This window comes from Bradyrhizobium sp. HKCCYLRH3099 (assembly GCF_051167855.1).
Classification (GTDB): Bacteria; Pseudomonadota; Alphaproteobacteria; order Rhizobiales; family Xanthobacteraceae; genus Bradyrhizobium.
The window spans coordinates 169,087-224,875 of sequence record NZ_JBNPTW010000009.1 but is presented as its reverse complement, the minus strand read 5'-3'; the positions used below and the strand labels follow the sequence as shown (position 1 = coordinate 224,875).

51 protein-coding genes, 3 tRNA genes and 1 pseudogene (1 of these 55 cut by a window edge) are annotated in these 55,789 nt (G+C 66.9%); 38 read left to right on the top strand and 17 right to left on the bottom strand.

The annotated features are described in order from the left end of the window. Positions 1-59: 59 nt before the first annotated feature. From ACQR1Y_RS19435 to ACQR1Y_RS19425, 3 genes are all read left to right on the top strand, one after another. Positions 60-1,406, top strand: coding sequence for an amidase (locus ACQR1Y_RS19435; RefSeq protein ID WP_434877677.1), 1,347 nt, complete (start codon positions 60-62; stop codon positions 1,404-1,406). Positions 1,407-1,501: 95 nt separating this feature from the next. Continuing rightward, the gene (gene pncB / locus ACQR1Y_RS19430) at positions 1,502-2,806 is read left to right on the top strand and encodes a nicotinate phosphoribosyltransferase (protein WP_434857844.1); all 1,305 of its coding nucleotides are present in this window, start codon (positions 1,502-1,504) and stop codon (positions 2,804-2,806) included. Between the two features lie 101 nt (positions 2,807-2,907). Continuing rightward, a complete protein-coding gene (locus ACQR1Y_RS19425) occupies positions 2,908-4,341 on the top strand; it encodes a caspase family protein (RefSeq protein WP_434877678.1) in 1,434 nt (477 codons plus the stop codon). Positions 4,342-4,378: 37 nt separating this feature from the next. Here ACQR1Y_RS19425 and ACQR1Y_RS19420 read toward each other — a convergent pair. Then, positions 4,379-4,453, bottom strand: a tRNA-Gly gene (locus ACQR1Y_RS19420). Positions 4,454-4,740: 287 nt separating this feature from the next. Between ACQR1Y_RS19420 and trxA the strand changes: the two genes are divergently transcribed. Both trxA and ACQR1Y_RS19410 read left to right on the top strand, forming a co-directional pair. Then, positions 4,741-5,661 (top strand): thioredoxin, encoded by a 921-nt coding sequence (trxA, locus tag ACQR1Y_RS19415; protein WP_434857846.1) that lies wholly within the window; start codon positions 4,741-4,743, stop codon positions 5,659-5,661. 45 nt (positions 5,662-5,706) lie between these two features. After that, the gene (locus ACQR1Y_RS19410; protein ID WP_434877679.1) at positions 5,707-6,381 is read left to right on the top strand and encodes an LON peptidase substrate-binding domain-containing protein; all 675 of its coding nucleotides are present in this window, start codon (positions 5,707-5,709) and stop codon (positions 6,379-6,381) included. On the opposite strand, the gene ACQR1Y_RS19405 is transcribed toward ACQR1Y_RS19410, so the two are convergent. The 3 genes from ACQR1Y_RS19405 to ACQR1Y_RS19395 form a co-directional block, all read right to left on the bottom strand. After that, entirely contained in the window at positions 6,382-7,212 is an 831-nt protein-coding gene (locus ACQR1Y_RS19405; RefSeq protein WP_434877680.1) for an FTR1 family iron permease, read from the bottom strand. Positions 7,213-7,230: 18 nt separating this feature from the next. Next, positions 7,231-7,578 (bottom strand): cupredoxin domain-containing protein, encoded by a 348-nt coding sequence (locus ACQR1Y_RS19400; RefSeq protein ID WP_434857849.1) that lies wholly within the window; start codon positions 7,576-7,578, stop codon positions 7,231-7,233. Between the two features lie 286 nt (positions 7,579-7,864). After that, on the bottom strand, positions 7,865-8,215 hold the full coding sequence (locus ACQR1Y_RS19395) for a hypothetical protein (protein WP_434877681.1): 351 nt from the start codon (positions 8,213-8,215) through the stop codon (positions 7,865-7,867). A gap of 88 nt (positions 8,216-8,303) precedes the next feature. Here ACQR1Y_RS19395 and ACQR1Y_RS19390 point away from each other — a divergent pair, with 88 nt between their 5' ends. The 3 genes from ACQR1Y_RS19390 to ACQR1Y_RS19380 are packed head-to-tail and all read left to right on the top strand — an operon-like array spanning position 8,304 to position 10,025. Continuing rightward, a complete protein-coding gene (locus ACQR1Y_RS19390; RefSeq protein ID WP_434877682.1) occupies positions 8,304-8,846 on the top strand; it encodes a TetR/AcrR family transcriptional regulator in 543 nt (180 codons plus the stop codon). Positions 8,847-8,900: 54 nt separating this feature from the next. Further along, positions 8,901-9,098 (top strand): Trm112 family protein, encoded by a 198-nt coding sequence (locus ACQR1Y_RS19385; RefSeq protein ID WP_434857852.1) that lies wholly within the window; start codon positions 8,901-8,903, stop codon positions 9,096-9,098. A 3-nt stretch (positions 9,099-9,101) separates the two neighbouring features. Then, positions 9,102-10,025 (top strand): alpha/beta hydrolase, encoded by a 924-nt coding sequence (locus ACQR1Y_RS19380; RefSeq protein WP_434877683.1) that lies wholly within the window; start codon positions 9,102-9,104, stop codon positions 10,023-10,025. Here ACQR1Y_RS19380 and ACQR1Y_RS19375 read toward each other — a convergent pair. Further along, positions 10,022-11,296 (bottom strand): annotated as a pseudogene (locus tag ACQR1Y_RS19375) (ubiquinone biosynthesis hydroxylase); the annotation flags it as partial. The gene ACQR1Y_RS19380 and the pseudogene ACQR1Y_RS19375 overlap by 4 nt on opposite strands. 107 nt (positions 11,297-11,403) lie before the next feature. Here ACQR1Y_RS19375 and tesB point away from each other — a divergent pair. Then, positions 11,404-12,279 carry an acyl-CoA thioesterase II gene (tesB, locus tag ACQR1Y_RS19370; RefSeq protein WP_434857854.1) on the top strand — a complete coding sequence of 292 codons (876 nt, stop codon included), beginning with the start codon at positions 11,404-11,406 and terminating at the stop codon, positions 12,277-12,279. 5 nt (positions 12,280-12,284) lie between these two features. Here tesB and ACQR1Y_RS19365 read toward each other — a convergent pair whose 3' ends face one another. Next, a complete protein-coding gene (locus ACQR1Y_RS19365; RefSeq protein ID WP_434857855.1) occupies positions 12,285-13,160 on the bottom strand; it encodes a DUF4339 domain-containing protein in 876 nt (291 codons plus the stop codon). A 216-nt stretch (positions 13,161-13,376) separates the two neighbouring features. On the opposite strand from ACQR1Y_RS19365, the gene ACQR1Y_RS19360 reads away from it, so the two are divergent. From ACQR1Y_RS19360 to ACQR1Y_RS19345, 4 genes are all read left to right on the top strand, one after another. Beyond that, positions 13,377-13,715 carry a P-II family nitrogen regulator gene (locus ACQR1Y_RS19360; RefSeq protein WP_257167498.1) on the top strand — a complete coding sequence of 113 codons (339 nt, stop codon included), beginning with the start codon at positions 13,377-13,379 and terminating at the stop codon, positions 13,713-13,715. An 84-nt stretch (positions 13,716-13,799) separates the two neighbouring features. Next, positions 13,800-15,110, top strand: a complete 1,311-nt coding sequence (locus ACQR1Y_RS19355) for an ammonium transporter (protein ID WP_434877684.1) — start codon at positions 13,800-13,802, stop codon at positions 15,108-15,110. Positions 15,111-15,432: 322 nt separating this feature from the next. Then, positions 15,433-15,771, top strand: coding sequence for a P-II family nitrogen regulator (locus ACQR1Y_RS19350; protein ID WP_006611147.1), 339 nt, complete (start codon positions 15,433-15,435; stop codon positions 15,769-15,771). 39 nt (positions 15,772-15,810) lie between these two features. Next, positions 15,811-17,313 carry an ammonium transporter gene (locus ACQR1Y_RS19345; RefSeq protein WP_434857857.1) on the top strand — a complete coding sequence of 501 codons (1,503 nt, stop codon included), beginning with the start codon at positions 15,811-15,813 and terminating at the stop codon, positions 17,311-17,313. Positions 17,314-18,762: 1,449 nt separating this feature from the next. Here ACQR1Y_RS19345 and ACQR1Y_RS19340 read toward each other — a convergent pair. The 3 genes from ACQR1Y_RS19340 to tsaD form a co-directional block, all read right to left on the bottom strand. After that, on the bottom strand, positions 18,763-19,182 hold the full coding sequence (locus ACQR1Y_RS19340; protein WP_434857858.1) for an EVE domain-containing protein: 420 nt from the start codon (positions 19,180-19,182) through the stop codon (positions 18,763-18,765). 152 nt (positions 19,183-19,334) lie between these two features. Continuing rightward, positions 19,335-20,315 carry an NAD(P)H-dependent glycerol-3-phosphate dehydrogenase gene (locus tag ACQR1Y_RS19335; RefSeq protein ID WP_434877808.1) on the bottom strand — a complete coding sequence of 327 codons (981 nt, stop codon included), beginning with the start codon at positions 20,313-20,315 and terminating at the stop codon, positions 19,335-19,337. A 215-nt stretch (positions 20,316-20,530) separates the two neighbouring features. Then, complete coding sequence (gene tsaD / locus ACQR1Y_RS19330) at positions 20,531-21,598, bottom strand: tRNA (adenosine(37)-N6)-threonylcarbamoyltransferase complex transferase subunit TsaD (protein ID WP_434877685.1); 1,068 nt, start codon at positions 21,596-21,598, stop codon at positions 20,531-20,533. 139 nt (positions 21,599-21,737) lie between these two features. Here tsaD and ACQR1Y_RS19325 point away from each other — a divergent pair, with 139 nt between their 5' ends. From ACQR1Y_RS19325 to ACQR1Y_RS19305, 5 genes are all read left to right on the top strand, one after another. Then, positions 21,738-22,478 carry a uroporphyrinogen-III synthase gene (locus ACQR1Y_RS19325; protein WP_434877686.1) on the top strand — a complete coding sequence of 247 codons (741 nt, stop codon included), beginning with the start codon at positions 21,738-21,740 and terminating at the stop codon, positions 22,476-22,478. 50 nt (positions 22,479-22,528) lie between these two features. Further along, entirely contained in the window at positions 22,529-23,836 is a 1,308-nt protein-coding gene (locus ACQR1Y_RS19320; RefSeq protein ID WP_434877687.1) for a COG4223 family protein, read from the top strand. Between the two features lie 17 nt (positions 23,837-23,853). Beyond that, positions 23,854-25,776, top strand: a complete 1,923-nt coding sequence (locus ACQR1Y_RS19315) for a heme biosynthesis HemY N-terminal domain-containing protein (protein ID WP_434877688.1) — start codon at positions 23,854-23,856, stop codon at positions 25,774-25,776. Between the two features lie 146 nt (positions 25,777-25,922). Beyond that, positions 25,923-25,998: transfer RNA gene (locus ACQR1Y_RS19310), tRNA-Thr, on the top strand. An 888-nt stretch (positions 25,999-26,886) separates the two neighbouring features. Further along, entirely contained in the window at positions 26,887-27,696 is an 810-nt protein-coding gene (locus tag ACQR1Y_RS19305; protein ID WP_434877689.1) for a hypothetical protein, read from the top strand. Positions 27,697-27,810: 114 nt separating this feature from the next. On the opposite strand, the gene ACQR1Y_RS19300 is transcribed toward ACQR1Y_RS19305, so the two are convergent. Both ACQR1Y_RS19300 and ACQR1Y_RS19295 read right to left on the bottom strand, forming a co-directional pair. After that, on the bottom strand, positions 27,811-30,981 hold the full coding sequence (locus ACQR1Y_RS19300) for a tetratricopeptide repeat protein (RefSeq protein ID WP_434877690.1): 3,171 nt from the start codon (positions 30,979-30,981) through the stop codon (positions 27,811-27,813). Further along, entirely contained in the window at positions 30,978-31,376 is a 399-nt protein-coding gene (locus ACQR1Y_RS19295) for a hypothetical protein (RefSeq protein WP_434877691.1), read from the bottom strand. Before ACQR1Y_RS19295 ends, ACQR1Y_RS19300 begins: the two co-directional genes overlap by 4 nt. Before the next feature lie 830 nt (positions 31,377-32,206). On the opposite strand from ACQR1Y_RS19295, the gene ACQR1Y_RS19290 reads away from it, so the two are divergent. Continuing rightward, the gene (locus ACQR1Y_RS19290) at positions 32,207-33,616 is read left to right on the top strand and encodes a GSCFA domain-containing protein (protein WP_434857867.1); all 1,410 of its coding nucleotides are present in this window, start codon (positions 32,207-32,209) and stop codon (positions 33,614-33,616) included. Between the two features lie 34 nt (positions 33,617-33,650). On the opposite strand, the gene ACQR1Y_RS19285 is transcribed toward ACQR1Y_RS19290, so the two are convergent. Beyond that, positions 33,651-34,220 (bottom strand): hypothetical protein, encoded by a 570-nt coding sequence (locus tag ACQR1Y_RS19285; RefSeq protein WP_434877692.1) that lies wholly within the window; start codon positions 34,218-34,220, stop codon positions 33,651-33,653. Positions 34,221-34,662: 442 nt separating this feature from the next. Here ACQR1Y_RS19285 and ACQR1Y_RS19280 point away from each other — a divergent pair, with 442 nt between their 5' ends. Continuing rightward, positions 34,663-35,097: a hypothetical protein gene (locus tag ACQR1Y_RS19280; RefSeq protein ID WP_434877693.1), complete on the top strand. Its 435-nt coding sequence runs from the start codon at positions 34,663-34,665 to the stop codon at positions 35,095-35,097. Between the two features lie 64 nt (positions 35,098-35,161). Continuing rightward, the gene (locus ACQR1Y_RS19275; protein WP_434877694.1) at positions 35,162-35,590 is read left to right on the top strand and encodes a hypothetical protein; all 429 of its coding nucleotides are present in this window, start codon (positions 35,162-35,164) and stop codon (positions 35,588-35,590) included. A gap of 151 nt (positions 35,591-35,741) precedes the next feature. On the opposite strand, the gene ACQR1Y_RS19270 is transcribed toward ACQR1Y_RS19275, so the two are convergent. Next, positions 35,742-36,782: a polysaccharide deacetylase family protein gene (locus ACQR1Y_RS19270; RefSeq protein ID WP_434857871.1), complete on the bottom strand. Its 1,041-nt coding sequence runs from the start codon at positions 36,780-36,782 to the stop codon at positions 35,742-35,744. Positions 36,783-37,111: 329 nt separating this feature from the next. Between ACQR1Y_RS19270 and ACQR1Y_RS19265 the strand changes: the two genes are divergently transcribed. Both ACQR1Y_RS19265 and ACQR1Y_RS19260 read left to right on the top strand, forming a co-directional pair. Next, the gene (locus ACQR1Y_RS19265) at positions 37,112-37,402 is read left to right on the top strand and encodes a hypothetical protein (RefSeq protein WP_434857872.1); all 291 of its coding nucleotides are present in this window, start codon (positions 37,112-37,114) and stop codon (positions 37,400-37,402) included. Between the two features lie 115 nt (positions 37,403-37,517). Then, complete coding sequence (locus ACQR1Y_RS19260; RefSeq protein WP_434857873.1) at positions 37,518-37,733, top strand: cysteine rich repeat-containing protein; 216 nt, start codon at positions 37,518-37,520, stop codon at positions 37,731-37,733. A gap of 235 nt (positions 37,734-37,968) precedes the next feature. Here ACQR1Y_RS19260 and ACQR1Y_RS19255 read toward each other — a convergent pair whose 3' ends face one another. Continuing rightward, on the bottom strand, positions 37,969-39,651 hold the full coding sequence (locus tag ACQR1Y_RS19255) for an MFS transporter (protein ID WP_434877695.1): 1,683 nt from the start codon (positions 39,649-39,651) through the stop codon (positions 37,969-37,971). 174 nt (positions 39,652-39,825) lie between these two features. On the opposite strand from ACQR1Y_RS19255, the gene ACQR1Y_RS19250 reads away from it, so the two are divergent. The 6 genes from ACQR1Y_RS19250 to ACQR1Y_RS19225 all read left to right on the top strand — a co-directional run bounded on the left by ACQR1Y_RS19250 (position 39,826) and on the right by ACQR1Y_RS19225 (position 46,851). Continuing rightward, the gene (locus tag ACQR1Y_RS19250; protein WP_434877696.1) at positions 39,826-41,196 is read left to right on the top strand and encodes a hydrolase; all 1,371 of its coding nucleotides are present in this window, start codon (positions 39,826-39,828) and stop codon (positions 41,194-41,196) included. A gap of 155 nt (positions 41,197-41,351) precedes the next feature. Continuing rightward, the gene (locus ACQR1Y_RS19245) at positions 41,352-42,749 is read left to right on the top strand and encodes a cytochrome P450 (protein ID WP_434877697.1); all 1,398 of its coding nucleotides are present in this window, start codon (positions 41,352-41,354) and stop codon (positions 42,747-42,749) included. A gap of 52 nt (positions 42,750-42,801) precedes the next feature. After that, positions 42,802-44,208, top strand: coding sequence for an adenylate/guanylate cyclase domain-containing protein (locus tag ACQR1Y_RS19240; RefSeq protein WP_434877698.1), 1,407 nt, complete (start codon positions 42,802-42,804; stop codon positions 44,206-44,208). A 120-nt stretch (positions 44,209-44,328) separates the two neighbouring features. Further along, on the top strand, positions 44,329-44,796 hold the full coding sequence (locus ACQR1Y_RS19235; RefSeq protein WP_434857878.1) for a TerB family tellurite resistance protein: 468 nt from the start codon (positions 44,329-44,331) through the stop codon (positions 44,794-44,796). A 211-nt stretch (positions 44,797-45,007) separates the two neighbouring features. After that, complete coding sequence (locus tag ACQR1Y_RS19230) at positions 45,008-45,787, top strand: SDR family NAD(P)-dependent oxidoreductase (RefSeq protein WP_434857879.1); 780 nt, start codon at positions 45,008-45,010, stop codon at positions 45,785-45,787. Between the two features lie 254 nt (positions 45,788-46,041). Continuing rightward, positions 46,042-46,851, top strand: a complete 810-nt coding sequence (locus tag ACQR1Y_RS19225; protein WP_434877699.1) for a glutamine amidotransferase — start codon at positions 46,042-46,044, stop codon at positions 46,849-46,851. Positions 46,852-46,977: 126 nt separating this feature from the next. Here the strand turns inward: ACQR1Y_RS19225 and ACQR1Y_RS19220 are convergent. After that, positions 46,978-47,053 (bottom strand) — tRNA-Ala (locus ACQR1Y_RS19220). A 242-nt stretch (positions 47,054-47,295) separates the two neighbouring features. On the opposite strand from ACQR1Y_RS19220, the gene ACQR1Y_RS19215 reads away from it, so the two are divergent. The 3 genes from ACQR1Y_RS19215 (at position 47,296) to folD (ending at position 49,085) form a co-directional block, all read left to right on the top strand. Beyond that, entirely contained in the window at positions 47,296-47,586 is a 291-nt protein-coding gene (locus tag ACQR1Y_RS19215; protein WP_011923523.1) for a YggT family protein, read from the top strand. Positions 47,587-47,600: 14 nt separating this feature from the next. Further along, positions 47,601-47,930 (top strand): DUF167 domain-containing protein, encoded by a 330-nt coding sequence (locus ACQR1Y_RS19210; protein ID WP_434877700.1) that lies wholly within the window; start codon positions 47,601-47,603, stop codon positions 47,928-47,930. 270 nt (positions 47,931-48,200) lie between these two features. Next, positions 48,201-49,085, top strand: coding sequence for a bifunctional methylenetetrahydrofolate dehydrogenase/methenyltetrahydrofolate cyclohydrolase FolD (gene folD, locus ACQR1Y_RS19205; RefSeq protein WP_434877701.1), 885 nt, complete (start codon positions 48,201-48,203; stop codon positions 49,083-49,085). 140 nt (positions 49,086-49,225) lie between these two features. On the opposite strand, the gene ppa is transcribed toward folD, so the two are convergent. Together ppa and ACQR1Y_RS19195 are read right to left on the bottom strand one after the other, a co-directional pair. After that, complete coding sequence (gene ppa / locus ACQR1Y_RS19200; protein WP_434857883.1) at positions 49,226-49,762, bottom strand: inorganic diphosphatase; 537 nt, start codon at positions 49,760-49,762, stop codon at positions 49,226-49,228. A 202-nt stretch (positions 49,763-49,964) separates the two neighbouring features. Further along, the gene (locus ACQR1Y_RS19195; RefSeq protein WP_006611902.1) at positions 49,965-50,474 is read right to left on the bottom strand and encodes a GNAT family N-acetyltransferase; all 510 of its coding nucleotides are present in this window, start codon (positions 50,472-50,474) and stop codon (positions 49,965-49,967) included. Positions 50,475-50,715: 241 nt separating this feature from the next. On the opposite strand from ACQR1Y_RS19195, the gene ACQR1Y_RS19190 reads away from it, so the two are divergent. The 6 genes from ACQR1Y_RS19190 to ACQR1Y_RS19165 all read left to right on the top strand — a co-directional run. Then, the gene (locus tag ACQR1Y_RS19190; RefSeq protein WP_434877809.1) at positions 50,716-51,624 is read left to right on the top strand and encodes an alpha/beta hydrolase family protein; all 909 of its coding nucleotides are present in this window, start codon (positions 50,716-50,718) and stop codon (positions 51,622-51,624) included. Positions 51,625-51,634: 10 nt separating this feature from the next. Further along, on the top strand, positions 51,635-52,102 hold the full coding sequence (locus tag ACQR1Y_RS19185) for a DUF2269 family protein (RefSeq protein ID WP_434877810.1): 468 nt from the start codon (positions 51,635-51,637) through the stop codon (positions 52,100-52,102). A 10-nt stretch (positions 52,103-52,112) separates the two neighbouring features. Next, the gene (locus tag ACQR1Y_RS19180; RefSeq protein ID WP_434877702.1) at positions 52,113-53,441 is read left to right on the top strand and encodes an SDR family oxidoreductase; all 1,329 of its coding nucleotides are present in this window, start codon (positions 52,113-52,115) and stop codon (positions 53,439-53,441) included. Beyond that, positions 53,441-53,851 carry a thiol-disulfide oxidoreductase DCC family protein gene (locus ACQR1Y_RS19175; protein ID WP_434877703.1) on the top strand — a complete coding sequence of 137 codons (411 nt, stop codon included), beginning with the start codon at positions 53,441-53,443 and terminating at the stop codon, positions 53,849-53,851. The genes ACQR1Y_RS19180 and ACQR1Y_RS19175 overlap by 1 nt, the downstream gene beginning before the upstream one ends. A 220-nt stretch (positions 53,852-54,071) precedes the next feature. Continuing rightward, a complete protein-coding gene (locus ACQR1Y_RS19170) occupies positions 54,072-55,046 on the top strand; it encodes a YeiH family protein (RefSeq protein WP_434877811.1) in 975 nt (324 codons plus the stop codon). An 8-nt stretch (positions 55,047-55,054) separates the two neighbouring features. After that, positions 55,055-55,789, top strand: partial view of a LysR substrate-binding domain-containing protein gene (locus ACQR1Y_RS19165; RefSeq protein ID WP_434877704.1) — the 5' portion only. The gene runs 156 nt beyond the window's last position; only the first 735 of its 891 coding nucleotides appear in the window; the start codon lies at positions 55,055-55,057; its stop codon lies off the right edge, out of view.

Genomic DNA, 55,789 nt, shown 5'->3' with positions numbered 1-55,789 from the left:
ACCGCGCCGCGCCGTGACCTGACACCGCGCGACCATGCGTCCTACCGATGGGATCGTTGATGTCCGAGCGTCTCTCACTCTCCACGCCGAAAGCCGGTGCCGGCGTCGTCGACTTGCTGCGCCAGTTCAAGGCGGACTCGTCTGCACCCGCCGCTTATGGCGAAGAGTGTCTGAAAAAGACGCAGGCGATCGAGCCGCAGCTCAAGGCGTTCGAATATCTGCCACGCGATGTCGCGGCGAAGTCCGGGCCTCTGGGTGGAATTCCCGTCGCCATCAAGGACATCATCGCGACCTCGGACATGCCGACCACCAACGGCTCGGCGATCTATCGCGATCATGTGCCCGATGCCGACGCCTGGGTGGTCGCGCGGCTGCGCGATCTCGGCGCCACGATCTTCGGCAAGACGGTCTCGACCGAATTCGCCTGGCGGCATCCCGGCCCGACCGTCAATCCCTGGAACCCGGCGCACACGCCGGGGGGATCGTCATCGGGATCGGCGGCCGCGGTGGCGGCGGGGCTGGTGCCACTGGCGCTGGGGACGCAGACGCTCGGCTCGGTGATCCGGCCCGCGGCTTTCAACGGCGTGGTCGGCTTCAAGCCGAGCTTCGGCGCGATCCCGCGTACCGGCGTGCATCCACTCAGCCCCTCGCTCGACCATGTCGGCTTCTTCGCCCGCCGCGTCGACGACGTCGCGCTCGCTTTGTCTTTGCTGGCCGGCTCCAGCGCCGAGGACCTGCACGGCCGGCCGTTGCCGGGCTTTACCGTCGATATCGAGACCGGCCTCATGCCGCTGGCGAAGCCGCGGCTCGCGGTCGTTCGTTTCGCCAAATGGGAGCGCGCGGAAGCCGAGCAGCAGGCGGTGTTCGAGTCGGTCGTCGCCAGGCTGCGCAGCGCGGGCGCCGCGATCGAGGAGATCGAGCTTAAGGCGCTCGATGCGGTGAACTGGGATGCGATCACCACGATCATGCTGAGCGAAGCGACCACGATCTTCTCCGACCTCATCGCCCGCTTCCCGGACCGGGTCAGCGACGTGATGAAGGCGCATGTCGAGAGCGGGCGCAGCAAGACGGCGATGGAGTATCTCACCGCCAAGGCGGCGCAGGCCGCGCGGCAGACCGCGTTGGCCGGAGAACTCGCCGGCTTCGACGCCGTGCTCACCTTGCCGGCCTTCGGCGAGGCGCCGCACGGCATCGACTGGACCGGCGATGCCGAATATTGCGCGCCATGGACCTTCGTCGGGGCGCCGGCTGTGGCGCTACCGGCCGGGTTCGGCAAGAACGGCCTGCCGCTCGGCGTCCAGATCGCCGGCACCTACCGGAATGACCTCCATGTCCTTCGCGTCGCGAAATGGGTCGAGACCGTCACGGCGTTCGATCCCGGCCTGCCGTTGCTGGCCCGCCGATAGGCCCTCCAAATCGGGCGGAATCCCCTTCACCAGCCGCAAGCGCCCCTGCGACAAGCCCAGTGGCGGCGTCGCGCGCAGCACTGTAAAATCGTCGCATGACAGTCACCGATATCGCGAGCAGAACCTATAATCACGGCTGGCGCCTCGATCCGATCGTGCGCAGCCTGCTCGACACCGATTTCTACAAGCTCCTGATGCTGCAGATGATTCGGGAGTTCTACCCCGATCAGCAGGTCACATTCTCGGTGATCAACCGGACCAAGCGCGTGCGCCTGGCCGACGTCATCGACGAAGGCGAGTTGCGCGCCCAGCTCGATCATGCCCGCACCATCCGCTTCACCAAGAAGGAGCTGATCTGGCTGGCCGGTAATACCTTCTACGGCAAGACCCACATGTTCTCGCCGGACTTCATGAACTGGCTCGCCAATTTCCGGCTGCCCGAATACGAGCTGCACAAGGCCGACGGCCAGTACGAGCTGCATTTCCACGGGCCGTGGACCCACACCACGATGTGGGAGATTCCGGCGCTCGCGATCGTCAACGAGCTGCGCTCGCGCCAGGCGATGAAGGGCCAGGGCCGGTTCGCGCTCGACGTGCTGTTCGCCCGCGCCAAGGCCAAGCTGTGGGCGAAGGTCGAGCGGCTGCGCAAGCTCGAGGGCCTGCGGCTGTCGGATTTCGGCACGCGCCGGCGTCACGGCTTCCTGTGGCAGCGCTGGTGCGTCGAGGCCGTGAAGGAAGGGCTCGGATCGTCGTTCACCGGCACCTCGAACGTCCTGCTGGCGATGGACAACGACCTCGAAGCCATCGGCACCAACGCGCACGAATTGCCGATGGTCGCCGCGGCGCTGGCCAAGAACGACGACGATCTGCGCTTCGCGCCCTACCGCATCCTCGACCAGTGGCGGCAGACCTATGCCGGCAATTTGCTGATTGCCCTGCCCGACGCCTTCGGCACCAAGGCCTTCCTGCGCGACGCGCCGGACTGGGTTGCCGACTGGACCGGCTTCCGCCCCGACAGCGCGCCGCCGATCCAGGCCGGCGAGGAGATCATCGCCTGGTGGAAATCCAAGGGGCGCGATCCCCGGCAGAAGCTGCTGGTGTTCTCCGACGCGATGGACGTCGAATCGATCGAACAGATCCACCAGCGCTTCTCCGACCAGGTGCGGCTGTCGTTCGGCTGGGGCACCAATTTGACCAACGATTTCGTCGGCTGCTCGCCGGACGGCTCGGTGGACCTCGACCCGATCTCGCTGGTCTGCAAGGTGACCTCCGTGGACGGCCGCCCCGCGGTGAAGCTGTCCGACAACCCGGAGAAGGCGACCGGCGACCCCGCCGAGATCGCCCGTTACCTGCGCGTGTTCGGCGACGCCGGGCGGGTTCGCACGCCCGTGCTGGTCTGACCTGAGCGCGATTTCCGCCGCGGTCTCTACAATTCTTGTTCCGGTTTTGTTCGAGCTGCGGTAAAATCAGCGCGCGAACATCGGAGCAGGAGACCGTGGGCATGCGTGAGGCGAGGCGCCGAGGCGGACAGCTGCTTTTTGCGGCCGTGGCCGTGATCATCGCGGTCCTGGCGGGTGCCGGACCGGCCGAGGCCGATAAGCGCGTAGCGCTGGTGATCGGCAACTCCATCCATGAGCGCGCGCCGCTGCTCGACGAGCCGGCGGCGGACGCAAAGCTGTTGGCCGACAGGCTGGTGCAGCTCGGATTCACGTTGAGCGGCGGCGCCGCGTTGGTCGATCTCGACAAGAAGGGATTCGATCGCGCGCTGGCCGAGTTCAGGGGACGGATCGCAGATGCGGACGTCGCCCTGATCTACTACGCCGGCTATGGGCTGAACCTCGGCGGCGCCAATTATCTGGTCCCGGTGGACGCCGCGCCGGCAAAGGCCGCCGACGCCGAGACCGAGCTGCGCAGCCTGAACGGCATCATGCGCGATCTGGACGCGCCGGGTGCGCGCCAGAACGTCGTCATTCTGGACGCCTTCCGTGGAAATCCCTTCGAAGCGCGCGGCATCGCCGGGCTCACCGCCGGCCTGCTGCCGATGCGGGTGCCGCCCCGTACCGTGGTCTCCTTTGCCGCGCAGATTGGGACCGTCGGACAGCGCGGCCCCGGCGGCCATGGCGCATTCGCTGTCGCCTTCGCCGACGCGCTGCAGCAGCCGGGACTTCGCCTGATCGAGATCTTCAATCAGACCAATGCGGCGGTGGGGCGCGCCACCGGCGGCGCCCAGCAGCCCCTGGTCATGTATACGCTGGTGGACGGCGGCCCGCAGCTGAGCTCCGCAGGGCCGAGCTTCCCCCAGCCGGCCCGCCCGATGGCCAGCCAATCTGCCGCTCCTTCGCCGAAGCCCGCAGCTTCGTCGGTCCCGTCGGACGCACGGACCCCCGGCCTCGCCGTGCTGTATGACGAGGATCTCTCGGACCCCCAGGGCAAGCGCTATTCAGGCTCGGTGACGTGGCGGAGCGACACCATCAAGAGCGCTCAATCGGGGCAGCCCCTGCCGGTCATCCGCGGCGACATCGACATTCCCGATCGCAAGCTCAAGGTCAGCCTGGTCCTTCGTCGCAATGACGATCCCGCGCTGCCGGCCAGCCACGTGGCGGAGCTGATGTTCAAGCCGGCCCCTGATTTTGCCGGCGGCGGCATCAGCAACGTGCCGGGAATCCTGATGAAGACCAACGAGAATGCGCGCGGGACACCGCTGGCCGGACTCTCCGTCAAGGTGACGGAAGGATCCTTCCTGGTCGGCTTTTCGAACGTCAAAGAGGATCGTGCTCGCAACGAAGAGCTGCTCGCACAGCGTGAATGGTTCGACATTCCGCTCGTCTACGGCAATCAGCGACGAGGCATCCTGGCCATCGGCAAAGGTCCGAGCGGAGATCGCGTCTTTGCCGACGCGCTCGCGGCCTGGGAGAAGTCCCAGTCGTCTCGGTGATTGCTTGGCGGAGGTATCAGCGGCGGAGCGGAGAATTTGGAGCGGGCGAAGGGGTTCGAACCCTCGACCCCGACCTTGGCAAGGTCGTGCTCTACCACTGAGCTACACCCGCATCCGTGTCACCTGGGCGCTGTGGCCGGCGGCGACGGGCGAACCTATGCCAAATGCCGCGGACGAATGCAACAGGTCTGCGACAGGTTTCGTCACGAGATCATCCTCAATTTTGGGTGTCGAGACCGCGAAACCCGGTCGAATCGGGCGACCGGCGCCGTTCGCGATGAACCAATTGAAATTTCCCCAGTCGACCGCCACTTAAGGTGACGGAAACCGTGTATTGAGGCGCGGCGGCGGCTGGTTCCCGGCACGCTGTCCATCCCAGTTTTTTCGGACGAGGACCCCGTGACCATTGTTGAGCAGGGCAACGGAGCGGCGCCGCAGGTGCCGGATCTGATCAAGGACACCACGACCCAGAGCTTCGTGAAGGACGTGATCGAGGAATCGAAGCGTCAGCCGGTCCTCATCGACTTCTGGGCTCCGTGGTGCGGACCGTGCAAGCAGCTGACCCCGATCCTGGAAAAGGCCGTCAAGGCCGCCAAGGGCAAGGTCAAGCTGGTGAAGATGAACATCGACGAGCATCCGGCCATCCCGGGCCAGATGGGTATCCAGTCGATTCCCGCCGTGATCGCCTTCGTCGGCGGCCGGCCGGCCGACGGCTTCATGGGCGCCGTTCCCGAGAGCCAGGTCAGCGCCTTCATCGAGAAGATCACCAAGGGCGTTCCCGGCGCCGGAGAGCCCGATATCGCCGAGATCCTCAAGGAAGCCGAGGCCGTGCTGGCCGAGGGTGACGCCGCCGGCGCGGCCGAGATCTACGCCGAGGTGCTGGCGTTCGATGCCACGAATATTCCGGCGATCGCAGGGCTGGCAAAGTGCCAGGTCGAGCTCGGCGCGATCGAGCAGGCCAAGCAGACGCTCGCCATGGTGCCCGAAGCCAAGCGCAATGATCAGGCCGTGTCCGCAGTCCAGGCCGCGATTGATCTCGCCGAGCAGGCGCAGTCGCTCGGGCCGGTCGGCGAACTGGAACAGAAGGTCACCGCCAATCCGCTGGACCATCAGGCGCGTTTCGACCTCGCGATCGCGCTCAACGCCGCGGGCAAGCGGACGGAGGCCACCGACCATCTGCTCGAGATTGTCAGGCGCGACCGCAAATGGAACGAGGACGGCGCGCGCAAGCAGCTCGTGCAGTTCTTCGAAGCCTGGGGCGGCGCCGACGAGGCCACCGTCGAGGGCCGCAAGCGGCTGTCGACGATCCTGTTTTCGTGAGCTAGGCGGGCACCCACGCGCTCTCTGGGGGATACGAGGTATCGCATGCCGATCAATGCCGAATATCGCGGTCCCGCCGAGCTGCCGGAGGTCATTCCGGTGTTTCCCCTGGCGGGCGCGCTACTGCTGCCGCGCGGCCAGATGCCGCTCAACATCTTTGAGCCGCGCTACCTCGCGATGGTCGACGACGCCTTCCGCGACGGCCATCGGCTGATCGGCATGATCCAGCCGGACGTGACGCATTCCTCCAGCGAGGAACGCCCCGTCCTGTTCAAGGTCGGCTGCGTCGGCCGCATCACGCAGCTCGCAGAGTCCGGCGATGGCCGCTACATCCTCGAGCTCACCGGCGTCTCCCGCTTCAAGGTCGTCGAGGAGATGACCGTGCTGACGCCGTACCGCCAGTGCAAAGTCGATTATTTCCCGTTCCTCGACGACTTCACCGCGCGCAAGGGTGAGGATGCGGTCGACCGCGATGCGCTGCTCGCGGTGCTGACCGACTTCCTCAAGGCCAACAATCTCAAGGTCGATTGGGCCGGCATCGAAGCCGCCCCCAACGAGGCGCTCGTGAACGCGCTCGCGATGATGTCGCCTTATGGGCCGGCCGAAAAGCAGGCGATGCTCGAAGCGCCGGACCTGAAGACGCGCACCGAGATCCTCATCGCCGTCACCGAGATGGATCTCGCCAAGAAGCGGACCTCGGGAGATCCACCCCTGCAGTGATCACTCCGCGGCAACCGCGCGCCGCGGCGCTGGCGCTGCCGTGAGGCGCATCAGCGCAATCGTCGCCAGGATGACCCCGACATAGACGGCGAGCTGCATCGCGGTCGGCTGATCCGTATAGCCGATCAGCGCCTTGAGCGTCCGGCCGGCGAGGCCTTTCTCCGGCAGCACCGCGCTCGAATCCCACATCACCTGATCGAACGAGGTCAGCCAGTTGGCGCGGGCGAGGAAGAACACCGCCTGGGCAGCCATGCCCGCCGACAGCAGGGTGATCAGCACGGTCGTGGTCCGGAACAGCGCGCGCGGGGGAATGCGCATCAGGCCATAGTAGGTCAACAGACAGACGGCGACGCCGAGCAGCAGCCCCAACACGCCACCACCGAGCAGCGCCCGGCCGCCGCCCTCGTCGGACGCGGCGACGCCATAGAGAAACAGCGCGACTTCACTGCCTTCGCGGAGCACCGCGATGGCGATCACCGTCGCCAAAGCCACCAGCGGCTTGGCGCCTGCGGCCACCGCCTGGCCCATCGTCCGCAACTCCTGCGCCATCTCGCGGCCGTGCCGCGCCATCCAGACATTGTGCCACGTCAGCATGATCACGGCGGTCGACAGGATCGCCGCGTTGAACAGCTCCTGCCCCATGCCTTCGAACAACTGCGTCAGCGTGCCCGCGAACGCTGCGACCATGCAGGCGCCGACCAGGCCTGCGAACAATCCGGCGCCGATCCAGCGCAACCGGTGCGGCACGGCACTGGTGACGGCCAGCACGATACCGACGATCAGGCCGGCTTCGAAGACTTCGCGAAAGACGATGATCAGTGCGGCGAGCATGGCGTGACCTGCTGAGCGCTATTGGACGTTGACGAAGCCGCGGGCCTTTTCGTTGAAGTCGTTGTAGAACTCGTAGCGGCCCGACTTCATCGCCCGCACGTTCAGAACGGCCTCGCTGTTGGCGGCGATGACCTTCTCGATCTTCAAGGTCTCGCTCTCGAACTCGATGGCCTTGCCTTCCATGTTCTTCACACGGATCGTGAGCGGCGCGTCTGCGGGGACGGTGGGCTCCTTGGGCTCGAACTGACCGTTGGCATAGGTCAGGCAAATCTCGCTCGGCCCCCCGGCATAGGCCTGCGCTGCAACCAGCAGCATGCCGGCACTTCCACCCACCACGACCAACTTCCGCACCACGTCGACCAACATCGATCCGTCCTCTCTTATCCAGACAAGCAAATCGGAGAACGGTCCTGCTTCCGCACCCAAGACGATGCCGGGCATCCGTTCGCGACGACGAACAGCTAAGCGGCCCGCCGCCGTGTCTGCAAAGAGACTCCTTCTAAGTTGGAACCATTCTTTCCGAATATGTCGCGGCAGTGGCATCGCCGTGAGCGGAGTGCGGCCGAACGCGAGCGAGATGTCGCGACGCGTTGCCTGCCGTCGACGCGTCAAGGTGCTGGCGCTTTTGCGCCATGAGCTGCACGGTGGGGACTTAGTAGCCCGCCGCAGCCATCGCCACCACACCTGCGAGCATGATCCAACCAAAATGCCGCGCGCGTGTCGCCCACGCGTTGCCGAGGGCCGCCAAGCCGAACACCGCGATCGCGGTCATGACGGTCCAATGCCGCGCCGGCTCGGACTCCATCCACGGCACGGCGATCAGCAGGACTCCGCAACCGATCCAGGCCACCGTGCTGGCTTGCCAGACCACCCGAAGCAGAGTGCGCAGCCGCTCGGGCGTGATGCTGGCGCGCGCGAAGACGACGGTCTCGCCGAGCACTCCGTGGATCAGGGCCACGACGATCGCGGTCACACCCGCGCATTGCAACAGCAAGTCACGCATGATCCTCTCCATACAGTTGTGTATGGAGCATGCGCTCCGCGCTGGCGATCGTCAATACACTTGTGTATGGTTCGGCAGGTGGCACGACATGAATGAGCAACTCTCGGCGCAGGACTGGCTGGACCAGGGGCTCAAGCTCCTGGCGAGCAAGGGCTTCACCGCGCTCAAGGCAGAGCCCATGGCCAAGTTCATGGGCGTCTCGCGCGGCAGTTTCTATTGGCATTTCGCCGACGTCGCCGCGTTCCATTCCGAACTCCTGAAGCATTGGCGCGACATCGCGGCCGAGCAGATCATCATCGGCGTGGAGGCGAGCGCGGGAGACGAGCCGGTCATCGCCGTGCTCCTGCGCCGCACGCTTGCGACCCGGCTGACATTGGAGCGCGCCGTTCGTAGCTGGGCGGCGACCAGCCCGGTGGCGCGCCAGGCCGTTCAGGCCATCGACAAGCGCCGGCTCGGCTATATCGAGGGCCTGCTCGCGGCCCAGGGCCTGCCGGCCGCGATCGTACAGGCGCGCGCCCAGGTGCTCTATTGGGCGTTCCTCGGCTACGCGCTGTCCGAGCGGCAACTGCCGCCCGAGCAGCAGCAGGCGGTGATCGAGGAGCTGATCAGGATCGCCCTGGACGAGCCTTGAGTGAGGACAGCGCCATCGCGAATATGCTACAGAGCGCCCGCCGGAGACCATGCCATGAACGCCCCGCTCGAACGCCCCGCCAATTCCGTCGATCCCAAGCTGCTCGAAATCCTGGTCTGCCCGATGACCAAGGGACCGCTGGAGTATGACGCCGCCAAGCAGGAGCTGATCTCGCGTTCGGCGAAGCTCGCTTATCCAATTCGGGACGGCATTCCAATCATGCTCCCTGAGGAAGCCCGGAAGATCGACTGACCGATGCGGTCCGCCGTCGCCCGCTGCGTGCTTGCGCTGCTCCTGCTCACTTCGGCCGCGTCGGCGGAGGAGAGCGCGATCCGCGTCGGCCCGCTCGACGCGGTACTGACCACCCCCTCCGGCATCGAGCGGCCGCCGGTCGCCCTGCTCATCGCCGGGTCCGGGTCGACGGACCGGGACGGCAATGGGCCGCAGCTGAAGCCCGCGACCCTGAAGAAGCTCGCCGAGCAGTTTGCTGCCCGCGGCATCGCCAGCCTGCGCTACGACAAGCGCGGTGCGCGGGGCTGGAAGGCGGAGTTCGGCAGGCCCGAGGACTTCCGCTTCAAGGACTATGTCGACGACAGCGCGTCGCTGGTCGACTATTTGCGCGGCAAGTTCGCCCGCATTGTCCTGGTCGGCCACAGCGAGGGCGGCCTCGTCGCCATCCTCACCGCCCGCCGCACCCCGGTCGATCGCCTCGTCCTGCTGACGACGTCGGCGCGACGGCAGGGTGACCTGCTCAAGGCGCAGCTCGAGAAGAAGCTGCCGGCGACGAAGATGGAGCCGGTCGCCAAGGCGATCGATGCCATCATGGCGGGCCAGATTGTGGACCCTCCCCCGCCGGAGCTGCCGATCGCACCGAGCATGCAGCCCGGCATCGGCTCCGCCTTCGCCGAGGATCCGATCGATCCGCTGAAGCAGATCGTGATCCCGATCCTGATCGTCGGCGGCGCCCGCGATTCGCAGATCCCGCGGCTCGACGCGGTTGCCCTCGCCACCGCCGCGCCGGCCGCCAAGACGCTGTGGCTGCCGGACATGAACCATGTGCTGGTCGACGTTGCCAACGAGGACGAGAATCTCTCGTCCTACAACGACCCCGACCGCCCGCTCGATCCCGACATGGTCGAGGCCGTCGCCGGCTTCATTACGGCCCCCGGCCCGCGCTAGAGCGCCTCGCCCTTCAGCAGCCGCGGCATCTGGCCGGTGAGCCCAGCGGCCTGCTTGATGAACAGCTCCTTCAAGGGCGGCGCGCGGTCGACGAGGCCGAGGCCGATGTCGCGCACGGTGCGCAGCAGGGTCGACTTATTGGAGAACAGGAAGTTCAGCGAGTTGGTGGCGACGCCCATCGCCATGGTGTCGAACCGCCGCCAGCGCTGGTAGCTTTCGAGCACGTCGACCTGCCCGGGATCGATGCCCATCCGCGCCGCGTCGACCACGACCTCGGCCAGCGCCGCAACATCCTTCAGGCCCATGTTGAGCCCCTGCCCCGCGATCGGATGGATGACATGCGCGGCGTCGCCGACCAGCGCCAGCCGCGGCGCGATGAAGGAGCGAGCGACGAAATAGGACAGCGGAAACGCGCGCGGCTGGTCCAGCACCTTCAACTCGCCGAGATGCAGCCCGGCGCGCTTCTCCAGCTCGGCATGGAATTCATCGGCGCTGAGCGCGACCAGGCGCTGCGCCTCCCGGCGCCGCTCGGTCCACACCAGCGACGAGCGCTTGCCGGTCAGCGGCAGGATCGCGAACGGCCCCGGCGGCAGGAAATGCTCCTCGGCCCGGCCGTTGTGGTCGCGCTCGTGGCCGACGGTCACGACGATGCCGGACTGGTCGTAGTCCCAGCCATGGGTCAAAATACCGGCGCGCTCGCGCAGCTTCGAGCGCGCGCCATCGGCCGCCACCAGCAGGCTGGCTTCCATCTCGCTACCATCGCCCAGCGTCACCGTGACGGCGTCCGTCCGCGTCTTGAAGCCGGTCACCGGCGCGGCCTTCAGCTCGACGCCGGCCGCCTCGGCATGCTTGACGAGCGCATCGATCAGCAGCCGGTTCTCGACCATATGCGCGAACGGCTCGCCGGCCTCGACCTGGCCTGCGAAGGTCAGGAAGGCAGGGCGCGTGGCGTCCTCGAGCTTGGAATCGGTGATCACCATGTCGAGGATCGGCTGCGCCTCCGGTGCGACGTCGGCCCAGACGCCGATGGCGTCGAACAGCTTGCGGCAGGCGGCGACGATGGCGGACGCGCGGGGATCGCGGCTCGGCCGGTTGGCCAGCGCCGGGTCGGCGACGATCACCGGCACCTCGGGCCCGAGGCCCTGCCGCAGCGCCAGCGCCAGCGCCAGGCCGGCAAAGGCCCCGCCACAAATGACAATGCTTCGCTGTGTCGTCATGCCACTCTGCTCACGGTTACTCTTGCGGGTGGAGTATAGCTGGGCGAAACAGGACCGTGAACCAACGGCTGCGACCCGAAGCCGTCAATTCCGGATGCCTGATCCTGCCATAACGGGGCCGGGACCGGATTGGACCGCAACGCCAGCGAAAGCACCACGCCATGTCCAAGGGACTGATCGATCTGATCGCGATCCTCGACCTCGAGCCGATCGAGGTGAACCTGTTCCGCGGCAACAGCCCGAAGACCAGTTGGCAGCGCGTGTTCGGCGGCCAGGTGATCGGCCAGGCGATGATGGCGGCATGCCGCACCGTCGAGGGCCGGCTGCCGCATTCGCTGCATTGCTATTTCATCCTGCCGGGCGACCCGCAGGTGCCGATCATCTACCAGGTCGAACGCCTGCGCGACGGCAAGAGCTACGCGACGCGACGCGTCACCGCGATCCAGCACGGCAACGCGATCTTCTCGATCATGGTCTCGTTCCATGGCGACGAAGAGAGCGCGTTCAACCACCAGGACAAGATGCCGGACGTGCCGCCGCCGGAGAAGCTGACGGCGGAGGAGATCTCCAAGCAGCCGATGTTTACGGAGCTCTTCCAGCGCATGCCGGACTTCATCCGGCGCTATTACGAATCCGACCGGCCGATCGAGCTGCGGCCGGTCGAGCTCGATCGCTATTTCGGCAAGAAGATCGATGACGGCCGCATTCATGTCTGGATCAAGACGGCGGCGAAGCTGCCGGACGATCCGGCGCTGCACATGTGCGCGCTGGCCTATGCGTCGGACTTCTCGCTGCTCGACGCTGTCATGGCGCGCTACGGGCGCACCCTGTTCGACAAGCGCATGATGCCGGCCTCGCTGGATCACGCGATGTGGTTTCACCGGCCGTTCCGCGCCGACGAATGGCTGCTCTATGCGCAGGATTCGCCGAGCGCGCAGGGCGGCCGCGGGCTGACCCGCGGCTCGATCTTCAAGCCCGACGGCACGCTGGTCGCCTCCGTCGCGCAGGAGGGATCGATCCGCGAGCGCCGGGCGTAAGCCCATCAGGCCGGCTGCGAGCCGCGCGGCACAAGCGCGAATTGCGACACGTACCAGGCACTGTACCAGCGCAGCAGCCACGGGATCGGAATAATGAGGATCGAGCCGAAGGTGAAGGCCAGCGTCCGCCACAGCACCTCCAGTCCCGAACCGGTGAACACGATCTCGCGGCGCGAGCCCTGAACGTTGCGGCAGATCCAGCGCATCCAGGCCGCCAGCACCCAGGCCCAGCCGATGATGGTGATGCCGGACACGAGCAGCAGCAGGTACCAGCCGACATAGGCGAGCGGGCTGCCCTCGAAATGCAGCGGCAGCGGCTCGCCGTTGGAGGTCAGCTTGGTCGCGATCCAGCGCACCACCATCCAGCCCAGGAAAGCGGGGGCGATGGTCGAGATCAGGTTGAGGATCACGCTGTCGCTGAGGCCGACATAGGTCAGGACGCCCATCGCGATGAAGACGTACCAGATGTCCAGCGGCTGGCCGCTGAAGCCGAGATTGGGCCGTCCGGGCACGTTCATCCGCTCGATGACGTAGCGGTAGAGGTAAACGGCCGTCCACGGCGTGATGACGACCAGGAACTGGCCGAGCACATACAGCACGGTCCAGCCGAAATAGGGCCAGGTCTCCAGCTTGACCGACAGCGCGCCCGACGGCGCCGAGCCGCCGGCATCGAACGCGGGCGGGCCGCCCGGCGCAACGCTCGGGACACCCGACATCAGCCCAGGAATGCGTCCAGCCTTCTCCCAGCCGGCCATGCCGTCGCTCCAGAGCAGAGTTTCGGCGGTCACGACACCCCGGGCAATCAGGTCGCGCAACTCGTCTTCCGAGATGGGGCCCTGTTGCTGACCTTGAGCCGCGTAATACCAGGAACGATTCGACATAGGGTGTCCTTGGGAGTCCTTGAGTGGAGAGGCAGGAAAAGTTCTTCAGTCTGTCGGCCGAGGCGGTTTTGCGTTCAGTGATATCGGTCACTCCTTGACGTTTTCGCTTAACGCTGCGCTCATTTTGTGCCATTTGCCTATGAACAGGCCAAAACAGCCGACCCATTTCTGCCTGCGAAACAGGCTGTTCAGCTCCGAGGAACCCAAGGCCCGCCCATGAAGCTCGTCGTCGCGATCATCAAACCCTTCAAGCTCGACGAGGTGCGCCAGGCCCTCACCGCGATCGGCGTCCACGGCATGACCGTCACCGAGGTCAAGGGCTACGGCCGTCAGAAGGGCCACACCGAGATCTATCGGGGCGCCGAATATATCGTGAACTTCCTGCCCAAGCTGCGCATCGAGATCGCGGTGAACTCCGATATCGCCGAGAAGGCGGTCGAGGTGATCACCACGCACGCGCGCACCGGCCAGATCGGCGACGGCAAGATTTTCGTGACGCCGATCGATCACGCCCGCCGCATCCGCACCGGCGAGACCGACAGCGACGCACTCTAGGCAGCCGCAACGGCTGCACGCCCGCCGCAACGGCGCGGCGGAGCGACCAATCTCAATCTGATCTGACATGCCGGGGGGACTGTCATGGGGACCTGCGCGTCTCGTTGCCTGCGCGCGTCTGCAGCTTTGGCTGCGGCGGGAAGCATCGCCTTGGTCACGCCGGCACGGGCGGCCGCGCCATCCACGATCGAAGCCGCCGACACCGCCTGGATGATCGTCGCCACCGCGCTGGTGCTGATGATGACCATTCCGGGACTGGCGCTGTTCTATTCGGGCATGGTGCGCAAGAAGAACGTGCTGGCGACGATGGCGCAGAGCCTCGCCGCGGTGATGCTGATCTCGATCCTGTGGGTCGCGTTCGGCTACTCGCTGGCCTTCGTCGGCGACGGCGCCTGGATCGGCACGCTCGATCGCGCCTTCCTCGCCGGCATGGGCATGGACAGCGTGCATCCCGGCGCCAAGACGATCCCGGAAGCGCTGTTCATGCTGTACCAGATGACGTTCGCGATCATCACGGTGGCGCTGGTGGCGGGCTCGGTCGCCGACCGCATGCGCTTCTCGGCCTATCTGGTGTTCGGCGTCGCCTGGTTCGTGTTCGTCTACGTGCCGCTGGCGCATTGGATCTGGGGCGGCGGCTTCCTCGCCCAGGCCGGCGTGGTCGATTTCGCCGGCGGCCTCGTCGTGCATCTCTCCGCCGGCACCGGCGGGCTGGTGGCGGCGCTGGTGATGGGACGTCGCCAGGGCTATGGCAGCGAGAACCTGTCGCCGTTCGACCTGTCGCTCGCGGTGGTCGGCACCGGCCTGCTCTGGGTCGGCTGGTTCGGCTTCAATGGCGGCTCGGCGCTCGGCGCCAACGCCCATGCCGTGATGGCGATCCTGACCACCCACCTCGCCGCCTGCGCCGGCGCGATCACCTGGGGCGCGCTGGAATGGTCGACGCGGCGCAAGCCGTCGGTGCTCGGCATGATCTCCGGTGCCGTCGCCGGCCTCGGCACCATCACCCCGGCGTCGGGTTACGTCGCGCCCTGGCATGGCCTCGTCATCGGCGCACTCGCCGGTATCATATGCTACTGGGCCTGCACCTCGCTGAAGCACCGTTTCAATTACGACGATTCGCTCGACGTGTTCGGCGTCCATGGCATCGGCGGCCTCACCGGCACGGTGCTGGCGGGCGTGTTCGCCACCGCCGCGATCGGCGGCACCGCCGGGCTGATCGAGGGCAATCCGAAGCAACTGCTGTCGCAACTCTACGGCGTCGCCGTCACCCTGGTGTGGTCCGGCGGAGTGACCTGGGGCCTTCTCAAGCTGGTCAGCGCCTTCGTCCCGCTGCGGGTGTCCCGCGAGCAGGAACTCGAGGGGCTCGACATCTCCCAGCACGGCGAGGCGCTGCAGTAATTGACGGCATCTGATCCGTTCTGAGTCGCGGAAATCTGCCCGCGCCGTGGGCAGCATTGTGTCCCGAGCCTGTCTTGCGTAGTTCTTGCGCAGGACTGCCCATGAATTGGGCGCGACCGAATAGCGCAGCCCCGGACATCCCCCCTGAGGGCTGAAAAGGTCAGGATTCACGGCTCGTTAGCCCTGACCAGCCGTCTGGCACGGCATTTGATTCTAGGGCCCCGGCTGTGCCCGCGTCGTGAAGCTTTCTCCGCGTGGTGAACCTCAGTCGACAAGAAGCGCTCGGTAACGTCCGTGCCGGGCCCAAGCGGGGATAGGACCCATGAAAATTGTTATGGCGATCATTAAGCCATTCAAGCTCGAAGAAGTCCGGGACGCCCTGACCGCCATCGGCGTTCATGGTCTCACGGTGACCGAAGTGAAGGGCTACGGCCGGCAGAAAGGCCACACGGAAATCTACCGCGGCGCCGAATATGCGGTGAGCTTCCTGCCCAAGATCAAGATCGAGGTCGCGATCCCCTCGGACCAGGTCGACAAGACCATCGATGCGATCTCCTCGGCCGCCAAGACCGGCCAGATCGGCGACGGCAAGATTTTCGTCATCAGCCTCGACCACGCCGTGCGCATCCGCACCGGCGAAGCGGACGCTGCGGCTCTCTGATTTCGCGCTCAAACCAGAACACTTACGGAGTAGAAGAAAATGACGTTCAAGCGTCCAACCAGCGCGGGATGGGTTACGCTCGCAGTCGCAGGGCTCTGCGTCGCGGGCCTCGCCGATGTCGCCTTCGCTGAAGATGCGCCGGCCGCCGCTGCCGCAGCCGCCCCCGTTGCCAACAAGGGCGACGTCGCCTGGATGCTCGTGTCCAGCGCGCTCGTTCTGATGATGTCGGTCCCCGGCCTGGCGCTGTTCTATGGCGGCCTGGTCCGCACCAAGAACATGGCCTCGGTTCTCACCCAGGTGTTCGCGATCGTCGCCATGGTCGGCGTGGTCTGGACGCTCTACGGCTACTCGATGGCCTTCACCGACGGCGGCAGCATGACCTCGTGGGTCGGCGGCTTCTCCAAGGCCTTCCTGAAGGGCGTCGACGCCAACTCGGTGGTCCCGACCTTCTCCAACGGCGTCGTGATCCCGGAACTCGCCTACTTCGTGTTCCAGATGACCTTCGCGATGATCACCCCGGCCCTGATCGTCGGCGCCTTCGCCGAGCGCATCAAGTTCTCGGCGGTGATGCTGTTCGTGCTGCTCTGGGTCACCTTCATCTACTTCCCGATCGCGCACTGGGTCTGGTTCATCGCCGCTCCGGATGACGTCGCCGCCGCCGCCAAGGCCGTCGCCGCCGCCACCGATGCCGCCGCCAAGACCGCGGCCCAGGCCAAGCTCGACGAAGTCACCGGCGCTGTCGGCTGGCTCGCCGGTGCCGGCGCCCTGGACTTCGCGGGCGGCACCGTCGTCCACATCAACGCCGGCATCGCTGGCCTCGTGGGTGCGGTTCTCGTCGGCAAGCGCACCGGCTACGGCAAGGAGCTGATGGCTCCGCACTCGCTGACCATGACCATGATCGGCGCTGCCCTGCTGTGGGTCGGCTGGTTCGGCTTCAACGCCGGTTCGAACCTGGAGTCGAACGGTGTCACCGCGCTGGCCTTCGTTAACACGATGGTCGCCACCGCCGGTGCGGCGCTGTCCTGGCTGATCTGCGAATGGGCGGTCAAGGGCAAGCCCTCGCTGCTCGGCATCTGCTCGGGCGCGGTCGCCGGTCTCGTCGCCGTCACCCCGGCCTCCGGTCTCGCCGGTCCGATCGGCGCGCTGGTCCTCGGCCTGATCGTCTCCCCGATCTGCCTGTTCTTCGTCTCCACCGTGAAGAACGCTCTCGGCTATGACGACGCGCTGGACGTGTTCGGCGTCCACTGCATCGGCGGCATCATCGGCGCCCTGGCCACCGGCATCCTGGTCAACCCGGCTCTCGGCGGTGTCGGCATCACCGACTACACCAACGTCACCGGCAACAACGCCGGCACCTACGACTTCGCCACGCAGATGCTGGCGCAGATCAAGGCTGTCGTCGCCACGCTGCTGTGGTCCGGTATCGGTTCGGCGATCCTCTACAAGGTCGTCGACGTGATCATCGGCCTGCGCCCGACCGTCGAGCAGGAGCGCGAGGGTCTGGATATCACCGACCACGGCGAGCGCGCCTACAACTACTGAGTTCTCCCGGGACTTGGTCGTAAGCGACCAGGTCCGCAACTTCGGTTCGGGCAAATACCCGGCAATGCCCTGACCGTTGAGGGGCTCCAGCGCAAGCTGGGGCCCCTTTCTTTTTTGGTGCGCATCCCCGTCACGCGGGGCTCATGTCTGAAACCGGATGTAGGGGGCTCCCACCGGAGGAGAGGGCTATCGCATGTGGAGACGGGCCCTGTTCCAGCCAACACTCCCGCCGATTAGTTGCTCCGTCATGCCCGGGCTTGTCCCGGGCATCCACGTCGTTCTCAGGATGCCGACCGACGTGGATGCCCGGGACAAGCCCGGCCATGACGACGTGGAGAGAAACGAGTGCAAAACTTCGACGGTCATTTGCAACAGTCTTGCGGTCCAGCGGAGGGTGGGCGCCGTGCTCTTCTGTTCTCGTCGCGATCATGACAATCTTGGGTCAGCTGAATTCTGGACGAGCACACAACGTCTCGCGGCGCATCGACGCCCGAGTTCTGCTCACCGTCACCGCCCTCCTCAAAACAGAGGGCGCGGGGAAGGCCGGGCGCTGGCCGCGCCCGTGGCCCGCCTGCAGAAAATAAAGCAGGCGGCAGTCACCACAGGTCTGGCCGAGAACGCCCGGCCCTCCCCGCGCAACGGTTTTAACGGCTGCTTCGCGTTCTCCCTGGTGCGCCGGGCTTGTTGGCCACCATCCCCACGCGAAGCGAAGCCTCAACGTGAGTTGATATCAGCGTCGGGATATCAGGACCGCGCGACTTGACCGTGCGTGCATCCTTGTTCGTCCGCGCGATTAGCTCACGCTGCGTCGACACACGCCCATCGCATCCCACTGCCAACGTCTCGTGACGGTCGCGACACGCCCCTCATGCGGCAGCAGGGACGCGCGGAAATGTGCAGGTGATTTGCCCGACGACACAAGCGAGGATGATGCGACAAACTAACACGACGGGCAGTCTGTGCATGGAAGGTATGTCGGCGAGCAGCATGCGATGGATGTGATCTTGCCAAGAGATCATGTGAGCCGAGATGCCCGCCGCGTAGACGGTGCGCTCCCCTCCCCCTTGCGGGGAGGGGTTGGGGGTGGGGGTCCGCGCGCGATGATGTCAATGGCTTGCGGGGCGTCCGAACAAAATCGGCGACCTCATTGTTGAGAGCAAGCGAGGAGTCGGACTCTCATAAACTGCGGAGTTTGTGGACCCCCACCCCCGACCCCTCCCCGCAAGGGGGAGGGGAGCTCAGCGTCGTCGTGATCGGTAGCGGGGCTTTTAGTCGCCTCAGGAATTTTGCCGCTGCAGCGGATCGTCTGTCATGACGCTAGCCTTGCCGGTCAGACATTCGGGCAGGCGGTCCGGCAGGAGATCAGGACGCAGATGATCGAAGAGCGGTGCAAGAAGGGGCAGGATCTCTGACCGACATGACGGCCAGACTTGTTCGATCGCACGCTCGTCAGCCCGACACGCCGCCCAGCTTGCAGACGTGCTTCCACTCCTCCGGCGTCACCGGCTGCACCGACAGGCGCGACTGCTTGACCAGCGCCATCTCCGACAGCTTCGGGTCGGCCTTGATCGCGGCGAGCGTGACCGGGGTCTTGAACGGCTTGTGCGCCTTGATGTCGACGCAGACGAATTTGCCGGTCTTGTCGGTCGGATCGGGATAGGCCTCCTTGATGATCTCGGCGATGCCGACGATCTCCTTGCCCTCGTTGGAATGGTAGTAGAAGGCGAGCTCGCCCTTCTTCATCGCCACCAGATTCTGCCGCGCCGTGTAGTTGCGCACGCCGGTCCAGGCCTCGCCCTTGGCGCCCTTCTCGACCTGCTGGTCCCAGGACCACACCGAGGGTTCGGATTTCACCAGCCAGTAGCTCATCGCCGCTCTCTTTCAAATCGTCATCGCCGGGCATAGACGCGACGCGCGTATTTCGGAAGTGCGGGCCGCCTCGTCTCACAGCTTTGTTCATTATCCAAGACGGGAATGCCTACGACAAGCGCGGGCATGACGGCGTGGCAGCGCCTGCGCGCTCACTGCTCCGCCTTGAACGGCCGCAGCATCAGCGCCTCGATCGCGGCATCGATCGTGACCGCACCCGACAGGATCGCGGCCACCGCCTGCGCGACCGGCATCTCGACGCCGCGCGAGGCGGCGAGCTCGACCAGCACAGGGGCGGTGTACTGCCCCTCGGCGAGCTTGCCCGCCGGCAGCGGCTCGCCGCGGCCGAGCGCCAGACCGGCGGCGAAGTTGCGCGATTGCGGGCCGGCGCAGGTGAGGATGAGGTCGCCGAGGCCGGACAGGCCGGTCAGCGTCTCGCTGCGCGCGCCATAGGCGCGGCCGAGCCGCACCAGCTCGGCGAAGCCGCGCGTGGTCAGCGCCGCCAGCGCGGAGGCGCCGAGCTGGCGCCCGGCGACGATGCCGGCCGCGATCGCCAACACGTTCTTGGCGGCGCCGCCGATCTCGACGCCGCGCACGTCGGTCGAGTGATAGGGCCGGAAGGTCGGCGAGCCCAGTGCCTGGACGAGATCGGCTGCCAACGTCTCGTCGGGCGCGGCGAGCGTCACGGCCGTCGGCAGGCCGCGTGCGACATCGTCGGCGAAGCTCGGGCCGGAGAGGATGGCGGGCGTCGCGTTCGGCGCCGCCTCGGCGATGACCTCGGTCATGAATTTGTGGGTGCCGTGCTCGATGCCTTTGGCGCAGGCGATGACCGGCGTGGCGGGCGCAAGCAGCGGTGCGATGTGCATGACGGCGCCGCGCAGATGCTGCGCGGGGACGACGATGAGGATGGCAGAGGCGCGGGCGGCGGCGGCGAGATCGGCGGTAACGGCGATGCTGTCGGCGAGCGGAATGCCGAGCAGACGCGGGTTTTCGCGCGCAGCCGCGATGCGCGCGGCGTGATCGGAATCGCGGGCGAAGAGGGTGACGTCACGGCCGGCGCGCGCGGCGACGGCCGCGAGCGCGGTGCCCCAGGCACCGGCGCCGATGATGGAGATGGCTTGGAAGCGGGTCATCGACGACACGCGTCGTTGCGCTCCCTCTCCCCTTGTGGGTGAGGGTTGGGGAGGGGGGTGCCACGCGCGAGAGTCTTGGTGGGGCCACCCCCACCCCCGACCCCTCCCCGCAAGGGGGAGGGGAGCGCACCGAAGGTGGGGCGCCGGCTTGGGTCACCTTGCGCAGGGGCACGGATCGACCGTGAGCTCGCGGGTTCGGGCACTAGCGCCACGTCTCAAAACCCCGCGCGCGTTTTCGCGAACTTGCCCGGCACGGTCGCATTCGCGTCGAGCAGCCAGCGCGCCCGCGGGGCGGCATCCATGCCGTCGACGAGGCCGAGGGCGAGGCGCTCGGCGCCGGCCCAGGCGATCATGGCGCCGTTGTCGGTGCACAGCGCCGGCGGCGGCATGATCAGGCGGGTGCCCGCGGCTTGCGCGACATCGTCCAGCGCGGCGCGAATGGCCTGGTTGGCGGCGACGCCGCCGGCGGCGACCAGCGCGGTCGGGGCGCCGAAGCGCTGCTTGAACAGATCGAGGCCGACGCGCAAGCGGTCGGCGGTCGACTCCAGCACCGCGGCCTGGAAGCTGGCGCAGAGGTCGGCCACATCCTGCTCGCCCACGCTGTCCAATCGTCCGATCTCGGTGCGCACGGCCGTCTTCAGGCCAGACAGCGAGAAATTGGCGTCGCTGCGGCCCTGCATCGGACGCGGCAAAGCGAAACGCGTTGCGTCGCCGTTGCGCGCGGCCAGCTCCACTTGTGGTCCGCCGGGATAGGGCAGCCCGAGCATCTTGGCGACCTTGTCGAAGGCCTCGCCCATCGCGTCGTCGACGGTGGTGCCGAGCCGCACATAGTCGCCGACTCCGGCGACGGCGACGATCTGGGTGTGGCCGCCGGAGGCCAGGAACAGGCAATAGGGGAAGTCGATTGCATCGGTGAGACGCGGCGTCAGCGCATGCGCCTCGAGATGGTTGACCGCGATCAGCGGCGTGTCGTGCACCAGCGCGATCGCCTTCGCCGTGGTGAGACCGACGATGACGCCGCCGATCAGGCCCGGCCCCGCAGCGGCGGCCACGCCGGAGAGCGCGGCGTAGTCGACGCCGGCTTCGCGCATCGCGGCATCGATAAGATGGTCGAGCATGTCGACATGGGCACGCGCCGCGATCTCGGGAACCACACCGCCATAGATCGCGTGTTCATCGGTCTGCGAGCGCACCACATTCGAAAGGATTGTCCCCTTGCCGTCCGAATCACGCGCAACCACGGCCGCGGCGGTTTCGTCGCAGGTGGTTTCGATGCCGAGCACGAGCGTTTGCGAGTCGTTACCCAATCTCAACCCTTTGGTCATTATGTGTGCGGGAAACCGCCTAACACCACGAGGTCGCCAGGTGCAATCACCACGCCGTTGCAGCCCGGCCGATCCGTATTCGACGGGAGCATAGCACATGGCTGTGCTGGTGACCCGTCCCGCTCCCGACAATCAACGCACCGCCGCGGCCTTGCGTGCGCGCGGCTTCGAGGTGCTGCTGGCGCCGATGCTGCGATTCGAGCCGGTCGCGCTGCCGGCCGATGCGGGCCGCGATGTGGCGGGGGTCATCGTGACGTCGTCGAACGCGCTGCGCGCGGTCGCGCCGCAACTGCAGAGCTCCGCGCTGTTGCGCCTGCCCCTGTTCGCGGTCGGCGACCAGACCGCCGCGGCGGCGCGCGACGCGGGTTTCACGAACGTGATCTCCGCCGCCGGTGATGCCACGGCGCTGCGCGAGGTGATCACCAGCAGCCGCCTGGTCAAGGCCAAGGCCAACGTGAAGTCCACCCTGCTCTATCTCGCCGGCGCCGACATCTCGCGCGATCTCGCCGCCGAGCTGGCCGAGCGCGGCTTCGAGGTGATCACGCAGACCGTCTACCGCATGGCACCGGTCGCGGCACTGCCGCGCGAGGTCTGCGACGCCTTCGCGGCCAACGCGATTCAGGCGGTGCTGCATTATTCGCGGCGAAGTGCCGCGGCATTCGTGGCCGCGATCCGGGCCGAGGGCGTCGAAATCTCGGCGCTGGCGGTGCCGCATGGCTGCCTGTCGGCCAATATCGCCGAGGTGCTGCGTGATGCCGGGGCGACCCAGGTCACAATCCCAGCGCATCCGGATGAAAACGACATGCTGGAAGGGCTGACCCGTGCGCTGCAGACGTGAATGGCGTAAGAGGGCCTGCCCAGTCTTGCTTCAGCCAGGGAACCTCCATCATGGTCGATGAACCCGACACCGCTGCACCGGCCTCCGATCCCGGGCGGCCGAAACGGCCGCCGCCGACCATCGATCTCGAGGCGACCTCGCGCGAGGAACGCCCCGCGGCCAGCGAGAGCGCAGCCGAACATCGGCCGGCGGCGTCGCCGTGGTCGGCGCCGGCCGAGGCCGTCGCCGAGGGATCATCGGGCGCGGCGAGCCAGTCGCATCCGCATGGCGAGCCGGAGACCGAAACCGAGACTGCCGCGCCGGAGGAGACCGTCGCCGCGGCCGAGCCGCCGCGCGCCGACCTGCCGCCGCCTGCGCCACCGCGCCCGGTGTCGCCGTGGATCATCGCGCCGTTCTCCGGCGCGGCGGCCGCAGCCCTGGTCATCGGCGTCGGCTGGATGCTGGGCTGGCCGGCGGTGCAGCCGCCCTCGCCCACCACGCCGCTGTCGACCGCTGTCGACGAGCTCACCACGCGGGTCGCCGGGCTGGAGCAGCGCATCGGCAAGCCGGATACGGCCGTGACCGGCCGCATCGACGCGATCGACAAGGCGATCGCGGGCGTGCGGAGCGACGTCGCCGCATTGCGCAGTCAGAACGACAAGACGGTCGCGGCGCTGAACGACGTCAAGGCGCAGCCGCGCGATGGCGGCGCGTCCGTGCCCGCACCTGCCCCGGTCGATCTGTCCGGCCTCACCGCGCGCATCGAAGCGCTGGAGCGCGCCAGCAAGACCCAGAGCGCGGCGCTTGCCCAGGAGAGCCGCAAGCTGTCCGAGGCCGCCGAGGCGGCCAAGACCACCGACGACGCGCCGCTGCGCCGTGTGATTGCCGCCACCCTGCTCGACGTCGCCGTGCGCCACGGCGATCCCTATGGCCCGGCGCTGTCGACCGCGAAATCGCTGGCGGGAGACGCGGCGGCGCTGCAGCCGCTCGAGACCTTCGCCAAGAGCGGCGTGCCGAGCCAGGCCGCGCTCAGCCGCGAGCTGCTCACCATCGTGCCGAAGCTGACGCCGCCCGCGGCGGACGGTACCACCGGAACCTCGATCCTCAGCAAGCTCTCCGCCGGCGCGCAGAGCCTGGTCAAGGTCGAGCGCACCGATGGCGCCGGCACCGATCGCGGCGCCGTGGTGGCGCGGATCACCGCGGCTGCCCTGCGCAACGACGTCGCCGAGGCGCGGCGCGAGCTGAAGGGATTGTCGGCCGAGGATCGCGCGCCGGCCAATGACTGGCTCGCCAAGGCCGATGCACGCGACGCCGCGCTATCGACCGCCCGCAAATTCGCCGACGACGCGATGACCGCGCTCGCCAAACCCGCGCAATAGGACGCGCAAGGACGCACATGTTCCGGATCGTCATCTTCCTCATCCTGGTCGGGCTCGCGGCGGCGGGCTCGGCCTGGGTCGCCGAGCAGACCGGCGACGTCGTCTTGAACTGGGGCCCCTGGCGGGTCGCGATGACCCTGCCGGTGTTCGTGCTGGCGCTGGGCCTGACCATCGCGGCCTGCGTGCTGGTATGGAACCTGATCAGCGCGCTGCTGCGGGCGCCCGGCCGGATCCGTCACGCGCACCGCAACCGCCGCCATCAGCGCGGCCGCCACGCCATCACCCACGGCCTGCTCGCGATTGGCCATGGCGATTCGACGGCGGCGCGGCAGCATGCCGACATCGCCAAGCGGCTCGCCGGCGACGATCCGCTGACGCTTCTCCTGCATGCCCAGGCGGCGCAGCTCGAAGGCGACCGCGACGGCGCGCAGCGCGCCTTCCGCGCGATGGCCGAGCGCCACGACACCCGCCTGCTCGGCCTGCGCGGCCTGTTCATCGAGGCGCAGCGCGCCGACGACGCCTATTCGGCCGTCATGATCGCCGACGAGGCGCTGCGGCTGGCGCCCAACGCAACCTGGGCCTCGCATGCCGTGCTCGGCTTCCGCTGCGCGCAGGGCGACTGGGACGGCGCGCTTGCAATCCTCGACAGCAACTACACCGCCGGAATGATCGACAAGCCGACCTACCGCCGCCAGCGCGGCGTGCTGCTGACGGCGCGCGCGCTCGCGCTGGAGACCGAGAACCGCGATGTGTCGCGATCGAGCGCGATGGAAGCGGTCAAGCTGGCCCCGACCCTGGTGCCGGCCGCGGTGCTCGCGGCCAAGTTCGAGAGCGAGGCGCACCAGGTGCGGCGCGCGATGAAGATCATCGAGGCGGCCTGGGCCGCCTGCCCGCATCCCGATCTCGCCGACGCCTACGCCCATGTGCGGCTCGGCGATTCCGCGCGGCAGAGGCTGACGCGGGTGGAGAATCTCGCTGCCCGCACCAAGGGCCATGTCGAGGGTGCGCTGGCGGTGGCGCGCGCGGCGATCGACGCCTCCGAGTTCAGCCGCGCCCGCGAGGCGCTGGCGCCGTTCACCGAGGATCCGACCCAGCGCGTCGCCATGCTGATGGCCGAGCTGGAGCGCACCGAGAGCGGCGATGCCGGCAAGGCGCGCGAATGGACGCTGCGCGCGGTCCGCGCCCGCCACGACCCGGCCTGGACCGCCGACGGCTATGTCAGCGAGCGCTGGCAGCCGATCTCACCGGTCACCGGCCGCATCGACGCCTTCCAGTGGCAGACGCCGGTCGCGAGCCTGCCGTCGGAGCGCAACAGCGTGATCGAGAGCTCGGCCTTCGCCGAAGCCGTGCTGGCGCCGCCGGCCCGGCCGGTCATCGCCGAGGCCCCGGCCGAGCCGCCGCGCGACATGCCCTCACCGATGGTGATCGCCCCGGCCGTCCAGGACAACGTTCCGCCACGCCCCGCCGAGACCGCGCTTGCGGAGGCCCCGGTGGACAAGCCTGTTGGCGATTCCGTGGACAAGGCGCTGGAGAAGCCTGTCGAGAAGCCGGTGGACAACCCTGTTGAAAAGGCTGGGGATGGTCCGTTGATCGAGGCGACCGCGGTCACGCCCGTCGCGGTCGAGCCGGCGCCACCGCTGCAGGCCGCAGCCCCCGCCGAGCCGGACACAGCGGAGCCCGGCGAAGATATCGAGGCCGCGGACGTGCCGGCAAAACCGGCGGAGACGGCCGCGACCGCGCCGACGCCGCTGTTCCGGACCCGCAACGACCTCGCCAAGCCGCCGGAGACGCCGATCCAGGCCATCGTGCCGATCATGCGACCGCCGGACGATCCGGGGGTCGAGGACGACGACCAGCCGCGCGACGAATTCGCCGAGCAGATCGCCCCCAAGGTCCAGGCCGGCGGCTGGCGGGGCTTCTGGTCGCGCTTCGGCAACTAGCCGCGCGGAACCAGCATCACGGTGGCCACGAAATCGTCCGGGACGGTCCCCTCGCCCCCGACTTGTCCTTGCCAACGGGCCATCGGCCCGATATCAGGAGCGCGTTCGCGTGGTCCGGTCGTGCCGGACACGCGCTGCTATGGTTCGCCGCAATAGCTCAGTTGGTAGAGCACGTCATTCGTAATGACGGGGTCGGGGGTTCGAGTCCCTCTTGCGGCACCACGCTTCGCCCTTCGGGCTACGCGTGGCGCAGCCAAGCCGTAGCCCGTAGGGCGAAGCGTGGCCGGCGTAGCGTCTTCGCGAAGCCGGGCGTTTGAGCCCCCAAGCCTAGCTCGAGCCCCGCTCCCTGATCTCCGATAAACACTGTCAAACAGCACGCGACCTGCCGCAACCGCAGCTCACGTTGCCCATGCCACCGCGATCTCGCGGCCGGATCAGCCCGAGCTCTGCTTCATAAGGGCGTCCTCGTCGATTGAGAGGGCGCAGGGAAGGCCGAGTGCCGACTGGCACCCGCGGCCCCCGTGCGAAGGAAAATGCACGGGGCAGGAACCACAGGCTCAGCCGGAAACAACCCGGCCTTCCCTGCGCGATGGTTTGAACGGCTGCTCCGTGCTCTCCCAGGGGACCGGGCTTGATTGCCCCCGTCATCGACATCGTCGCCGACCAAGACACCAGCGTCGGGGTGTCGGGACCACACGGCTTGACCGTCCGCGAAACGACGTTCGTCCGCACCTCCATGAGATGCTGCGTCGCCCCGCGGCCACCGCTCCCCGCCGCAACGTCCCGTGACGATCGCGATACGCCCCTCTCAGTGCGGGCGGGATGGAGACATCAAACCACTGATTTGGGGGCGGCGTCAACAAAATTTCTGGTATTCGGAATTCGCGACCCGCTCACTTGCCGTATACACCGTCGGTCATTCCGTTTGGCCGCCATCAACTCGATGTCGAGGCTGATCTGGCTCGCGGGCGGCACGGCGAGAAATATGCAGCGTCACCGTAACTCGAAGCGATTCATCGAGCGCCAATCACGGGCCGCAGGCAATCTGCTACGCTTGCTACCTGATTTGTCTTTGCAGCCTTGCTTGAGCGCGCAGCCCATGAGGGGGACATGTACCAGACATTGGTGGATGCCATGCGAACGCTGGCCGAAGCCGGAGCCATCTTCGGGCTCGAAAGCTCGAGACATGGCGAACAGGAGTTCCAGATCGCTCTTGGTCGCAGGCTCGAACGGATGACTGGATCGGATGGCTGGACGTGGCGCTACGGCAACGAAAACGAAGAGCAGTACGAGACCGGGACCCTGGTGAACAAAGGCAGGATCGAGATCGATCTCGTCGGTCGGCATGACGAAAAAGGAATGGTCGCGATCGAATTGAAATACGTGCCCGTGAGTCTCAATCGTCGCGTGCCGAATGATCCGCCTGCTTTCCCTTATGATCTGGCGAAGGATTGCCTGCGACTGGATCTGCTTCGAGCTGGCCACTGCATGCCGGCGGGAAGATTGTCGTCGTATGCGGTACCCGACAGGCTCCAGACCTATGCCATCGGCATGACGAATTGGCCCGACTATTGGTTGGCGAGCAAGCCGAAGCTTGGGTGGGCATCGCACTTCTTCGATGCCATCCGCCCACCGGTGCGGTTCGAAGGCCTGATTAAGACCAAAGGGGCGAATCCAGAGAACACGATTGCACTGAAGCGTTGTCATATCGCGTTCGGGCGATCCTGGACGGGTGAGTGGCATTCCTACATCGAGCCATTCCGTTATCTCATCCTGCGTCCAGAATCCGATCTGGAGCCGCGGTGGACGCACGACCAGCTGCCGGCCGATGAGCAGTCCGCCACCGTGCCGTTCCTCAACACGGACGCACGAGACGGATGGCGTCAGCGCGCGCGGAAAATGGGGCATGCGTACGAGTAGCTCAGCGGCGTAGCTCCCAGGCCTGCGAATGTGCCGATGCCGGCCGCGGCGATCAGCGCGACGTTCGATCGAAGCAGTTGACAGGCGAGATCCTTCGCCAAGGGCATTGCGCTGTTACTTGCCTTGTCGTCCGTCCGGGGAGATCAGTCGCGCTGCCTGCGCGATCAGGGATCTGTCAGGTGCTGTTCCGGCCGCATTGCCATAGCGCTCGATATCGGCCAGGATCGTGCGGGCCAATCCGCGATAGGTCGCGGGATAGCGCTGGACATAGGGCAACAGCAATCTCAGCGCCTCGTGCGCCGCCTGCGCCGCGTCGTCGTAACGCTCGAGGGCAGCCAGGATATCGGAAAGGACGCTGACACTCGTCGCGAGATCAGGCAGAAAGGCGTCGGGCCGGCCTTGCGCCAGACGCCTTCGGATATCGACGGACTCCTGGCTCGCGACCAGCGCCTCCTCGTGCCGCCCGAGATTGGAGAGCATATTTCCTGTGTTGTTGAGGCTGATCGCGAGATCGGGCAGGAAGGCGTCGGACCGGCTTTGCGCCAGACGCCGATAGATGTCGACGGCCTCCTGGCTCGCGGCCAGCGCCTCCTCGCGCCGGCCGAGGTTGGAGAAGCTGTTGCCGAGATTGTTCAGGCCCATCGCGAGATTGGGCAGGAAGGCGTCGGGCCGGCCTTGCGCCAGACGCCTTCGGATATCGACGGACTCCTGGCTCGCGACCAGCGCCTCCTCGTGCCGCCCGAGATTGGAGAGGCAGCCGCCGAGATTGTTCAGGCTGCTCGCGAGATCGGGCAGGAAAGCGTCGGGCCGGCTTTGCGCCAGACGCCGATAGATGTCGACGGCCTCCTGGCTCGCGGCCATCGCCTCCTCGTGCCGCCCGAGATTGGAGAGCATATTTCCGGTGTTGTTCAGGCTGCTCGCGAGATTGGGCAGGAAGGCGTCGGGCCGGCTTTGCGCCAGACGCCTTCGGATGTCGACGGCCTCCCGGCTCGCCGCCAGCGCCTCCTCGCGCCGCCCGAGGGCGGAGAGGCGGTTGCCGAGATTGTTCAGGCTCATCGCGAGATCGGGCAGGAAGGCGTCGGGCCGGCTTTGCGCCAGACGCCGATAGATGTCGACGGCCTCCTGGCTCGCGGCCAGCGCCTCCTCGCGCCGCCCGAGGTCGGAGAGGCGATTGCCGAGATTGTTCAGGCTCATCGCGAGATCGGGCAGGAAAGCGTCGGGCCGGCTTTGCGCCAGACGCCGATAGATGTCGACGGCCTCCTGGCTCGCGAACAGCGCCTCCTCGTGCCGCCCGAGGTTGGAGAGGCGGATGCCGAGATTGTTCAGGCTGCCAGCGAGATCGGGAAGGAAGGCGTCGGGCCGGCTTTGCGCCAGACGCCGATAGATCTCGACGGCCTCCTGGCTCGCGGCCAGCGCCTCCTCGCGTCGCCCGAGGTTGGAGAGCATGGCTCCGGTGTTGTTCAGGCTCATCGCGAGATCGGGCAGGAAGGCGTCGGGCCGGCTTTGCGCCAGACGCCGATAGATGTCGACGGCCTCCTGGTTCGCGGTCAGCGCTTCCTCGCGCCGCCCGAGGTTGGAGAGGCGGAGGCCGAGATTGTTCAGGCCAGCCGCAAGTCGACCGATCGACGGAATTGCGCTGTCTCGGAGCGGCGGCCGGCTGCCGATCAACGCATGCCCGATCCAGGACAGGAGTTGCCCGATCCGTCCGAAGGCCGCGGTCTCGCGTTCCCGATCGGCGGCCTGGGATCTCAGCCGGCTGACGATGAGCCGGGTCAGGTCGGCGGCCAGCTCCCGGAGCGCCAATGTTTGGTCAGGCAACTGGCCGGCGATCTGCATCAGTGCGCCGAGGTCCGCCTCGGCGTCCTGCACGATCGCATAGAGCCAGCGCACCGGCTCCTCGCGCCCGGTCGCCGCGAAATCCTGCGCGGTCCGCATCAGGGTCGCGCTGACCTGCGCATAGGATGCCGCCAGGCGGCGGAGCGAGCGCATCACGTCGACGCCGCGCGCCTCCAGCGTTCCTCCGCTGCCGAGCCAGATCAGGATCGTTGCCTCGCCGACGATGTCCGGGATGATGGACGCGATCTCAGGGTTGGAGCCGTCATCTGGCGGCAGCGCATCCCGCAGCGCCGCCATAATGCCGTCAATGCTGGCGCCCGACCCGAGCGCTGAGAGCTCCTCGGTGGCAAGGGTGCGGGCGTCGGTCAGGGCAAGTCCCTGGGCGAGCGTCGCCATCACGGCCATGTGCCGGGCCGCGAAGCCAGGAGAGCTCTGATCGGCGGCATCGACGCCGCGGCCAGCCGCAATGCCGCCGATGCGGTCGAGCTCGCGCTGCGCGATGATGGCCGCGAGATCGGTGCGGCGGCGCGCCAGCGCTTCGTGGACCCCGGCCTCGGCCGCGACCAGCCCCGCCATCATCAGGAACAGCGGATTGCCGGCCCATTTCTCTTGCATCAGCAGCCGGTCGAATTCCGGATCGGCGCCTGGCAGTGGCACCGGCAGATCCTTGCGCCGACGGCTGAGGACGGTCGTGAAGATCTCGCGGCGAAAAACCGTGTCGTCGATTTCGGCAAGCTCGACCGGCTCCGGCGGATCGAGCAGCGATTGCGCCGCACGAGAGCTTTCATTTTGCCCGAGCCCGACCATATCGGCGAGCCAGCCGATCTCACGTTGCGCCTGGCGCTCCAGCAACAGCAGCCGCAGCGGGAATTCGCTTCTCGCATCGACGAGGTCGTCAATCCAGCCACGCAACTGCGCCGCACGTTTGGCGGCGTAATCGACGACCACCAGCGTCGGCGCATTCCAGACCCATTCGGCAACCCTGGCCTGGCCGCGAAACCGATCGAGCTCGCTGTCGGTGACGAAGCCCGCGAGCCAGCCCTGACCGCCGAGGGTGCGGGCGAGCTCCAGCGCCAGCCGCGTCTTGCCCCGTCCGCCCGCGCCGGTGACGACCCGGATCGAGATGTCCTGCTTGCTGTCGGCCCAGGCCCGCAGGTCCGCCATCACGGCGTCGCGCCCGAGCATTTGAACGACGTCGGTGCGATAGGCGCTGAGCAGGACGGCGTCCGAGTCGGTCTGTCGCGCCCGCTCGGCACGGGCCTCGAACCGCGTGAGCCGCAAGGTCGGATGCACGGCCTCGCGGATCAGGCGGCCGGTCGCCTCCGCGTCGAGGCCGACATGGATGACGTTGTCGCGGATGTCACGGCCGGCGGCGACGCCATGGTGCGCCTGGACGCTGCTAGCGCCTGCGCCGCCAGTGCTTGCTCCGCGACGCAGCCGTCCCGTCACCGCCCGCTCTTCGGCTTCGGGTCGTTGACGGAGATCGTGATGGTGTTGCCGACCATGTCGCGCCCGGCAGCCGCGCCTTGCGTCGCCGTCACATCGCCCGTGACCGTTAGATGGCCAGTCTGCTGCAACAGCGACGCCAGCGCCGCGACCTCGCCCTCGTTCCTGCGCAGATATTTTTTCAGCGCGGCTTCCAGCACCTCCTGGTTGTCCTGATCATCCGGGTCCTTTTCGAGGTCCTGGACATCCTTCGAATCGGACCCGAGTCTGCCCTTCAGCCACTCCCAGACGGATTTGCCCGCGGCGCCGGCCGCACCCTTGGCGGCTTCCTTTCCAAGCGAGATCAGGTAGGGCAGTGATGCTGCGATCGCCGCGCCTGCAAGAGTAGCCGGATCCATTGTCGCCTCCCGACGGTCCGAAATCCATGCGCAGGCATTGTTGACTGGTTCTGACACTACAATCAAGGCGTGTTGAGCCGTTCGGAAATGCGCTGGCAGTGCTGGACTGTCCCGTAATGCCCAGGGGAGACGCGGCCCCGCCCGCTCGAAGTTGAACTACTCCAGCCCCACCTTCTTCAGGAGTTACAGCGACAGTGCATTTAGCTCGCGCAGACGCTGTAGCCAATTAGTGCACCATAATTACCCCATGAGCGACGGGACGGTCGTGCAACGGGCCCGTCTGCCGTGGCCAGGACCTCTCAATGCCATCGGCTTCCTGCAGCAAGATCGTGGTGTCTGGCTCCGCGACACCTATGGCGAAACGGCACTTTACGACCTTTCATGGTCGCGCGCAGTAGCTCCACTGCACCCGAACTTTTGAAAATAGCGCGGAGATTCGCGAGGTTCGTCAAAACGATGCGCCTATAGCGGGGCGCACTCATGTGCAGCAGCCGGTGTCGTCCGCCTTTTCCGCACTCCCCGCTTCGTTCCCCGGTTAAGAATTGCTTAACCCAAATCGCGCCATCGTCGGGCGCGAGCTGCGGGGAAAGTTCCCGCTCAGGCGGCGCTTCGGACCCGTGTTTTTACGTTCGATATCCGCAATGCCGGCTGTGCTCGGCGTACGTCAACGGCCAGGCCGCGGACGATCAGTACAAGGGTCATGGTCGAAACGGAATGCGCGGCGTGTGATGCCTGCGCGCGTGACGATTTGACCGGGTAGGCGGCGATGCCAGGCTCCGACGGCCGGCAGGCCGGATCGACGCAACGAGACACAAGGCGAGCCCTTCGACATGAGCACGACAGCCACTGCCCTCGACAATCACAGCCAGTACCAGTCCATCGTCGGCCAGATCCGGACGCTCGCCTACAAATATATCGAGGACAAGGATTACGTCAGCGCGCAGCTCGCCTTCCAGAAACTGCTCGAGCTCGACCCCAAGGACATCAACGCGCGCTTCATCTATGCGCAGCTGATCGACGACGGCTCGCACAAGAAGCGCGCCGAGGCGCGCGACATGATGCTGGCGATCCTCGACGAGAACCCGCAGATCTTCGAGCAGGCCACCGAGGGCAATCTGCACCTGATCCGCAGCGCCGCGGTGCGCTGCAGCCATGTCGGCCCGTTCTCCCGCTCGATGGAGCTGTTCCGCAAGCTCGCGCCCGCCTCCAACGAGGCGGCGGACTACTTCTCGCTCAGCGAGATCCTGACCCAGGGCAACGAATTCGAGGAAGCGGTCACCGCGCTGGAGAAGGCGATCAAGCTCAACCCCGCCTATGACACGCCGGCCAATCGCGAGACGCTGGAGCTCGCGCGCTCCAATGCCAAGAAGGGCAAGACCAAGGAGGTCAAGGCCCGCGCCAAGGTCGGGCGCTATCCGGAGACGAAGGACTTCCTCGGCGATCTGCAAACGCTGATCACCAACCACATCGCCGTGAATCTCGCGGCCGCGCCAAAGTTTCTCGACAAGAGCACGCGCTTCTTCACCATGGGCTCGTGCTTCGCGCGCAACCTCTCCAAGAGCCTCAATGACAGCGGCTACAACAGCCATCACATGGAGATCTCGGAGTACATCAACACGACCTTCGCCAACCGCGTGTTCGTCGACTGGCTGCGCGGCGCCAAGATCGATCCGGAGATCCGTGAGCGCATCGTCGAGCTGCTGCCGCCGGGATCGAGCCAGGAGAATACGCTCGCCGTCATCAAGCAGGCCGACGTCTTCATCCTGACGCTCGGCGTCGCCGCCGCGTTCTTCGACCGCGAGACCGGCGCCTTCGTGCTCCCCAGGCCGAGCGCGCTCAACTCACGGGCGCTGGCCGAGAAGTACAAATTCCGCACCGCCAGCGTGCAGGAGAATGTCGACAACGTGCGCTATCTGATCGACTTCGTCAGGAGCGTGCGGCCCGGCATCAAGGTGATCGTCACCGTGTCGCCGGTGCCGCTGCTCACCTCTTTCGAATATGAATCGGTGGTGCAGGCCGACTGCCTGTCGAAGAGCACGATGCGGCTGGTCGCGCACGAGATCGTCAACAATTCGGAGCTCGAGGACATCTGGTACTGGCCCTCGTTCGAGGTTTTCCGCTGGGGCGGCTCGAATGCCTCCAGCTTCTTCGCCGCCGATGACGGCGCCGCCTGGCACGTCTCGGAGGACAAGGTGTCGGCGACCGTCCGCGCCTTCGTGCAGACCTTCTCGCCGGCCTGAGCACGGTCACGGAGAGCAATTCAGATCGGCTGCCTCAGGGCAGCCGTTTCTTCCAGAGACGGAAGATCAGGAAGCTGGCCTGGGCATAGCCCGGCGGCGAACTGTCGGGCCCGAACGGGGTCCGCGAATATAGTGAGCTGGAGACCATGAAGCCCCCCACATATGGCTCCGGCAATCCCGTCAGCACCAGGAAGCAGCGGTGCGTGAGCAGGCCATCCTCGGGCTGGTTGCCGCGCACCAGACGGCAGTCGCCCAGCCCGGTGAAGGGGATGCCGTTGAGCTGGCCTTCGGTGTAGGTGCCGAGCACGGTCGGGTCCATCGCCTGGCCAATACACACCCGCATGTCGCCGATGCTCTTGTCGTTGCTGCCGGTCATCCGGCCATCGCTCGGCTGCACGTTCACGCTGTGAATGGACAATTGGTCCTCGAGCGCCGGAGCAAAACCGGTCTTGGTCGGCGCGCAGAAATCCGACGGCACGACCCGCCCACGGCGTACGGAGCGCGCGATGTAGATTTCCTCGACGTCATTCTCGCCCGCCTGGGCGAGGCTCTGCTGCTGGCCGGCGAGCAGCATGGCGGCCGTTATGAGCAGTGCTGAGATCATTCGGCGCATGCGCCAGCCCTTCCCCCGAATCGACCACTTTCCCTATCGGATTCGGCGAACCTTCTGAACAGCACCAACGAAAAGTACATATGCATACGATCATACCTCAACCTTGGGTCGTTCCACGAGGATGGAACACCTCCGCATGGCGGTATTTTGGTAACAAACGCCGATGGTCTGGGATTGCAGTGCGAGCGCCCGCACATGCTGCAATCAACGATGTTCGGATGATCGTCGGGCGCGTCCCTGAGCTCCTCATCGCCCTGAACTGAAGTCGCGGTCATCGACAAAAGGTTCTGAGAAAAGCGGTGTGCCGATCCGCGAGGGCGTGTGGAGCGCCCGCGTACGATCTGGAATTGTCCCACCCAGTGTGACGAGCATCACATCGGGGGATCGCCGGGACGTCTAAACCTCCTCGCAGCCAACAAGGGGAGCTTTCACGATGCGCAAGATGATCCTGACCGGTGCCATGGTCCTGATGTCCGCCACCGCCGCCATGGCCGAGGGCACCCGCAGCCTGTCGCTGTCGTCCAGCGACGCCGCCCCGACGCCGCGACCCAGCTATGTGCAGCAGGCCGGCCAAGTCACCGTGACAGCCGCACCGGTCCCGGCCGTCGCGACCGTTCCGGCGCAGCCCGCCACCCAAGCGACGGCCGCTGCTGCACCCGCGGCGGCGCCCGCGCCAGCCGCTCCAGCGACCACCGCCGCGACACCGCAGCCGGCGACGGCCACAGCGACCGCGCCTGCAGCGTCGACAAGCTCGGTGCAGAAGCCGCAGAAGTCCCAGCGCTCCGCCCGCAGCAGCAAGCCGCGGACCAGGAGCTGGACGGAGGCCCGCATCGTCCGCGAGTTGCACCGCCACGGCATCTATTGGTGAGCGGACAGCGAGAGCTTCGTTCGGCATCGAGCCCGGTTGACAGCCGTTCAACCTGAGCTAGCTTTTGGCCCATATTACCGCCATATGGGGAAACATGATGTTCCGAACGGCCCTGCTTGCCACTGCAATTCTTGCGGCGACGACAATTGGCGCCGCCGCCCAGACTGTTGCGCTGACCTTCAACATCCCGGGCCAGCCGCCGGTGAGCCATCCAGCCAAATGGCGGCCCGGCATCACGGTCGAGCAGGCCATGCAGGGCGCCGGGATCAAGTACGTCACCGCCTGGTATCCCGGCCTCGGAAATGCACTCGTGATTGCCGAGGGCACGCCCCTGGTGACCAATGGTGGTCTGGGATCACCGTTCTGGTGGCTGTGCGTCGATGGCAAAGCGCCGAAGCGCGGCGGCAAGGATGTCGGCATGTCCCAGGCGTTGATTCCCTCGGCGCGCTCGACTGTGACCTGGTCCTGGACGATCGAACCGACCTGCAAATAGCCGGCCCGGTTCGCGGCGGCATCGACGGCATCCGCTGCAGGTTGCCAGGCCGATAGAAGAAGGCGCGGCGTGATTTTCAGGCAAACACGCGTGCAACGAAAAAGGCCGGGCAATCGCCCGGCCTTTGCCGTCACTCACGGGCAGCGGGGCATCACTGCTGGACGGTCTGGATCACGCTGGAGATCGGGCGCGCATTGGTCATGGTGGTCGGCAGCTTCGGATCCTGGCCGACCATGGCGTCATATTCCGGCAGCGTGTCGAGCGTGCCCTTCGGCTTCATCGCGACGACCTTGTAGCCGCCGGCCTTGAGCCGCCGCAGCAGGGTCGGCAGCGCCAGCGCCGTGTTCTTCTGGAAGTCGTGCATCAGGATGATGCCCTTGCCCTTCTTGTCGAGCCCGGTCATGACCGTGTTCACGACCTGGTCGGCATCCTTGGAGCGGAAGTCGAAGCTGTCGACGTCGCAGGAGAACATCGCGACGTTGCGGGTGCCGAGATAGGCCACGGCGGACGGACGGTGCTGCAGCTGCGGGAAGCGGAAGAACGGCGCGGGATTGGTGCCGCCAAGCGCGAACTTCACAGCGCTGATGCCCTTCTCCAACTCGTCCTTCGCGGTCTGATCGGTCATCTTCTTGCCGTTGAGATTGACGTGCGACCAGGTGTGCACGCCGACGACGTGACCGGCCGCCTGCACCTGGCGCAGGATCTCCGGATGATAGGTCGCGTGCTTGCCGATGGTGAAGAAGATGCCGGTGGTGCATTCGTCGGCCAGCGCCTTCAGCACGGCCGGCGTGTTGACCGGCCACGGGCCGTCGTCGAAGGTCAGCACGACCTCGCGGTCGGCGAGGAAGTCGAACTGCTTGAAGTGGTCGAGGCCGAAGCCCGGACCGCCTGTCGTGTCGACCACGACGGTGCGGGAGACGCCGAGCGCATCCGGATTGGCGCAGGTCGATTTCGGCAAGCTGGGCGCCGGCGGCGGCGTTGCGGGTCGGGCCGGCACGGTGCCGGTGAACTCGACGTCGGCCTTGGCGGCGAGCCTGGTCGAGGATGGGGAGGACGCCGGCTCGGCCGGCTTGATCGATGCGCTCTGCGCGGCGGCTTTCGCGGCGCTCGGCTTCGACACATAGTACCACACACCGGTGATCGCCAATGCCGCGACGACGGTGGCCAGCAGCAAGCCTAACGCATTACGCATGGTTACTCTTCCCGAAAACGCGAGACAGACGGTGGCGGACAAGAACACCGTCCAACCACCTCGATTAGCTTCCATTAGTGCCAACGAAACCTTAACGCGGTGCCAACACGGCCAGGATCGACCAAGATTTGCAGGACGATCGCCGACGCTCTCGGGTGTTCACCGGAGCGACATGTCGCCGCGGGCGGCCGCCCTGCCGAAATGGCCGATCCGGGTTGCGCAGGCCGATCTGGCGTGACCCGCATCACGGTTGCTAACGCGGCATCCGGCCATGATGAGCGCATCGAAACACGGGGCCCGCAATGACGCGGAGCCAATGGGAGCCAGCCATGACGAAGTCCTTCACTCTGCTGCGCAAGGCCGTTCTGGCCGCCGTCAGCGTCGCCGCCGTCGCAACCTTCACCACCACCGAAAGCTTCGCCTTCAGCGCCGAGGCGCAGCAGATGTGCACCGGCGACGCCTTCCGCCTGTGCAGTAGCGAAATCCCCAACATCCCGGCAGTCACCGCCTGCATGATCAAGAACCGCTCCTCGCTCAGCTCTGGCTGCCGCACCGTGCTCGACAAGGAAGTCTTAAAGCAGCGCAGCGGCAAGATCGCCGAAGTCAGCGACAGCCAGTGATCACGGGCTCTGGCTCCCCTTGCGCGCCCCGGCTGCGGTCGAGGTGCTTGCGAGGCCCGGTTGCGGCCACTAAAAGCGCCGCCGAACCTTCAATGCCGGGAGCGAGGCGTCAGTCATGAACAAAGTCTTGGTGGTCATCCCCTTTCTCCTGCTCGCATCGGCGGCCTCCGCCCAGCAGCAGCCCGGCCAGGATGCCTGCGCCCGCGACGTATCGCGGCATTGCCGGGCGGTGATGAACAATGGCGACCAGGCCGTGCTCGCCTGCCTCAAGGAGCACCGCGCCAAGCTGTCGAAGGCCTGCGACAAGGTGCTGACCGATCACGGGCAGTGAGTCCTGATTTGGCGTAATCATTTCGGTCGTCGAGCGGATGGCCGAAGTTTTTTTTGTCGTCTCCGGAGGCTCGTCATTCCGGGGCAAGGCCGCAGGCCTTGAACCCGGAATCCCGAGATTGTCTTGCACCCTGCTCCTCAGCTTGAGATTCCGGGTTCAATCGTCACCGCGCAGCCGCGCGTTGACGATTGCCCCGGAATGACTCGGAAGCGGTTTGCTTGAGCGAATGAGCCGCTTAAGGCCCGCTCCGCGCTGCGCTCGCCACCGCAGGCGCAGTCTCGGGCGTGCGGTCGATGTCGTCCTTGGCGCGCACGGAGCCGAACGGACGCTCCAGCATGCGGCGGATGCGGACCGGATCGGGGCCGATGTGGAAATCGATGGCGCGCTTGTGCAGCTCGCGCTCGGCGCGGGTCGAGCGGTTGCGCTGGCGCAGATAGTCGATCCAGGTCGGGCAGTGATAGCGCTCGGTCCAGAGTTCGGGATCGGCGATGTCGCGCGCGATCGACCAGCCATAGGCGCCGTTGCGCTGACGGCTGAGCTGCACGTCCTGCATCAGATCGTGGAAGGCGCGGGCATTGTCCTCGGCGACGCGGTACTCGATCTCGACCACCAGCGGGCCTGAGCGCGGCGTCAGCTCGAGCTGCACCTCGGGATCGGCCAAGGTCTCGCCGTCCTCGTTGCGGGCGCCGATCGGCGGCATCCGCAGCCACAGGCCGAGCAGCGGTGAGGCGATCATCAATCCGCCGGACACCAGCAGCGCGACCTCGACGCCGGCGGCGTCGGTGAGGCGGCCCCAGCCCCAGCTGCCGATGGCGATGCCGCCAGAGATCGCCGCCTGGAACGCGGCCAGCGCGCGGCCCGCGACCCAGCGCGGCGCCGACAGCTGCACGCCGATGTTGAACAGCGCGACCGCGAGCATCCACACCGCGCCGGCGACGACGAGCGCTGCGGCCGTGAGCACCGGCTCGGTGCTGAGCGCCACGGCCGCCGTGGTCGCTCCCAAGGTGAGCGCGCAAACGCGGATCGCCGCCTCGCCCGACAGCCGCTTCCTGACCTCGCCGATATTGAGCGCGCCGATCACGGCGCCCATGCCGAACGCGCCGAGCATGATGCCGTAGGTCTGCGCACCGCCATGCAGCAGGTCGCGCGCGACCAGCGGCATCAGCGCCGAGATCGAGCCGCCGATGATGCCGGTCACCAGCGTGCGGATCAGCACGATGCGGATCGATGGCGAATGGATGATGTAGCGTACGCCGGAGACGATGGCGCGGTTCAGCGGCTCGCGCGGCAGCCGGCTCGGCTCGACCACGCGGCGCCACATGAACAGGGCCACCAGCAATGGCAGGTACAGCAGCGCATTGGCCGCGAACGCGGCCACCGCCCCCGCAGCCGCGACCACGACGCCGCCGATCGCCGGGCCGAAGCTGCGCGCGATGTTGTAGCTGATGCCGTTGAGCGCCACGGCCGCCGGCAAGGTTTCCGGCGGCACCTGCTCGCTGACCGAGGATTGCCAGGCCGGCCCCATCAGCGCCATGCCGCTGCCGATCACGAAGCACAGCACGAGCAGGCGCTCGGGCGTGACCATGCCGAGCCAGGCCAGCACGGTCAGAGTCGTCGCGCCGCCGAGGGCCACGAGCAGGGACGCCAGCGCGACGATGCGGCGGTCGTACATGTCGGCGACCGCGCCGGCCGGCATCGAAATGAACATGACGGGCAGCATCAGCGCGGTCTGCACCAGCGCCACCTTGTCGGCCGACGACGTCATCTGCGTCATCGCCCAGGCGGCGCCGACGGCCTGGATCAGCAGTCCCAGATTCGACAGCAGGCTCGCCAGCCAGATCCGGCGGAACACCGTGTGCTTCAGCGGTGCGGCGATGCTCTCCGCGGCGAACAGCTCGCGTTTCTGCGGCGCATTCATGCCGGTCCGTCCAGGTCGCCAGATCGCAGGGCAGAAGATCGCATTGAACTATCGCTTGATTCCAGCCGGACGAATGTGATGCCTGCGAAGGTCAGCCGCGTCCAGTGCGCAGACGATCGCATCATGGATCGCGGCCAACCAACACAAGATGAATGAGACAAGGGGAGATCGCCCATGAAACTGACGCGCCGCAACATTCTGCAGGGCATGGGAACCCTGCCCCTGCTCGCCAGCGGCCTGCCGCTCTCCGCCGCCGCACAGACGACGACCGCGCCATCGACCGGCGACATTCCTCCGATCCTGTTCGTCCACGGCAACGGCGATCATGCCGCGCTGTGGCTCACGACCTTGTGGCGGATGGAGTCCAACGGCGTGCCGCGGTCGCGGCTTGCCGCCCTCAACTTCACCGATCCGCTGGCCCGCAACGACGACGCGGTGGCGCAGCCGAACCGGTCGTCCACCGACGACCAGCGCCGCGAACTGGCCGAGGCCATCAAGGCGCTGAAGGAGCGCACGGGCGCACCGCGCGTGGCGCTGGTGGGCAGCTCGCGCGGCGGCTACGCGATCCGCAACGTCATCAAGAACGGCGGCGGCGCCGACGTCAGTCATGCCGTGCTGTGCGGCACGCCCAATCATGGCGTGTTCGACTGGGAGGACAGTCCCGGCAGCGAGTTCAACGGCCGAGGTCCGTTCCTGCGCGCTCTCAATTCAGGTGACAGCGAGGTTACCCCAGGCACCGCCTTCCTGACCTTGCGCAGCGACGGGCTGGACAAATACGCGCAGGCCGACGGCCGGCTCGTGGGCAAGCCGGGCGTCCCCACCGGGATCACCGCGGAAGGCCCGGCGCTGAAAGGCGCGACCAATCTCGTGCTCGGCGCGCTCGACCATCGCGAGGTCGCGTTCCATCCGCGCGCGTTCCGCGAGATCTACAAATTCATTGCCGGCCGCGAGCCGTCGGTCATCGCGGTCCAGCCGGAGCGCGAGGTGCGGATCAGCGGCCTCGTCACGGGCACGCCAGGCGGCGCACCGACCAACCGCCCCGTTGCCGGCGCCAGCGTGGAAGTCTACCGCGTCTCAGGCGAGACCGGCGCGCGCAACGGCGAGCCGGTCTATCGCGGCCAGACCGGCGCCGACGGGCGCTGGGGCCCGGCGGAGATCGATCCGACGTCGTTCATCGAGATCGTGCTGACGTCGCCGGGCGCGCCGGTCACACATTTCTACCGCTCGCCGTTCCCGCGCTCGTCCGACGTGGTGCATCTGCGCGCCGCGCGGCCGCTCGGCCAAGCCGATGCCGGTGCTGGCGCGATCGTGATCATGTCACGTCCGCGCGGCTATTTCGGCCTGCCCCGCGACATCGTGCTGCTCGACGGCAAGGAACCGGGCGACGTACAGAAGGGCGTGCCGACCGATGCCGCGACGACGTTGCGGCTGCCGGCCGGAGACATCGGGCGCAGCGTCATCGGGCTGTTCAACCAGGAACGCATCGCCGCCCGGCTTTGGCCAGCATCGGAGGGCAGGATTGCGCTGATCGAGCTGACTGATTAGTTGCTGGAGTATGATGGTACGTCACAGGACACCCGAGGGGGTGCGCTTGCGCGTCCCAGCTCACGCGACGAGCGCGATGACGTGAAGATGTCGCGCTCGTCGGTGCGATAGTTTGGGTCGACGGGCGCTCATGGGAGCGATCTTGTGAGGAGTGAATGAGCACTGCCGAGATCCACTATCTGCCGCAGGCACGGGTGCCGCATTCCCGGGGGCCGCTGATCCCGCCGATGCCGCCACGCGCGCCCGACAGCATGGGCACGCTGCGGCGGGTGCTGATGATGGGCCAGAACGCCATCTCGACCTGGAGCCAGCGCGCCTATGAGGACGAGATCGTCCGCGGCCGTTTCCTCGGCAGCTCCAGCTACATCCTCAACACGCCCGAGACCATCAAGCATGTGCTGGTCGACAATTGGGAGAACTACACGCGCACCGCCGGCGCGATCCGCGTGCTGCAACCGGTGCTCGGCGACGGTCTGCTGATTGCCGAGGGCAAGGCCTGGAAGCATCAGCGCCGCACGCTCGCGCCGGCGTTCACGCCGCGCGCCGTCTCCGGCCTCGTGCCGCACATGGTGGCGGTGACCGACGAGACGGTCGCGCGGCTGCGGCAGCAATGCGGGCAGCCGGTCGATTTGCGCGAGGTCATGCAGCGCATGACGCTCGACATCGCCGGCCGAACGATGTTCTCGTTCGAGATGGGCCGCCACGGCGCCACCTTGCGCGACTTCGTCTATGAGTACGGCATGCGGCTCGCCAGCCCGCATCTCCTGGACATCGTGCTGCCGGTGTCCTGGCCGACCCCGCGCGACTTCGCCCGCCGAAAGTTCCGCAGGCGCTGGACCGATTTCATCGGCATGCTGATGGCCGAGCGCCGCGCCGCCGGAAAGCTGGAGGATGCGCCGCCGCGCGATCTGTTCGACCTGATGGGGGCCGCGCGCGATCCCGAGACCGGAGCGGCCTTCACCGACGCGCAGCTCGCCGACGAGGTCGCGACCATGATCCTCGCCGGACACGAGACCACCGCGACGGCGCTGTTCTGGGCGCTGTACCTGATCGCCCTCGACCCGGCCAATCAGGACAGGCTCGCGCAGGAGGTGCGCGCGGCGGCCGATCTCGGCAGTCCCGAGCAACTGCCGTTCACGCGCGCGGTGATCGACGAGACGCTGCGGCTGTATCCGCCGGCGTTCCTGATCGCCCGCGCCGCCAGCGGACCGGACCGCCTTGCGTCGTTTTCGGTCAAGCGCGGCGACGTGGTGCTGATCTCGCCCTGGCTGCTGCACCGGCACGAGAAGCTGTGGGACGCGCCCAATGCCTTCAAGCCGGAGCGCTTCATGCCCGGCGCACCGCCGCTGGAGCGCTTCGCCTACCTGCCGTTCGGGGCCGGTGCGCGGGTCTGCATCGGCGCTCATTTCGCCCTGGTCGAGGCAGTGCTGGCGCTGGCGCGCCTGGTCGGCGCCTTCAGGATCGAGCTGGTCGACCGCGCGCCGGTGATGCCGGTCGGCGTGGTGACGACGCAGCCCGACCGCTCGCCGCTGTTCCGAATCACGCCGCGGTGAGCGCCGTCATCTGGTATTCCGGTCCATCTTTGACTACCTGATCGGAATGTCCATGACCGCGGCCATGCCGTTTTCCGCCTCCCACGACGCTGCCGACCCGGCCGTGTCGGACGCGATCGCGCGGCTGATCGCGGAAGGGGCCGACCACGAGCTCAACCGGATCAACGTGCTCGACTTCGCGGCCCGGACCGGCCTCGACGAGGAGCGCGCGATCTCCGGCTTCATCCATGCCGCGCGGGCCGGCCTGTTCGACCTGACCTGGAACGTGCTGTGCCCCGGCTGCGGCGGCGTGCTCGACGCGCACGGCACGCTGAAATCACTCCGCTCGGACGAGTATCAATGCGGGCTGTGCGCCTGCGGCTATGAGGCGACCGTCGACCAGCAGGTCGAGGCCGCCTTCACGGTGAGCCCGCGCGTCAGGCGGATCGCCGCGCACGACCCGCATGCGCTGCCGGTCTGGGACTATTTCAAGCAGGTGTTCTGGAGCTCCGGCGTCGAATTCGACGACGCCGCGATGGCGGCATTGTCAAACGAGGTGGTGATCGACACGCGCGAGCTCGCGGCCGGCGACCACACCACCGTCACGCTGACGCTGCCGCCGCAATTCATCATCCTGTTCGAGCCGGTCACGCATGCCGCGCATTTCATCGACGTGCAGGGCGACCCGACTGACGAGGTGCAGCAGCTCGCCATCAAGTATGAAGGCGGACACAGCGCGGTGCAGACCACGGTGCTGCGGCCCGGCCCGCTGCAGCTCGCGCTCGACAACAAGGCCCGGGTGCGGACCTTGCCGACCATCATGGTCGCGGCCGATGCGCTGCATCACCTGATCGGCCGGCGCAAGCCGTTCCTCACCGCCAAGCGGATGCTGTCGAACCAGACCTTCCGCGACGTGTTCAAGGCCGACAATCTCAACATCGACCAGCGGCTGAAGATCACCTCGCTGACCTTCCTGTTCACCGACCTCAAGAGCTCGACCGCGTTGTATGAGCGCGTCGGCGATCTCGCCGCGTTCGACCTGGTGCGCGCGCATTTCCGCATCCTGCTCGAGATCATCAATGCCGAGAAGGGCGCGGTCGTGAAGACCATCGGCGACGCCGTCATGGCCACCTTCATCAAGCCGGAGCATGCGCTGGCCGCGGGCCTGCGGATGCGCCACGCGATGCAGCGGCTCAATGCCGAGCGCGGCACCGAGGATCTCGTGGTGAAGATCGGCATCCACGAAGGGCCCTGCCTGGCGGTGATGCTCAACGACCGTCAGGACTATTTCGGACAGACCGTCAACATCGCCGCGCGCGTGCAGAGCCTGTCGACGGCGCAGGAGATCCACATCACCGCACCGGTCATCCAGAGCCCTGGCGTCGCCGACATTCTGAGCACGGCGAACATCGCCCCCATCCAGAAACAGGCGGCGCTGCGCGGGATCGCCGACCGGATGATGGTCTACGAAATACCGTAACGCTTACCGAAATGTCATGCCGCGGCCGGGCCCGGATGGATTGTCCGAGACCGGCGGCGTTTGCATATAACAGGCGTCAGCAGGACGATCCGCGGCCTGCACGCAACATCGAAGGACGCCATGCTCGAAGGATTGCGCCAATTCATCGCCGACGTCGTGTCGCCGCAGGAGACGCCGGCCTTCGACGACAATGGCTACCAGCTCGCCGCGACCGCGCTGCTGATCCACGTAATCTCGCTGGACGGTGAGCCGAGTGCGGCGGAGCAGCGCAAGCTGCACAGCCTGATCGAGCTGCGCTTCGGCCTCGACCATGGCTCCGCCGACCGGCTGATCGCGCAGGCGATGCTGGCCGAGGGCGACGCGGTCGATCTCTACCGGTTCACCAGCGTCATCATGCGCGAGGTCGACGAGGCCGGCCGGCTGCGCATCGTCGAGATGATGTGGGAGCTGGTCTATGCCGACGGCAAGGTGACGGAGTTCGAGGACAATGTGGTCTGGCGCGCCTCGGAGCTGCTCGGCATCTCCACTCCCGACCGCATCGACCTCAAGCACCGGGTGGCCTCCCGACGCGCGGGGAACCCGGCCTGATCCGGCTCCCGCCCGGCGAGTGGCCGTCAGATGAACAAACTTTAATTTTGTTCCGGGCAACCTTTGTTCATGTAAACCTATGTGAATCCGATGTTATTGCGTTAACCGGGCGCCGAGCCGGGCTTCGGGCCAGCTTGCATGTTCCGGCCGGGCTATGCTCTCGTCCGCGGCGACCAAGCAAGTTCGGAATGTAATCGAAGAGCAGGGAATCGTGAGTGAACGGGTTACGCTGGTAACGGGCGCCTCGGCCGGAATCGGAACCGAGCTGGCACGCGTGTTCGCGGCCAACGGTCACCGGCTTGCCTTGACCGCCCGGCGCGAGGACCGCCTCGCCGCGCTCGCCCGCGAGATCACCGCCAAGGGCGGACCGGCGCCGCTCGTCATCCCCTGCGATCTCACCTCCCCCAATGCCGGGGCGACCATCGCGGCGGCGCTGACTGACGCCGGCGTCGAGCTCGAATATCTCGTCAACAATGCCGGCTTCGGCCTGTTCGGCAAGGCCGTGCAGCTCGACCGCACCGAGCAGCTCGACATGATCTCGGTGAACGTGCGCGCGCTGACCGAATTGTCGCTGCGCTTCTCCGACCAGCTGATCCGCAACAAGGGCGGCATCCTCAACCTGGGCTCGGTCGCGGGTTTCCTGCCGGGGCCCGGCATGGCCGTCTACTACGCCTCCAAGGCCTATGTGATTTCGTTCACCGAGGCGCTGCGCAAGGAGCTGGCGCCGCATGGCGTGCGGGTCACCGTGCTGTGCCCGGGTCCGGTGCCGTCCGAATTCCAGGACCGCGCCGGCTTCAAGCCGGGTGTCGATTCGGTGATCCTCAACGTCTCGCCGAAGGCCGTCGCCGAGGCCGGCTATCGCGGGCTGATGGCGGACAAGCGGGTCGTGCTGCCGGGGATCGGCATCAAGATCGTGCCGTTCCTGCTGCGCTGGTTCCCGCGCGGCTTCATCCTCGACGCGGTCGGGCGGCTGCAGCTCAAGCGCAGTTGATCCGCCCGCGCGGGGCGGATCCGACATTCCGCTTTGCGATGTCGGTGTTGTCGCCGTGGCGGCATTGGCTCTGAAACCGCACCAGATTTTTCGTTCTGCGTTTTCGACGCCGCCAGTGGTCTTCGACTATCGCGAAACGTCGCGCAGATGATTCGTTGCGTCGGCCGAAATGGCCCGTGCTGGCCCGGTGTTTGCTTTCCGAGGTTGACTTGCTCACGCACCGTTAACCTTCGCTTAGCTATGATCGCCAGGTGATGCTCAGGCCAGACCCTTCGCTTTCCTCGAACGGGACCGCCACGGCGGACGTTCGGCCCCTGTCCTCGACGCCGGCCGCGGCGGCTGTGCCGCACCGGCCCGTGCTCATCATCCTGCACCAGGAAACCTCGAGTCCCGGCCGCATCGGCAATGCGCTGCGCGCCCGCGGCTACCGGCTCGACATCCGCCGGCCGCGCTTCGGCGATCCGCTGCCGGAGACGCTCGATGGGCATTCCGGTGCCGTGATTTTCGGCGGTCCGATGAGCGCCAACGATCCCGACGATTTCGTCCGGCGCGAGATCGACTGGATCGAGGTGCCGCTGCGCGAGCAGCGCCCGTTCCTCGGCATCTGCCTCGGCGCGCAGATGCTGGCGATGCAGCTCGGCGCCCGGGTGGCGCCGCATCCGCAGGGACGCGCCGAGATCGGCTATTATCCGATCCATCCGACGCGCGCGGGCAAGAAGCTCTGCCCGCATTGGCCCGACCATGTCTACCATTGGCACCGTGAGGGCTTCGACCTGCCCGCCGGCGCCGACCTCCTGGCCGAGGGCGGCGACTTTCCGGTGCAGGCCTATCAATACGAGAATGCCACCGGGCTGCAGTTCCACCCCGACGTCACCTACGCGATGATGTGCCGCTGGACCACGCGCGGCCATGCAAGGCTCGACACGCCCGGCGCCTGCGCGCGCCACCATCATTTCGAGGGCCGCGCGGTGCACGATGCCGCCGAGCGGGTATGGCTGAAGCACTTCCTGGATGGATGGCTGGAGCGGCAGCCGGTCGCGGCGATGGCCGAGGCGGCGGAGTAGCGGCTTCAGACGATCGGATTGTGGTGACTGGTGTCAGTCCGGCTTCGCCAAGGGCTACGCCGGACACCACGCTTCGCCCCTCGGGCACTGCGTGGCTGCGCCACGCGTAGCCCGAAGGGCGAAGCGTGGTGGAGCCAGGCGGGATCGAACCGCCGACCTCATCATTGCGAACGATGCGCTCTCCCAGCTGAGCTATGGCCCCAAGTCACGACTTCGACGGTCCGATGTTTTGGACAGTCCGATGTCTTGGTCACGCGGCCGCGCGAGAGTGGGAAGGCGGCCGGCAGATCGGGCGCCATTTACAGGCGGTGAACTGGTCAAGTCAAGAACGCTCACATCGCCCGTTAGCCTTGACGTCCGGCTTCCCTTGTTTGGGCGGGGGGGAACCGATATCTACCGCACAACCCAGGTCGAATCCGCGACCTCGCCCCCGAGTGGACCCGCATGCGTGCCGTTCTCGACATCGTTCTGATCGTTCTCGACCTCTATGTCTGGCTGCTCATCGCCTCGGCGATCCTGTCGTGGCTGATCGCCTTCAACGTCGTCAACACGCGCAATCAGTTCGTGTCCGCGGTGGCCGAATTCCTCTACCGAATCACCGAGCCGGTGCTGGCCCCGATCCGGCGCATGCTGCCCAATCTGGGCGGCCTCGACATCTCGCCGATCATCCTGATCCTGATCATCATGCTGATCCAGCGCGTGATCACCTACTACATCTACCCCAACGTCTTCTGATCGCTGTCGTCGCGATGGAGCCCTGGCGCACGGCGGCGGGTGGCCTGACCGTCGCGCTGCGGGTGACGCCGCGCGGCGGCCGCGACGCGATCGACGGTGTCGAGACGCTGTCCGACGGCCGCAACGTGCTGAAGGTCCGGGTCCGTGCGATTGCCGACGGCGGCGAAGCCAACCGCGCCGTGACCGAGCTTCTGGCCAAGGCGATCGGCGTCACCAAGAAGGCGGTGCGAATCACCTCCGGCACGACGGCCCGTCTCAAGCAGGTCGCGATCGACGGCGAGCCGTCCAAGCTGGATCAGGCCTTGCGCGACCTCATCGCAGCCCATAAGCCCAGCGGCAAATAACGAGAGCAGACGCAAAACGAGCGTATCGACGCTTCCGGCTGCAGCGGCGGCCTTCACCCTCCCCTGGAGGGGGAGGGTCGGCTCACAGGCGCGAAGCGCGTGTGAGGCGGGGTGGGGTGATCTCTCCTCTGGCACCAGCGCGAGTAGAGAGATCACCCCACCCCGCTCGCCCGCTTCGCGCGCGAGCGACCCTCCCCCTCCAGGGGAGGGTGGGAGCTTGCGGCTGGCGTCGTGCGCTGAAGAGACTGTTTTGACCGAAGAGGTAGAGCCATGACCGCACGCATCATCGACGGAAAAATCATCGCAGCCGATCTGCGGGCGCAGGTCGCGGGCGAGGTCGAGCGGGTCAAGCGCGACCACGGTCTGACGCCGGGCCTTGCCGTTGTGCTGGTCGGCAACGACCCGGCCTCCGAGGTCTACGTCCGCAGCAAGCACACCCAGACCCAGGCCGCCGGGATGGCGTCGTTCGAGCACAAGCTGCCCGCCGACGTCTCCCAGGCGGAGCTGCTGGCGCTGATCGGCAGGCTCAATCAAGACCCGTCGGTGCATGGCATCCTGGTGCAGCTTCCGCTCCCGAAAGGGCTGGAGACCGAGGTGGTGATCAACGCGATCGATCCGGCCAAGGACGTCGACGGCCTGCACCCGCACAATGCCGGCCGCCTGGCCGGCGGCCAGCCGGCGCTGGCGCCGTGCACGCCGCTCGGCTGCATCATCCTGAGCAAGACCGTGCACGGCTCGCTCGAAGGCCTGAATGCGATCGTGATCGGCCGCTCCAATCTGGTGGGACGTCCGCTGGTGCAGTTGCTTCTCAACGAGAACGCGACCGTGACCATCGCGCATTCGCGCTCGCGCGATCTGCCGGCGCTGACCGCGCGCGCGGACCTCGTCTATGCGGCGGTCGGCCGACCGGAGATGGTGAAGCGCGACTGGATCAAGCCGGGCGCGACCGTGATCGACGTCGGCATCAACCGCATCCCGACCGCGGAAGGAAAGACGAAGCTGGTCGGCGATGTCGCCTATGCCGAGGTTGCTGAAGTGGCCGGCGCGATCACGCCGGTGCCCGGCGGCGTCGGCCAGATGACGGTGGCCTGCCTGCTGGTGAACACGCTGCGCGCGGCTTGCGCGATCGCCGGGCTGCCGAAGCCGGCGGTGTAGCCTGCAAAGTCATTCCGGGGCAGCCGCGCAGCGGCTGAACTCAGGTGCGCAATCGCGCACCTGAGAATCTCGAGATTCCGGGTCTGCGCTTCGCGCATCCCGGAATGACCTTGTGCGCGTTGTTGCCAACGCGCCGGAGGTTACTTCTTCGCCGCCTTGGCGCGGGCGATTCCTTCGGCGATCAGCTGGTGGGCGTCGTCGGCATTGCCCCAGCGCAACACCTTGACCCATTTGCCGGGCTCGAGGTCCTTGTAGTGCTCGTAGAAGTGCTGGATCTGCTGCAGCGTGATATCAGGCAGGTCCGAATAGCTGCGGACCTTGTCGTAGCGCTGCGTCAGCTTGGACGACGGCACCGCGATGATCTTCTCGTCGCCGCCGGCCTCGTCCTCCATGATCAGCACGCCGACCGGGCGGACGCTCATGACCGCGCCAGGGACGATCGCGCGGGTGTTGGCCACCAGCACGTCGCAGGGGTCGCCGTCATTCGACAGCGTGTGCGGGATGAAGCCGTAATTGCCGGGGTAGCGCATCGCCGTATAGAGGAAGCGGTCGACGAACAGCGTGCCGGCTTCCTTGTCGAGCTCGTACTTGATCGGCTCGCCGCCGACCGGGACCTCGATGACGACATTGACCTCGCGCGGCGGATCTTTCCCGATCGGGATGGCGTCGATGCGCATGGATGCTCCGTGGAACTTGAACGTTTGAGGATTTGACCCTCGCGGGTCAGACGCTCGGGCGATGAGCGCTCGCATTCGCAGTCGCAAAAAAATGGCGACCGCGCAACTGCTAGCTCAATCCGAAACCTTCAGTTCAATTCGCCGACGCGTTAACGCTTAACGCGTCCAGAGCTTCAATCCGCCGGACCTCGGTCGGTCCAGCTCAGTTCGTCCAGGCGAAAGCGACCTTGTCGAGCGACTTCGGCCCGAAGCGCTCCGACGACCGCGCGACCATGCGGCCGCCCAACGCGCGGTAAAACTCGGTGGCGGGGTCGTTGTCGGACAACGCCCACACCACCATGCTCTTCAGCCCGCTCTGCGCGAGATCGCGCTTGGCGGACTGGAAGAGCCGGCGACCGAACCCCAGCCCCTGAAATTCCGGTCGCAGATAAAGCTCGTAGACTTCGCCGTCGAAGTGCAGGCTGCGGGCACGATTGCGGCCGTAATTCGCATAGCCCGCGACCTTGTCGTTGAACACCAGCACGCTGACGCGGCTGCCTTTGCGGATTGCGCTGTCCCACCACTGGGGACCGCGCCGATTGATCAGCTTCTCCAGCTCTGCGCCGGGGATGATCCCCTGATAGGCAGAACGCCAAGCTTCATCATGGGCTGACGCCACCGCAGCCGCATCTGCAGCCTTGGCCGGACGGACTTCGATCAGGGTTGTGCTCATGACGGGATCAAAGCAAGTCGGCGGTCCGCCTTCAAGGTGCCACGTTAAAGATCGGTTAACCTGTGGACTTTCGGCATCACAGTGGCGGAAACCTGTGCCGAAAAGGGACAAATTCGCAACATTGTTGGGAGACAGCGGTGTCCTGTCACCGCAGGTTCATAGCACGCACGACAAACAGCGGCTGACGGCGACGCTGCATCGGTTAGTGTGGCTCGGGCTCAACATCTTCCCGTCAGGCTGACTGGTGCTGCTTCGCTGCGTCTCATGGTTGCTCGCGGTCGCCGTCCTCACAGGATCGAACGCCTGGGCGCAGCGATTCGGACCAGTGTCGGCCGAGGGCGAGCCGGCGCGACGGCAGCAATGGCTGGTGCCGTCGACCTCGACCGACATTCCGGCGCACGCCTTGCTCTACCGGCCCGCCGGTGACGGACCGTTTCCATTGGCTCTGATCGCACACGCCTCCACGCAGAACGCGCTCCGGCGGGCGCAGATGCCGCAGCCGAGCTACACGGCCCTGGCGCGCGAGCTGGTGGCGCGCGGCTATGCGGTGCTGGTGCCGGAGCGTCTCGGGCATGGCCGCACCGGCGGACCTTACGTCGAAGACCAGGGTGAGTGCGCCAATCCGGACTACGAGAAAGCCGGACGCGCGACCGCCGCGCAGATCTTACGCGCGCTCGCCTTCATGCGCGAGCAGCCGTTCGTTGCAAGGGGTGGCGCGCTCGTCGTCGGCCACTCGGCCGGCGGCTGGGGCGCGCTGGCGCTCGCCGGTCAGCCTCGGCGCCTCGTCGCGAAGATCGTCGTCTTTGCACCTGGCCGCGGCGGCCACGCTGACGATGTGCCGGGACGCATCTGCGGCGAGCTGCGGCTGCGCGACGCCGCCCGTGCCTTCGGACACAACGCACAGCTCCGGGTCACATGGCTCGTTGCAGCCAATGACAGCTACTTTCCGCCGGCGTTGTCGCGTGAGATCGCCGACGCGTTCGTCTCGGGTGGGGCGCAAGTCGACTTCAAGCTGCTGCCCGCCTTCGGAAACGAAGGCCATTGGCTGGCCGAACAGGACGCCGGTCTCATGACCGCCTCGGACGCGCTGGCCTCAGCGCTCGTCCGGCCGCCGGCGCCGCGCCCGGTCAAGTCGGGATCGGCGAACTAACAGGACCATGATGACGCTGTATTTCCTGGTTAAATATCTGCACGTGCTCGGCGCCATCGTGATTCTCGGAACCGGCACGGGGATCGCATTCTTCATGCTGATGGCACATCTGAGCGGCGAAGCCGCGTTCATCGCACGGACGGCCGGTGTCGTCGTGATCGCGGACATGATCTTCACGCTGTCGGCGGTGCTGCTGCAGCCGATCACTGGTGGCACCTTGATGTGGCTGTCGTCGACGGCCGTGACGGAGGGTTGGCTGCTCACCTCGCTCTTGCTGTACGCCGTCGCCGGCCTGTTCTGGGTGCCCGTGATCTTCATGCAGATCGAGCTCCGCGACCTCGCGCGCGCCGCCGACAGCCGTGCGCAAAAGCTGCCGCCGCGCTATTTCACCGTCTTCCGCCGCTGGTTCCTGTGCGGCATCCCCGGCTTCGGCTCGGTCATGGCCATTCTCTGGCTGATGATCGCCAAGCCGTACTAACAGGTTTTGCATGATCGCTGCTCCGACCTCGCGCGTCCTCGTGCTCGGCGCTTCCGGGCTGATCGGCCGCTTCGTCACGGATGACTTGCGCCGGCGCGGCTTCGCCACAGTCGGCGTCGCGCGGGCATTCTCGGCCTCGCAACGGGTCTCCTCGCTGGACATCGAGCTGCCGATCATGGCGCTCGATGCCTCCGCCTTGGCGGGCCTCATGCGCGCGCATCAAATCGATGTCGTCGTCAATTGTCTCGGCGTGCTGCAGGATGGTCCCGGCAGCGACACCACGGCCGTGCATCGCGAGTTCGTGGCGCGCCTGCTCGCCGCGATCCCGGCGAGCGGCCGCCGCGTGCGGTTCGTTCATATCTCGATTCCTGGCACGGCGGACGAGGATCACACCGCCTTCGCCACCACCAAGCGCGAGGCCGAACGGCTGATCGCGTCTTCAGGCGTTCCGCATGCGATCCTGCGCCCAGGCTTCGTGATCGCACCCTCGGCCTATGGCGGCAGTGCGATGCTGCGCGCGCTCGCGGCGTTTCCGATTGATCTGCCGGTCAAGGACGCGGCGACGCCGTTCCAGCCGGTGGCGGTTGCGGATATCGCCGCGACCATCGCCTGGCTCGCCACGCGGCCGATCGATGAGGACGCGACGCAAGCGGTGAGCTGGGATCTGATGCAGCCGGAGGCGGTGACGCTGGGTGACGTGATCGCCGCGTTCCGGCGCAGCTTCGGCACCACGGATTGGCCGCGCCTCGCCGTGCCCGCGCCGCTCGTCGATCTCGGCGCGCTCGCGGGCGACCTCTCCAGCCGGCTGGGCTGGATGCCGCCGATGCGCCGCACGGCCATCGCCGAGCTACGCCGCGGCGTGCGCGGCGATCCCGCGCCATGGATGGCGGCCACTGGGATCACGCCGGTCAGCCTCAGCGAAGCCGTCGGCGCGCATGGCGCGTCCATTCAGGACAAATGGTTCGCGCGGCTGTTCCTGATCAAGGCACTGATGATCGCGAGCCTCGTGCTGTTCTGGATCGCCTCCGGCAGCATCGCGCTGTTCATCTCGTTCCCGGCGACCACCGCGATCCTGACCACGCGCGGCTGGCCGGAGGGATTTGCGATTCCGTTCGCGGCCATCACCAGCATGATGGACATCTCCGTCGGTATGTTGATCGCATTCCGCAAAACGGCGGCTTTCGGCCTCGTTGCCGGAATCGTCGTCTCGCTCGGCTACATGCTGGGATGCGCGGTGCTGACGCCCGACCTCTGGCTCGAGCCGCTCGGCGCATTGGTGAAGACCGCACCTGCGATCGTGCTGATGCTGGCCGCGCTCTTGATGATGGACAATCGCTGATGACCGACTGGCCCGATGACGATGTGATTCTCTATGACGGCGTCTGCGTGTTCTGCTCGCGCTGGGTCCGGTTCGTGATCGCGCGCGACAGCGCCAAGCGCTTCCGCTTCACGCCGATCCAATCGCCCTATGGCACCAGACTCGCGCAAGCCTTCGGCATCGATCCGAAGGAGCCGGACACCAACGCGGTCGTGCACGGCGGACGTGCGCATCTGAAATCCGATGCGGCGCTCACCGTGCTCTCCAACCTCCCCGGCTGGGGCTGGACCCGCGCGCTGTTCGCCGTGCCGAAGCCGTTGCGCGACGCGCTCTACAGCGTGGTCGCCCGCAATCGCTACCGCGTTTTCGGCAAATACGATTCCTGCTTCGTGCCGGACGCCGCGCTGCGCCGGCGCGTCCTGGAGGATTAGGATTGCTGGCGCAAGAGGCGCCAATCAATCGATTGAATCGATCATAATGTCCGATATAATCCGTTGGATCGATTGATTTAAGCATGAAATTCTCTCTCAAACCCCAGGTTTGGAGAGTTTTTTCATGGCTACCCACCCGAACGATCTGACCGCCGATGCGCCCGACATCGCCCAACATCGAGACACGCGCGTCCCCTCACCGTCGCGCCTGGCGCCGTTGCTGCCGGGCCTCGCGCTGTCCGCCGCGATCGCGGCGGGCGCCTTCGGGCTGCGCGAACTGCCGGGCCTGGGCGTGTTCAGCCCGATGATCCTCGCGATCGTGGCCGGCATGGCGCTGCATAATGTGGTCGGCACGCCGGTGCGGGCCAAGCCCGGCGTCGCCTTCGCCATGCGCCGGGTGCTGCGGGTCGCAATCATCCTGCTCGGGCTGCAGCTCACGGCGGCCCAGGTCGTCGAAGTCGGCGCGCGCGGATTGTTCGTGATCGCATTGAGCCTGACCGGCACGTTCCTGTTCACGGTGTGGATGGGCCGGCTACTCGGCGTCGATCGCAAGCTGGCCGAGCTGATCGCGGCGGGCACCTCGATCTGCGGGGCGTCCGCGGTGATCGCGACCAACACCGTGACGCGCGCGCATGACGAGGACGTCGCCTATGCGGTGGCCTGCGTGACCGTGTTCGGCTCGATCGCGATGATCGCCTATCCCCTGCTGCCCGCCCTTCTGCATCTCGATGCCCACGCCTTCGGGCTGTGGAGCGGCGCCTCGATCCATGAGATCGCCCAGGTGGTCGCGGCCGCGTTCCAGGGGGGACAGCAGGCCGGCGAGTTCGGCACCATCGCCAAGCTCGCGCGGGTGATGCTGCTGGCGCCCGTCGTGCTCACGCTTGGCCTGCTGGCGACGCGCCGCGCCGGCCATGGCGGACACGGTCACGCCAGCGCGCAACCGCAGCTGCCCTGGTTCGTGCTCGGCTTCATCGCGATGGTCGGTATCAACAGCGTCATCACGGTGCCTGCCGAGGCGAAGACGATCATCGTGACTGCGACGACCTTCCTGCTGTCGATGGCGCTGGCCGCGATGGGGCTGGAGACGGATTTCGCCAAGCTGAAGGCCAAGGGCCTGCGGCCGGCGGCGCTCGGCTTCGCGGCCTTCCTGTTCATCGCGAGCTTCAGCCTCGCTCTGGTGAAGCTGGCGACATAGGAGAGCACGTGACGCTCGAGCAGCTCCGGATCTTCGTTGCGGTCGCCACCCGCGAGCACGTCACCCAGGCGGCGCGCGAGCTCAATTTGACGCAATCGGCGACATCGGCGGCGGTCGCCGCGCTCGAAGCGCGCTACCAGACGAAACTGTTCGATCGTGTCGGCCGCCGCATCGTGCTCACGGCGGCCGGCCGCGCGTTTCTGGTCGAGGCCAAGGCCGTGCTCGCGCGCGCCGCCGCGGCCGAGACCGTGCTCGACGATCTCGCCGGCCTGAAACGCGGTCGGCTGGCGCTGGCGGCGAGCCAGACCATCTCCGGCTATTGGCTGCCGGCTTTCATTCATCGTTTCCATGCCGCGCATCCGGCGATCACGCTGGAGCTGTCGATCGGCAATACCGAGCAGGTCGCGGAGCGCGTGCGCGAGGGCTCGGCCGACCTCGGCTTCGTCGAGGGCGACATCGACGATCCCGTGCTCGCGGCCCAGCCGGTGGCGGACGACGAGATGGTGCTGGTCGGGCCGGTCGATCATCCGCTGTGCCGGGGCGCGTCGGTGAAGGCCGCGGATCTGAAGGCAGCACGCTGGGTGTTGCGCGAGCAGGGCTCTGGCACACGCGCCGTGCTCGAAGCGGCGGTCGGCCGGTTCGGCATTCGCATGGACGAGCTCGATGTCGCGTTCGACCTGCCGTCGAATGAGGCCGTGCGCGGCGCCGTCGAGGCCGGCGCCGGCGTCACGGTGCTGTCACGG

Bases quoted from the DNA above. Each gene is read 5' to 3' on its own strand.
- ACQR1Y_RS19435 (WP_434877677.1), top strand. From the start codon at position 60: ATGTCCGAGCGTCTCTCACTCTCCACGCCGAAAGCCGGTGCCGGCGTC.
- pncB (WP_434857844.1), top strand. From the start codon at position 1,502: ATGACAGTCACCGATATCGCGAGCAGAACCTATAATCACGGCTGGCGC.
- ACQR1Y_RS19425 (WP_434877678.1), top strand. From the start codon at position 2,908: ATGCGTGAGGCGAGGCGCCGAGGCGGACAGCTGCTTTTTGCGGCCGTG.
- ACQR1Y_RS19410 (WP_434877679.1), top strand. From the start codon at position 5,707: ATGCCGATCAATGCCGAATATCGCGGTCCCGCCGAGCTGCCGGAGGTC.
- ACQR1Y_RS19405 (WP_434877680.1), bottom strand. From the start codon at position 7,212: ATGCTCGCCGCACTGATCATCGTCTTTCGCGAAGTCTTCGAAGCCGGC.
- ACQR1Y_RS19400 (WP_434857849.1), bottom strand. From the start codon at position 7,578: ATGTTGGTCGACGTGGTGCGGAAGTTGGTCGTGGTGGGTGGAAGTGCC.
- ACQR1Y_RS19395 (WP_434877681.1), bottom strand. From the start codon at position 8,215: ATGCGTGACTTGCTGTTGCAATGCGCGGGTGTGACCGCGATCGTCGTG.
- ACQR1Y_RS19390 (WP_434877682.1), top strand. From the start codon at position 8,304: ATGAATGAGCAACTCTCGGCGCAGGACTGGCTGGACCAGGGGCTCAAG.
- ACQR1Y_RS19385 (WP_434857852.1), top strand. From the start codon at position 8,901: ATGAACGCCCCGCTCGAACGCCCCGCCAATTCCGTCGATCCCAAGCTG.
- ACQR1Y_RS19380 (WP_434877683.1), top strand. From the start codon at position 9,102: ATGCGGTCCGCCGTCGCCCGCTGCGTGCTTGCGCTGCTCCTGCTCACT.
- tesB (WP_434857854.1), top strand. From the start codon at position 11,404: ATGTCCAAGGGACTGATCGATCTGATCGCGATCCTCGACCTCGAGCCG.
- ACQR1Y_RS19365 (WP_434857855.1), bottom strand. From the start codon at position 13,160: ATGTCGAATCGTTCCTGGTATTACGCGGCTCAAGGTCAGCAACAGGGC.
- ACQR1Y_RS19360 (WP_257167498.1), top strand. From the start codon at position 13,377: ATGAAGCTCGTCGTCGCGATCATCAAACCCTTCAAGCTCGACGAGGTG.
- ACQR1Y_RS19355 (WP_434877684.1), top strand. From the start codon at position 13,800: ATGGGGACCTGCGCGTCTCGTTGCCTGCGCGCGTCTGCAGCTTTGGCT.
- ACQR1Y_RS19350 (WP_006611147.1), top strand. From the start codon at position 15,433: ATGAAAATTGTTATGGCGATCATTAAGCCATTCAAGCTCGAAGAAGTC.
- ACQR1Y_RS19345 (WP_434857857.1), top strand. From the start codon at position 15,811: ATGACGTTCAAGCGTCCAACCAGCGCGGGATGGGTTACGCTCGCAGTC.
- ACQR1Y_RS19340 (WP_434857858.1), bottom strand. From the start codon at position 19,182: ATGAGCTACTGGCTGGTGAAATCCGAACCCTCGGTGTGGTCCTGGGAC.
- ACQR1Y_RS19335 (WP_434877808.1), bottom strand. From the start codon at position 20,315: ATGACCCGCTTCCAAGCCATCTCCATCATCGGCGCCGGTGCCTGGGGC.
- ACQR1Y_RS19325 (WP_434877686.1), top strand. From the start codon at position 21,738: ATGGCTGTGCTGGTGACCCGTCCCGCTCCCGACAATCAACGCACCGCC.
- ACQR1Y_RS19320 (WP_434877687.1), top strand. From the start codon at position 22,529: ATGGTCGATGAACCCGACACCGCTGCACCGGCCTCCGATCCCGGGCGG.
- ACQR1Y_RS19315 (WP_434877688.1), top strand. From the start codon at position 23,854: ATGTTCCGGATCGTCATCTTCCTCATCCTGGTCGGGCTCGCGGCGGCG.
- ACQR1Y_RS19305 (WP_434877689.1), top strand. From the start codon at position 26,887: ATGTACCAGACATTGGTGGATGCCATGCGAACGCTGGCCGAAGCCGGA.
- ACQR1Y_RS19295 (WP_434877691.1), bottom strand. From the start codon at position 31,376: ATGGATCCGGCTACTCTTGCAGGCGCGGCGATCGCAGCATCACTGCCC.
- ACQR1Y_RS19290 (WP_434857867.1), top strand. From the start codon at position 32,207: ATGAGCACGACAGCCACTGCCCTCGACAATCACAGCCAGTACCAGTCC.
- ACQR1Y_RS19285 (WP_434877692.1), bottom strand. From the start codon at position 34,220: ATGATCTCAGCACTGCTCATAACGGCCGCCATGCTGCTCGCCGGCCAG.
- ACQR1Y_RS19280 (WP_434877693.1), top strand. From the start codon at position 34,663: ATGCGCAAGATGATCCTGACCGGTGCCATGGTCCTGATGTCCGCCACC.
- ACQR1Y_RS19270 (WP_434857871.1), bottom strand. From the start codon at position 36,782: ATGCGTAATGCGTTAGGCTTGCTGCTGGCCACCGTCGTCGCGGCATTG.
- ACQR1Y_RS19265 (WP_434857872.1), top strand. From the start codon at position 37,112: ATGACGAAGTCCTTCACTCTGCTGCGCAAGGCCGTTCTGGCCGCCGTC.
- ACQR1Y_RS19260 (WP_434857873.1), top strand. From the start codon at position 37,518: ATGAACAAAGTCTTGGTGGTCATCCCCTTTCTCCTGCTCGCATCGGCG.
- ACQR1Y_RS19255 (WP_434877695.1), bottom strand. From the start codon at position 39,651: ATGAATGCGCCGCAGAAACGCGAGCTGTTCGCCGCGGAGAGCATCGCC.
- ACQR1Y_RS19250 (WP_434877696.1), top strand. From the start codon at position 39,826: ATGAAACTGACGCGCCGCAACATTCTGCAGGGCATGGGAACCCTGCCC.
- ACQR1Y_RS19245 (WP_434877697.1), top strand. From the start codon at position 41,352: ATGAGCACTGCCGAGATCCACTATCTGCCGCAGGCACGGGTGCCGCAT.
- ACQR1Y_RS19240 (WP_434877698.1), top strand. From the start codon at position 42,802: ATGACCGCGGCCATGCCGTTTTCCGCCTCCCACGACGCTGCCGACCCG.
- ACQR1Y_RS19235 (WP_434857878.1), top strand. From the start codon at position 44,329: ATGCTCGAAGGATTGCGCCAATTCATCGCCGACGTCGTGTCGCCGCAG.
- ACQR1Y_RS19225 (WP_434877699.1), top strand. From the start codon at position 46,042: ATGCTCAGGCCAGACCCTTCGCTTTCCTCGAACGGGACCGCCACGGCG.
- ACQR1Y_RS19215 (WP_011923523.1), top strand. From the start codon at position 47,296: ATGCGTGCCGTTCTCGACATCGTTCTGATCGTTCTCGACCTCTATGTC.
- ACQR1Y_RS19210 (WP_434877700.1), top strand. From the start codon at position 47,601: ATGGAGCCCTGGCGCACGGCGGCGGGTGGCCTGACCGTCGCGCTGCGG.
- folD (WP_434877701.1), top strand. From the start codon at position 48,201: ATGACCGCACGCATCATCGACGGAAAAATCATCGCAGCCGATCTGCGG.
- ppa (WP_434857883.1), bottom strand. From the start codon at position 49,762: ATGCGCATCGACGCCATCCCGATCGGGAAAGATCCGCCGCGCGAGGTC.
- ACQR1Y_RS19195 (WP_006611902.1), bottom strand. From the start codon at position 50,474: ATGAGCACAACCCTGATCGAAGTCCGTCCGGCCAAGGCTGCAGATGCG.
- ACQR1Y_RS19185 (WP_434877810.1), top strand. From the start codon at position 51,635: ATGACGCTGTATTTCCTGGTTAAATATCTGCACGTGCTCGGCGCCATC.
- ACQR1Y_RS19180 (WP_434877702.1), top strand. From the start codon at position 52,113: ATGATCGCTGCTCCGACCTCGCGCGTCCTCGTGCTCGGCGCTTCCGGG.
- ACQR1Y_RS19175 (WP_434877703.1), top strand. From the start codon at position 53,441: ATGACCGACTGGCCCGATGACGATGTGATTCTCTATGACGGCGTCTGC.